This is a genomic window from Pseudomonas oryzihabitans (genome assembly GCF_032027545.1).
Lineage (GTDB): Bacteria > Pseudomonadota > Gammaproteobacteria > Pseudomonadales > Pseudomonadaceae > Chryseomonas > Chryseomonas oryzihabitans_F.
Genome location: NZ_JAVSJB010000008.1, coordinates 56,897 through 113,228 on the forward strand (window position 1 = coordinate 56,897; position 56,332 = coordinate 113,228).

At 67.6% G+C, this 56,332-nt stretch carries 52 protein-coding genes and 1 pseudogene (2 of these 53 cut by a window edge); 10 read left to right on the forward strand and 43 right to left on the reverse strand.

The window, feature by feature from the left end; all coding sequences use genetic code 11:
- Nucleotides 1-820 carry the 3' portion of a LysR family transcriptional regulator gene (locus RND78_RS15205; RefSeq protein ID WP_312729916.1) on the forward strand. Its footprint begins 89 nt before the window's first position, so the window shows 820 of its 909 coding nt (coding positions 90-909); its start codon lies off the left edge, out of view; it ends in the stop codon at nt 818-820.
- A 9-nt stretch (nt 821-829) separates the two neighbouring features.
- Here RND78_RS15205 and madM read toward each other — a convergent pair whose 3' ends face one another.
- The 18 genes from madM to RND78_RS15295 all read right to left on the reverse strand — a co-directional run bounded on the left by madM (nt 830) and on the right by RND78_RS15295 (nt 19,977).
- Nucleotides 830-1,597, reverse strand: a complete 768-nt coding sequence (madM, locus tag RND78_RS15210) for a malonate transporter subunit MadM (RefSeq protein ID WP_158891037.1) — start codon at nt 1,595-1,597, stop codon at nt 830-832.
- An 8-nt stretch (nt 1,598-1,605) separates the two neighbouring features.
- Nucleotides 1,606-2,010, reverse strand: coding sequence for a malonate transporter subunit MadL (gene madL / locus RND78_RS15215; RefSeq protein WP_312729918.1), 405 nt, complete (start codon nt 2,008-2,010; stop codon nt 1,606-1,608).
- A 220-nt stretch (nt 2,011-2,230) separates the two neighbouring features.
- On the reverse strand, nt 2,231-3,166 hold the full coding sequence (mdcH, locus tag RND78_RS15220) for a malonate decarboxylase subunit epsilon (protein ID WP_312729920.1): 936 nt from the start codon (nt 3,164-3,166) through the stop codon (nt 2,231-2,233).
- On the reverse strand, nt 3,163-3,798 hold the full coding sequence (locus RND78_RS15225; RefSeq protein WP_312729921.1) for a malonate decarboxylase holo-ACP synthase: 636 nt from the start codon (nt 3,796-3,798) through the stop codon (nt 3,163-3,165). The genes mdcH and RND78_RS15225 overlap by 4 nt, the downstream gene beginning before the upstream one ends.
- Before the next feature lie 11 nt (nt 3,799-3,809).
- Nucleotides 3,810-4,625, reverse strand: a complete 816-nt coding sequence (mdcE, locus tag RND78_RS15230; RefSeq protein WP_312729923.1) for a biotin-independent malonate decarboxylase subunit gamma — start codon at nt 4,623-4,625, stop codon at nt 3,810-3,812.
- Nucleotides 4,622-5,488 (reverse strand): biotin-independent malonate decarboxylase subunit beta, encoded by an 867-nt coding sequence (locus RND78_RS15235; protein ID WP_312729925.1) that lies wholly within the window; start codon nt 5,486-5,488, stop codon nt 4,622-4,624. The genes mdcE and RND78_RS15235 overlap by 4 nt, the downstream gene beginning before the upstream one ends.
- On the reverse strand, nt 5,481-5,795 hold the full coding sequence (locus RND78_RS15240; RefSeq protein ID WP_133860715.1) for a malonate decarboxylase subunit delta: 315 nt from the start codon (nt 5,793-5,795) through the stop codon (nt 5,481-5,483). Before RND78_RS15240 ends, RND78_RS15235 begins: the two co-directional genes overlap by 8 nt.
- A complete protein-coding gene (locus RND78_RS15245) occupies nt 5,795-6,652 on the reverse strand; it encodes a triphosphoribosyl-dephospho-CoA synthase (RefSeq protein ID WP_312729930.1) in 858 nt (285 codons plus the stop codon). Before RND78_RS15245 ends, RND78_RS15240 begins: the two co-directional genes overlap by 1 nt.
- Nucleotides 6,652-8,328 carry a malonate decarboxylase subunit alpha gene (gene mdcA, locus RND78_RS15250; protein WP_312729931.1) on the reverse strand — a complete coding sequence of 559 codons (1,677 nt, stop codon included), beginning with the start codon at nt 8,326-8,328 and terminating at the stop codon, nt 6,652-6,654. Before mdcA ends, RND78_RS15245 begins: the two co-directional genes overlap by 1 nt.
- Nucleotides 8,329-8,457: 129 nt before the next feature.
- A complete protein-coding gene (locus tag RND78_RS15255; protein ID WP_312729932.1) occupies nt 8,458-9,168 on the reverse strand; it encodes a YfdX family protein in 711 nt (236 codons plus the stop codon).
- A 216-nt stretch (nt 9,169-9,384) separates the two neighbouring features.
- On the reverse strand, nt 9,385-10,743 hold the full coding sequence (gene gudD, locus RND78_RS15260; RefSeq protein ID WP_312729934.1) for a glucarate dehydratase: 1,359 nt from the start codon (nt 10,741-10,743) through the stop codon (nt 9,385-9,387).
- 17 nt (nt 10,744-10,760) lie between these two features.
- A complete protein-coding gene (locus tag RND78_RS15265) occupies nt 10,761-12,116 on the reverse strand; it encodes an MFS transporter (protein ID WP_312729935.1) in 1,356 nt (451 codons plus the stop codon).
- Between the two features lie 320 nt (nt 12,117-12,436).
- Nucleotides 12,437-13,471 (reverse strand): LacI family DNA-binding transcriptional regulator, encoded by a 1,035-nt coding sequence (locus tag RND78_RS15270; RefSeq protein ID WP_312729937.1) that lies wholly within the window; start codon nt 13,469-13,471, stop codon nt 12,437-12,439.
- A 78-nt stretch (nt 13,472-13,549) separates the two neighbouring features.
- Complete coding sequence (locus RND78_RS15275; protein ID WP_312729939.1) at nt 13,550-14,464, reverse strand: hydroxymethylglutaryl-CoA lyase; 915 nt, start codon at nt 14,462-14,464, stop codon at nt 13,550-13,552.
- Nucleotides 14,461-16,395 (reverse strand): acetyl/propionyl/methylcrotonyl-CoA carboxylase subunit alpha, encoded by a 1,935-nt coding sequence (locus RND78_RS15280; protein WP_312729941.1) that lies wholly within the window; start codon nt 16,393-16,395, stop codon nt 14,461-14,463. Before RND78_RS15280 ends, RND78_RS15275 begins: the two co-directional genes overlap by 4 nt.
- A complete protein-coding gene (locus tag RND78_RS15285) occupies nt 16,392-17,192 on the reverse strand; it encodes an enoyl-CoA hydratase-related protein (RefSeq protein ID WP_312729943.1) in 801 nt (266 codons plus the stop codon). The genes RND78_RS15280 and RND78_RS15285 overlap by 4 nt, the downstream gene beginning before the upstream one ends.
- A 3-nt stretch (nt 17,193-17,195) precedes the next feature.
- The gene (locus RND78_RS15290) at nt 17,196-18,803 is read right to left on the reverse strand and encodes a carboxyl transferase domain-containing protein (RefSeq protein WP_312729945.1); all 1,608 of its coding nucleotides are present in this window, start codon (nt 18,801-18,803) and stop codon (nt 17,196-17,198) included.
- Nucleotides 18,804-18,813: 10 nt separating this feature from the next.
- Nucleotides 18,814-19,977: an isovaleryl-CoA dehydrogenase gene (locus tag RND78_RS15295; protein WP_312729947.1), complete on the reverse strand. Its 1,164-nt coding sequence runs from the start codon at nt 19,975-19,977 to the stop codon at nt 18,814-18,816.
- Between the two features lie 367 nt (nt 19,978-20,344).
- Between RND78_RS15295 and RND78_RS15300 the strand changes: the two genes are divergently transcribed.
- From RND78_RS15300 to RND78_RS28295, 3 genes and pseudogenes are all read left to right on the forward strand, one after another.
- A complete protein-coding gene (locus RND78_RS15300; protein WP_312729949.1) occupies nt 20,345-21,268 on the forward strand; it encodes a LysR family transcriptional regulator in 924 nt (307 codons plus the stop codon).
- Between the two features lie 160 nt (nt 21,269-21,428).
- Nucleotides 21,429-22,502, forward strand: a pseudogene (locus tag RND78_RS28290) (methyl-accepting chemotaxis protein); the annotation flags it as partial.
- Nucleotides 22,494-23,357 carry a methyl-accepting chemotaxis protein gene (locus RND78_RS28295; protein WP_409457059.1) on the forward strand — a complete coding sequence of 288 codons (864 nt, stop codon included), beginning with the start codon at nt 22,494-22,496 and terminating at the stop codon, nt 23,355-23,357. The pseudogene RND78_RS28290 and the gene RND78_RS28295, both read left to right, overlap by 9 nt.
- Before the next feature lie 60 nt (nt 23,358-23,417).
- On the opposite strand, the gene RND78_RS15310 is transcribed toward RND78_RS28295, so the two are convergent.
- The 6 genes from RND78_RS15310 to ribBA all read right to left on the reverse strand — a co-directional run bounded on the left by RND78_RS15310 (nt 23,418) and on the right by ribBA (nt 29,883).
- Nucleotides 23,418-24,347, reverse strand: coding sequence for a glycine betaine ABC transporter substrate-binding protein (locus RND78_RS15310; protein ID WP_312729951.1), 930 nt, complete (start codon nt 24,345-24,347; stop codon nt 23,418-23,420).
- Nucleotides 24,348-24,657: 310 nt separating this feature from the next.
- The gene (locus RND78_RS15315; protein ID WP_312729953.1) at nt 24,658-25,800 is read right to left on the reverse strand and encodes an ABC transporter ATP-binding protein; all 1,143 of its coding nucleotides are present in this window, start codon (nt 25,798-25,800) and stop codon (nt 24,658-24,660) included.
- A 16-nt stretch (nt 25,801-25,816) separates the two neighbouring features.
- A complete protein-coding gene (locus tag RND78_RS15320; RefSeq protein WP_312729955.1) occupies nt 25,817-26,626 on the reverse strand; it encodes an ABC transporter permease in 810 nt (269 codons plus the stop codon).
- Nucleotides 26,627-26,630: 4 nt separating this feature from the next.
- The gene (locus RND78_RS15325) at nt 26,631-27,557 is read right to left on the reverse strand and encodes an ABC transporter permease (RefSeq protein ID WP_312729957.1); all 927 of its coding nucleotides are present in this window, start codon (nt 27,555-27,557) and stop codon (nt 26,631-26,633) included.
- A 1-nt stretch (nt 27,558) separates the two neighbouring features.
- Nucleotides 27,559-28,581: an ABC transporter substrate-binding protein gene (locus tag RND78_RS15330; RefSeq protein ID WP_059229654.1), complete on the reverse strand. Its 1,023-nt coding sequence runs from the start codon at nt 28,579-28,581 to the stop codon at nt 27,559-27,561.
- 192 nt (nt 28,582-28,773) lie between these two features.
- Complete coding sequence (gene ribBA, locus RND78_RS15335) at nt 28,774-29,883, reverse strand: bifunctional 3,4-dihydroxy-2-butanone-4-phosphate synthase/GTP cyclohydrolase II (RefSeq protein ID WP_312729959.1); 1,110 nt, start codon at nt 29,881-29,883, stop codon at nt 28,774-28,776.
- A gap of 79 nt (nt 29,884-29,962) precedes the next feature.
- Between ribBA and RND78_RS15340 the strand changes: the two genes are divergently transcribed.
- Nucleotides 29,963-30,250 carry a DUF1330 domain-containing protein gene (locus RND78_RS15340; protein WP_312729961.1) on the forward strand — a complete coding sequence of 96 codons (288 nt, stop codon included), beginning with the start codon at nt 29,963-29,965 and terminating at the stop codon, nt 30,248-30,250.
- A gap of 156 nt (nt 30,251-30,406) precedes the next feature.
- Here the strand turns inward: RND78_RS15340 and RND78_RS15345 are convergent, their stop codons facing one another.
- From RND78_RS15345 to RND78_RS15415, 15 genes are all read right to left on the reverse strand, one after another.
- Nucleotides 30,407-31,162 (reverse strand): GntR family transcriptional regulator, encoded by a 756-nt coding sequence (locus tag RND78_RS15345; protein WP_312729963.1) that lies wholly within the window; start codon nt 31,160-31,162, stop codon nt 30,407-30,409.
- A gap of 173 nt (nt 31,163-31,335) precedes the next feature.
- A complete protein-coding gene (locus tag RND78_RS15350) occupies nt 31,336-31,821 on the reverse strand; it encodes a flavin reductase family protein (protein WP_312729965.1) in 486 nt (161 codons plus the stop codon).
- A 15-nt stretch (nt 31,822-31,836) separates the two neighbouring features.
- A complete protein-coding gene (locus RND78_RS15355) occupies nt 31,837-33,318 on the reverse strand; it encodes an aldehyde dehydrogenase (protein WP_312729967.1) in 1,482 nt (493 codons plus the stop codon).
- The gene (locus RND78_RS15360; RefSeq protein ID WP_312729969.1) at nt 33,315-34,154 is read right to left on the reverse strand and encodes an alpha/beta fold hydrolase; all 840 of its coding nucleotides are present in this window, start codon (nt 34,152-34,154) and stop codon (nt 33,315-33,317) included. The genes RND78_RS15355 and RND78_RS15360 overlap by 4 nt, the downstream gene beginning before the upstream one ends.
- 13 nt (nt 34,155-34,167) lie before the next feature.
- On the reverse strand, nt 34,168-34,758 hold the full coding sequence (locus RND78_RS15365; protein ID WP_059229647.1) for an amino acid synthesis family protein: 591 nt from the start codon (nt 34,756-34,758) through the stop codon (nt 34,168-34,170).
- Nucleotides 34,759-34,844: 86 nt separating this feature from the next.
- The gene (locus RND78_RS15370; protein ID WP_312729972.1) at nt 34,845-35,882 is read right to left on the reverse strand and encodes an LLM class flavin-dependent oxidoreductase; all 1,038 of its coding nucleotides are present in this window, start codon (nt 35,880-35,882) and stop codon (nt 34,845-34,847) included.
- A gap of 459 nt (nt 35,883-36,341) precedes the next feature.
- Complete coding sequence (locus tag RND78_RS15375) at nt 36,342-36,908, reverse strand: NUDIX hydrolase (protein ID WP_312729974.1); 567 nt, start codon at nt 36,906-36,908, stop codon at nt 36,342-36,344.
- Between the two features lie 67 nt (nt 36,909-36,975).
- Complete coding sequence (locus RND78_RS15380) at nt 36,976-37,788, reverse strand: IclR family transcriptional regulator (RefSeq protein WP_312729975.1); 813 nt, start codon at nt 37,786-37,788, stop codon at nt 36,976-36,978.
- On the reverse strand, nt 37,785-38,474 hold the full coding sequence (locus RND78_RS15385) for a sarcosine oxidase (protein ID WP_312729976.1): 690 nt from the start codon (nt 38,472-38,474) through the stop codon (nt 37,785-37,787). The genes RND78_RS15380 and RND78_RS15385 overlap by 4 nt, the downstream gene beginning before the upstream one ends.
- A 2-nt stretch (nt 38,475-38,476) precedes the next feature.
- Complete coding sequence (locus RND78_RS15390; RefSeq protein WP_312729978.1) at nt 38,477-41,374, reverse strand: FAD-dependent oxidoreductase; 2,898 nt, start codon at nt 41,372-41,374, stop codon at nt 38,477-38,479.
- Nucleotides 41,371-41,667 carry a sarcosine oxidase subunit delta gene (locus RND78_RS15395; protein WP_312729980.1) on the reverse strand — a complete coding sequence of 99 codons (297 nt, stop codon included), beginning with the start codon at nt 41,665-41,667 and terminating at the stop codon, nt 41,371-41,373. The genes RND78_RS15390 and RND78_RS15395 overlap by 4 nt, the downstream gene beginning before the upstream one ends.
- 101 nt (nt 41,668-41,768) lie before the next feature.
- Complete coding sequence (locus RND78_RS15400) at nt 41,769-43,010, reverse strand: FAD-dependent oxidoreductase (RefSeq protein WP_312729982.1); 1,242 nt, start codon at nt 43,008-43,010, stop codon at nt 41,769-41,771.
- 13 nt (nt 43,011-43,023) lie between these two features.
- Nucleotides 43,024-43,896: a bifunctional methylenetetrahydrofolate dehydrogenase/methenyltetrahydrofolate cyclohydrolase FolD gene (gene folD, locus RND78_RS15405; RefSeq protein ID WP_312729984.1), complete on the reverse strand. Its 873-nt coding sequence runs from the start codon at nt 43,894-43,896 to the stop codon at nt 43,024-43,026.
- Nucleotides 43,893-44,756: a formyltetrahydrofolate deformylase gene (purU, locus tag RND78_RS15410; RefSeq protein ID WP_312729987.1), complete on the reverse strand. Its 864-nt coding sequence runs from the start codon at nt 44,754-44,756 to the stop codon at nt 43,893-43,895. The genes folD and purU overlap by 4 nt, the downstream gene beginning before the upstream one ends.
- A 194-nt stretch (nt 44,757-44,950) precedes the next feature.
- Nucleotides 44,951-45,550 (reverse strand): XRE family transcriptional regulator, encoded by a 600-nt coding sequence (locus RND78_RS15415; protein WP_312730214.1) that lies wholly within the window; start codon nt 45,548-45,550, stop codon nt 44,951-44,953.
- A 275-nt stretch (nt 45,551-45,825) separates the two neighbouring features.
- Here RND78_RS15415 and glnT point away from each other — a divergent pair, with 275 nt between their 5' ends.
- The 5 genes from glnT to RND78_RS15440 all read left to right on the forward strand — a co-directional run bounded on the left by glnT (nt 45,826) and on the right by RND78_RS15440 (nt 51,712).
- Entirely contained in the window at nt 45,826-47,160 is a 1,335-nt protein-coding gene (gene glnT, locus RND78_RS15420; protein ID WP_312729988.1) for a type III glutamate--ammonia ligase, read from the forward strand.
- A 70-nt stretch (nt 47,161-47,230) separates the two neighbouring features.
- Entirely contained in the window at nt 47,231-48,136 is a 906-nt protein-coding gene (locus tag RND78_RS15425) for a glutamine amidotransferase family protein (RefSeq protein ID WP_312729990.1), read from the forward strand.
- Between the two features lie 12 nt (nt 48,137-48,148).
- The gene (locus RND78_RS15430; RefSeq protein ID WP_312729991.1) at nt 48,149-48,832 is read left to right on the forward strand and encodes a protein glxC; all 684 of its coding nucleotides are present in this window, start codon (nt 48,149-48,151) and stop codon (nt 48,830-48,832) included.
- Between the two features lie 18 nt (nt 48,833-48,850).
- The gene (locus tag RND78_RS15435; protein WP_312729992.1) at nt 48,851-50,176 is read left to right on the forward strand and encodes an FMN-binding glutamate synthase family protein; all 1,326 of its coding nucleotides are present in this window, start codon (nt 48,851-48,853) and stop codon (nt 50,174-50,176) included.
- A gap of 222 nt (nt 50,177-50,398) precedes the next feature.
- Nucleotides 50,399-51,712, forward strand: a complete 1,314-nt coding sequence (locus tag RND78_RS15440) for an ammonium transporter (RefSeq protein WP_312729995.1) — start codon at nt 50,399-50,401, stop codon at nt 51,710-51,712.
- Nucleotides 51,713-51,864: 152 nt separating this feature from the next.
- Here the strand turns inward: RND78_RS15440 and aldA are convergent, their stop codons facing one another.
- The 4 genes in view from aldA to rhmD are tightly spaced (at most 21 nt apart) and all read right to left on the reverse strand, a layout consistent with a single transcriptional unit that may run on beyond the window.
- On the reverse strand, nt 51,865-53,298 hold the full coding sequence (gene aldA / locus RND78_RS15445) for an aldehyde dehydrogenase (protein ID WP_312729996.1): 1,434 nt from the start codon (nt 53,296-53,298) through the stop codon (nt 51,865-51,867).
- 13 nt (nt 53,299-53,311) lie between these two features.
- Entirely contained in the window at nt 53,312-54,112 is an 801-nt protein-coding gene (locus tag RND78_RS15450) for an HpcH/HpaI aldolase/citrate lyase family protein (RefSeq protein WP_312729997.1), read from the reverse strand.
- Nucleotides 54,113-54,132: 20 nt separating this feature from the next.
- Nucleotides 54,133-55,467: an MFS transporter gene (locus RND78_RS15455; protein ID WP_312729998.1), complete on the reverse strand. Its 1,335-nt coding sequence runs from the start codon at nt 55,465-55,467 to the stop codon at nt 54,133-54,135.
- Between the two features lie 21 nt (nt 55,468-55,488).
- Nucleotides 55,489-56,332, reverse strand: partial view of an L-rhamnonate dehydratase gene (gene rhmD / locus RND78_RS15460; RefSeq protein WP_312729999.1) — the 3' portion only. Its footprint extends 341 nt past the window's final position; the window shows 844 of its 1,185 coding nt (coding positions 342-1,185); the start codon falls outside the window, past its right edge; its stop codon occupies nt 55,489-55,491.

Sequence of the window (56,332 nt, forward strand, 5' to 3'; positions counted from 1 at the left end):
GCTGGGTACCAGCCATGTCAGCGTGCACCGCGCCATCCATTCGCTGGAGAGCGCCCTGCGCTGTCCGTTGTTCAAGCACGAAGGCCGTACCCTGACGCCGCTGGATGGCGCCTTCGTGCTGGAGGCGCGGGCCGAGCGACTGATGCAGGACCTGGCCGAGACGGTACGACTCACCCGGCAGGCCGCGGGCTTTTCCGCCGATCGCTTTCGCCTGGGCGCGCTCTATTCGCTGACGGTCAAGACCGTGCCCCAGCTGATCATGGGTCTCAAGCTCAGGCGCAGCGAACTCAACATCGACCTGGTGCTGGGTTCCAACGCCGATCTCGCCGAGCAGCTGCACAATCTCAAGCTGGATGCCATGCTGGTGGCCCTGGACGACGCCGTGGTGAATGCCGACTGCGAGAGCGTCGAGCTGTTCAGCGACGACATCTTTCTCGCCGCGCCCAGCGATTCGCCCTTCGCCGACCAGGCCGAGGTGGATCTGCGCGATCTGGCCGGCGTGCCCTTCGTGACCCTGACCCAGGGCTTCGCTACCTTTCGCGACGGTCGCCAGGTGTTCGCCCAGGCCGGTTTCGAGCCGGAGGTGATCATGCAAGTAAACGACATCTTCTCGCTGATGAGCATGGTCAGCTCCGGGGTGGGTTACGCGCTGTTGCCCGGGCGGGTCGAGGCGGTCTACCAGAGTCGCCTCAAGCTGCTGCCCCTGGCACCGCGCTACCGGCTGCAGCAGCGCATCGGCGCGGTGTTCCTGCGCAGCCGCGAGCGCGATCCCAATCTGCTGGCCTTCGTCGCCGAATGCCGGATGTACGCGCGCGGCTGACGCCGCGTCTCAACCGCCGACGACGGCGCGGGTTGCCAGGAACAGCAGCGAAGGGCCGAGCAGGCACCCCAGGGCCGTATAGAAGGCCGCCGTCAGGCAACCATAGGGCACCAGGCGCGGATCGGTGGCCGCGAGGCCTCCGGCCACGCCGCTGGAGGTGCCCATCAGGCCGCCGAAGATCACCGCCGTGCGCGGATTGTTCAGGCCGATGTAGGGCGCCAGGAAGGGCGTGGCGATCATCACCACGATGGACTTCACCAGGCCGGCGGCGATGGACAGCGCCATGACGTCGGAGCTGGCGCCGATGGCCGCGCCGGTCACCGGACCGACGATGTAGGTCACGGCGCCCGCACCGATGGTGGTGAGGCTCACGGCGTCGGTGTAGCCAAAGGCCAGGGCGATGGCGACGCCAGCGATGAAGGAAGAGAACACCCCCATCAGTAGGGCGATGACCCCGGCGATGCCCGCTTCGCGCAGTTCGCGCATGTTGACGCCGAAGGCCGTGGCGGCGATGGCGAAGTCACGCAGCATGGCGCCGCCGAGCAGGCCCAGGCCGCCCAGCAATGGCAGGTCGACCAGGCCCTTCTGGCCGCCACTGATGACCCCGCCGACATAGGCGAGCAGCAGGCCGAGAAAGATGGCGATGGCCGAGCCGTGCAGGCGACCGCGGGTGAGTTTGTCGGAGAGCCAGTAGGACACCCACATGATGACGCCGATGACGGCGAAGGAGGCGATCAAACCGTAGGACTGGGTGGTCTTGCTCAGGGCTTCGATCAGCATGGCGGTCACCGGGCGGTCTGGCTAAGGGGAGCAGGGGTGGCAGTGGCCGGCTTCTTGCGGCCCAGGCGATCGAGCACCGGCACCAGGGCGAAGGCGATACCCACTGCCGTCAGGCCGGCGAGGATCGCCATGGGGCCGCTGTGCAGGGCCCCCACCACGTTCTGCTGCGCCGCCATGGCGACCACGATGGGAATGTAGATGGCACTCCAGAATTCCACGCCCTGTTCGGTCTTGGGCTTGAGGCCGGTGCCTCGGTTGCTGATCCAGCTGCTGAAGAAGATCAGCAGCAACATGGCGATACCGACCCCGCCGACGTTGGCGGGCACGCCGATGAGCCGGCCCAGGACTTCGCCGATGAAGATACCGGCCAGGGTGCAGAGGGAAAGTAAAGCGACACCGTAGATGATCATTGTTGTTGTCCTCGGTTGTGCTTGGGGGGGTGAAGCCTGGCACTACGCTCGCTTTCACCCCCTCTCCCTCTGGGAGAGGGCCGGGGTGAGGGCAGCCGCCGTGTTTGAAGGTCTCTTTGGGTCCTGTGTGGGTTAGGTGGAAGCCTGGCACCGCGCTCGTTTTTACTCCCTCTCCCTAGGGGAGAGGGTTGGGGTGAGGGCAGCCGCCATACGGGGATGCTCAGTCCAGTCGCGCCGCCTCCTCGCGCCTGAGCGCGTCCAGGGTCTCGGGGTGGGTATCCTGCCAGGCCAGTACGCCGCTGGCGGGCAGCACGCGCCTGGCCAGTTGGCTGAGCACGCTGCCCGGCGCCAGCTCGATGGCCAGGCGCACGCCGCGCTCGCGGGCGGCTTCCAGGGTGGCGTGCCATTCGATGGGCCGCGCCATGTTGAAGGCCAGGTCGTCGCGCAACTGCTCGGCACGCACCAGCCGTCGTGCCGAGGTACCGCTCAGATAGGCCAGCCGGGGCGCGCGTAGCTCGACCTCGGCAAAGGCCTGATTCAGAGTCTGGGCGGCTTCGGCGAGCAGCGGGCAATGGGACGGCACGCTCATGGCCAGGCGCTTGGCCGCCGCGGCACCCTGGGTGCGCGCGGCTTCGGCCAGCACGGCCAGACCGGCATCGCTGCCCGCGACCACGTATTGCTGCTCGGCGTTGGCATTGGCCAGGTACAGCGGCGCGTCAGGGCGATGGTGGTCAGCGACCAGGCTCTCCACCGCGCCACGCCCCAGGCCTAGGATCGCCAGCATGCCGTAGCCGGACGGGTAGGCCGCCTGCATCAATTCGCCGCGACGGGCCACCAGGCGCAGCGCATCGGCGAAGTCCAGGGCCTCGGCCACCACCGCCGCGGCATAGGCACCTATGGACAGCCCGGCCACCAGCTGTGGCGCCGGTCCGCGATTCAAGAGCAGGCGCGCCGTGGCGACGCCGGCGATCAGCAGGCTCAGCTGCACGGCGCGGGTGTGTTCCAGGGCCTGGGCGGAGTCCAGGCTCAGGGGATCGAGGTCCAGCACCGCGGCGGTTTCCGCCAGGGTACGCCGGACCTCGGCGTCGTCGGGCAGGGCATGCAGCAGGCCGGGACGCTGGGCGCCTTGGCCGGGAAACTGGAAGAGGGTACTCATGCGGCGCGCGCCCCCGGCCAGGGATCGCTCACCAGCTGGGGACCGGCAGCGGTCTTGAGCAGCACGCGTGGGGCGTCTCCGGCCCAATCGGCCAGGGCCACGCCGCCGAGGGGGGTCTCCAGCAGGATATCCAGGCGGCACAGCGCCTGCGCGTGCAGGAACGCCAGCAATGCCCGCGCCTGCTCGCGTGGCAGCGGGGCGGCGCAGCGGATCAGCAGATCCAGATCGCTGCCCGCATGCAGGGCTGGCCAGCCGGAGGCCAGCTCGTAGCCCGCGGCGCCGGTGGGGCCCCAGGGCAGGCCCAGGTCATCCAACCGGGTTTGTACGCGGGCAAGAGTGTCGAAGACGGGCAGATCGCGGCAGCCGTTCGTGATCCGCAGCGCCTCGGGAGACCGCCGCTGCAGCACGACAGCAGGCTCCAGCCAGGCCGCCAGCCGCTCGGCGCGGGTGGTGCCGCGCAGGCCGACCGGGATGCGGCCGGGCTCAGGTGTCGCGCGGCGGACGACAACGGGCAGGCCGGCTTGGGCGACCTGGCGGGCCCAACCGGGGGCTTGCGCGGGCAGGGCGTCCGGGGTGAAGCCCCAGAGGAGGTCGTGAGGGCGGTGTTGGGCTTCGCCCAACGATCCCGCCATGCGCCCGCTCATCACGCCTTCCATCCCGCCCGCAGGCGATCGCGTACTGCGCGAGAGGCCGCGCGATTGGCGCCGTCCAGCCGCAGTTTGAGATCGGTGGCGCCGCTGGCGAGCACATCGGCCTGGGCCTCGGCCAGGGCCTGGCGTACCTGCTGCAGATCTGCGGCCGAGGGCTGGTCGGGCTGGGCCACTTCCAGCTGTCGCCAGAGCAGGCCCAGGGAGGCATAGCTGTCCAGGTCGTAGGCCATGGGCGGGATATCGGCGGCCAGGCGCTCCAGCTCCTCGACGCTGCGCAGGGTGACCCGCGCGGCCGAGGCCTTGCCCATGGCATGCACCTGCACCTGGGGATCGCGCAGGGCCAGCAGGCGATTGGCTTGGTAGCCATGGGCGAGAAAGCCGCCGGACATGGCCTTGCCCACCAGCAGGCCCAGCACCGGGTGCCCGGCCAGGCGCGCCTCGGCGTAGGCCCCGGCGGCCCCGGCCAGGGCCTGGTGGATGCCGTAGGCCTCCTCGCGGCGACCATAGGCCTGGCTGGGCACGTCCACCAGGGCGATCAGGGTGCGTTTCACCTGGGTGCCAGCATCCTCGGCGATGGCCTGCTGAATGGCCCGGGCCAGGCCCCAACCCTCCAGCAGACCGACCTCGCCCTGGCGGGCCCGGGGAAAGGGATTCTCGGCATCCGCTACCACCGCCAGCCAGCGCGCGGGGCGTCCGGCCAGTTCGAGGTCGGCGACGCGCAGGGAGGCGGGCAGGCCGGCGACGGTCTCGCCCTGGCCGGCCAGGGCCTGGAACCAGGTCAGGCCGCGTTGCGAAGGCTGGGTGCTCATGGCTGGTCTCCGGTGTAGAGGTGGCGAACCGCGGCGGCGTCCGCCTGGGGACGGGTGTCGAGATCGGCGAGGCGCGTCAGGTAGTGATCAACCTGCTGGCTGCGCAAGGCACCGGCAGCGCCCTGGTTGAAGCCCTGGCGGATGGCGGCGGTCACGGCGGCGCTGTCGTCGGCGACGAAGACGTCGGCCAGACCCGTGGCGACCCGCTGCTCGCCGCCGGTCAGGCTCCAGATGAACGGACGGTCGCGGGAATCGTATTCCTCGATGCCGGCTTCCTGCTCGATCACCTGGGGCCCGTTGAGTCCCAGGCGGGCCTCGCGGGTGACGATCAGCTGACTACACAGGCCCGCGGCGATGGACATGCCACCAAAGCAGCCGACGCTGCCGGCGATGACGCCGATGACCGGTTGGTGCGCGCGCAGGGCGACGATGGCCGCCTGGATCTCGGCGATGGCGGCCAGGCCCAGATTGGCCTCCTGCAGGCGCACGCCGCCGGTTTCCAGCAGCAGCACGGCGCGGGTCGGGGTGCCGGCGAGGTTGTCCTCCAGCGCCAGCTCCAGGGCACCGGCGATCTTGGCGCCGCCCACTTCGCCCAGGCTGCCACCCTGGAAGGCGCCCTCGATGGCGCAGACCACCGCGGGCTGGCCGTCGATCAGCCCCTTGGCCACCACCACGCCGTCATCGGCCTGGCAGACGATGCCCTGCTTGGGCAGCCACGGCGACATCAACCGTTCGAAGGGACCGACCAGCTCGCGAAAGCTGCCGGCATCGAGCACCACACGGGCCCGCTCGCGGGCGCCGAGTTCGACGAAGCTGCGGCTGTGCAGCAGCTCCTGGACATCGGGAAGAGGAGCTTCAGCCATGGGTGCTGTCCTCCAGGTCGAGGGTTTCCAGACCCTGCTCCAGGCGCAGGCGCACCACGCCCGGGGTGGCGCCGAAGTCGTGGATGTCCAGGGTCAGGGCCGGCAGGTCCTCGCGGGTGGCGAACAGCCGGTCGAAGAGGGCGCGCCAGCGCGGTTCGCTGCCGTTGACCGAGGTGGTCACCTTGAGGGTGAAGTCGGCGTTGGCGGGTTCGAGCAGGACTTCCAGGTCCCCCGAGCCGACACAGCCGACCAGGGCGCGACCCTGGCGGCGCTGGCTGGCCGGATAGCGGCAGGTGAAGTGTTCCATCAGAGGTCTCCAGGGAGCCATGGCTCCAGGCGATCGACGAGAAGGGTGGCGGCCAGCAGATCGGCGGCGCCGCCAGGGGAGGCATTGGCGGCCAGCAACTGGCGGTCCAGGGTCAGCAGCTGGCGCCGCCCGGCGAGACTGGCGCTGCCCCCGGCCTGCAGCACGGCGCGGGCGCCCTGGTGCATGGTGGTGAGGGCCGCCGGGCCGCCCCGGTGCAGCACGCAGGTATCGTCCAGCGCGGTCATGATGGCCAGCAGCGCATCCAGGCGCGCGTTCTGTTCGCCCGCACCGGCCTGGCGGCTGGCGCGTAACTGCGGCAGACCGCGCTGGTGGATGGCGGGAAAGCCCGCGGCGGCCTCGGCCCGGGCGCCACCGACGCCATAGCGCTGGGCGACGCGCTGGCCATGGCTGGGCGCCGCCTGGGGCGCGTCCGGATCGGGCAGGCTGGCCAGGCGCCCGGCCGCCAGGCACAGCGCCTGGGCGGAAGCCGGACGTCCATGCACGGTCGCCGTCACCAGCAGCCCCAGCGCCCAGATGGCGCCACGGTGAGTGTTGACCCCGTGGGTGACCTGCAGCATGGCGGCTTCGCCGTCACGCCCCAGTTGGCCGATCAGGCGGCGCAGGTCGGCGGCGGGCAGCTCTCGCTCGGCGGCTTCGGCCATGGCCTGGAAACAGGGCTGCAGGGCCTGGGCCGAGGTCAGCATCAGGCCAAGGCTGAGGTCACTGTGGGCGCCCTGGCCGCGGCGATCCACCAGGGCCGGCTTGGGCGAGAGTTCGGCTTCGTCCACCAGGGCCGTCACGGCCAGCTCGGCCAGACGCTCGGCGAGCGATGAGGTACGGCGGGCGAGGGCGCGCATCACCAGCTCCTGAACTTGGCCGGGGGTTGATAGAGGCCGCCGGACCACTCCACCAGCTCGCCGATGCTCTTGGCCGCGAGCAACTCGCGACTGGCATCGGTGCGGCGGATGCCGAGGTCCTCGGGCAGGGCCACCAGGCCTTCCTGGCGCAGGCGGCGGGCCTCGGCTGGATCGCTGCGCAGGCCGATGGCGGTGACCCCGGCCACGGCGGCGATCATCGCCCGGCGCTCTTCCAGGGAGCGGGCGCGGTAGAGATAGGCGATGCCTTCCTCGGTGAGCAGGTGGGTGACGTCGTCGCCATAGACCATGATGGGCGCCAGCGGCATGCCGCTCTTGCGCGCCACCTCCACCGCATCCAGGGTGTCGACGAAGGTGGGTTTGCCGCCTTCCTGGAAGGTTTCGACCATCTGCACCACCAGCTTCCTGCCGCGTTCGAGCAGGGCCGGTGCGCCGTCGCCGGTCTGCTGCCGCATGTCCAGCCAGGCCGGGGTGGGGTGCCGCCGACCGTGCGGATCATGGCCCATGTTGGGCGCGCCGCCGAAGCCGGCCAGGCGCCCGCGGGTCACGGTGGAGGAATGGCCGTCGCCGTCCACCTGCAGGGTGGCGCCGATGAAGAGGTCCACGGCGTATTGACCGGCCAGCTGGCAGAGCAGCCGGTTGGAGCGAAGCGAGCCATCGCGACCCGTGAAGAAGACGTCCGGGCGCTGGGCGATATAGCCCTCCATGCCCAGCTCGGTGCCAAAGCAGTGCACGCTTTCCACCCAGCCGCTCTCGATGGCCGGGATCAGGGTGGGGTGGGGATTGAGCGTCCAGTGCCGGCAGATCTTGCCCTTGAGGCCCAGGCGCTCGCCGTAGGTGGGCAGGATCAGCTCGATGGCCGCAGTGTTGAAGCCGATGCCATGGTTGAGCGACTGCACCTGGTGGCGTTCATAGATGCCGCGGATCGCCATCATCGCCATCAGCACGTGCACCGGCTTGATATGGCGTGGATCGCGGGTGAACAGCGGCTCGATATAGAAGGGCCGGTCGGCCACCACCACGAAATCTACCCAGTCCGCCGGGATGTCGACCCGGGGCAACTCGGACACGTCGTCCACCAACTGGTTGACCTGGACGATGACGATGCCGTCGCTGAAGGCGGCCGGCTCGATCAGCGCCGGGCTGTCCTCGGTGCTGGGGCCGGTGTAGATGTTGCCGGCGCGATCGGCCATGAAGCCGGCGCTGAGCACCACCTTGGGGATCAGGTCCACCAGCAGGCGGGCATAGAGTTCGATGTAGGTGTGGATGGCGCCGACCTCCAGCAGGCCGTCCTCCAGCAGCTGGCTGATCCTCAGGCTCTGGGTGCCGGCAAAGGAGAAGTCCAGCTTGCGGGCGATGCCGCGCTCGAAGAGGTCCAGGTGCTCGGCGCGGCCGACGCTGGGCATGATCATGTGCAGGTCGTGCAGCTTGGCCGGATCGACCTGGGCGAGGCTGCGGGAGAGGAAGTCGGCCTGCTTCTGGTTGTTGCCTTCCAGCACCACCCGGTCGCCGGAGGCGAGCAGGTTCTCCAGGGCCGCGACGATGGAGGCGGTGGGCAGCACCTTGCCATCGGCCAGCGTGGCCACCCGGTCCAGGCGCTGCTGCTTGTCGCGGCGGCGCCTGGCGATCCGAGCCGGTGGGGAGGATGTCGTTGTCATTGGAGTCTCCACGAATCACCTGTCGTGGAGTCACCCTAGACCTCGCCTCCCTGGCATTCAATCAACCTGAGGGTGGAATCGTTACGCTGAAGTTAACGATTCCGTCGGCATCAGGCGTTCGTGACCCGCTCAGGTCTTATCGACCGGTGTGAACACCGTAGTGGTCTTGGAGAACCAGCCGGTGGGGGTCACGTCGACGTTGGCGTTGTCGTATCTCAGGCTGTTCTGCACCTGCTTGAGGGTCAGGTTGGCCTGCCAGTATTGCTCGTGGCCCAGCTCCTGGCTGGCCCTGTGCACCAGGTCCAGGGTTTCCTGGGCGGGCAGCACCGCGGTGGAGTAGTCGACGTCGACGCCGGCCACCTTGAGGATCTCGCCGGCGCCCTTGGTATCGCCCTGCTGGATCTTCTCGCTGGCCTGGGCCACGGCCTGATTCTTCGCCGGGGTGGCGACATAGTCGTCGCGCAAGGCCATGCCGCTCCAGATCGGCAACCAGGACGTGGCCTTGGCGTCCTGTGAGGAGACCTGCATGAGCTTGCCGTCCTGACCGCGCAGGTCCTTGGCCGACTTGAGATAGGCGGTCTTGTCGGTCTGGGCCGTCTGCAAGGCGGCTTCGGCAGCGCCAAGCTGCTGCTTGGCTTGATCGGTGTGGCCTTCGAACAGGTCCTGGCGAGCGGCGACCACGTCCATGAAGGCCTGCTGGCCCTGCTGGGAGATCGCCGGCAGGGTGGCGACCTGCTGGGTGGCGACATCGGGACGGGTGTCGGCCAGGGCGGCGGTGGAAAAGACCGAGGCGATGGCCACGACCAGGATGCTTTTGGCGATACGACGATTGAGGTTCATGTGCTTCTCCCGGATGCGAAAGTAACTGGAACCGCAGGGATATCGGGCAGGGCTGCGCGATACCGTGAGGCCAGTGTCGATCCGGCGAGCTTAACGAACGCTTAGCTGGCTATCGGTAAATGTTACCGAGTGTTTCGAAGATGCTGGTGCCTGCCCAGCAACGCTATGGCTGGCCGCGAGTCGTCCGCCGCGGCCAGCCAGTGCCCGGTCCGCGAGTCAGCGCACCAGGCAGGGCCGTTTGTTATCGAAGGTCCAGTTGGGCGAGAGGAATTGCATGGCCATGGCGTCGTCCCGCGCGCCTAGGCCCTTGGTCTTGTACAGCTCGTGGGCCCGGGCCAGGGCGTCCAGGTCCAGTTCCACGCCCAGGCCACCCTGCTGCGGCACCGCCACCAGGCCACCCTTGATCTCCAGCGGCTGCCGGGTCAGGCGCTGACCGTCCTGCCAGATCCAGTGGGTGTCGATGGCGGTGATCTTGCCCGGCGCCGCGGCGGCGACGTGGGTGAACATGGCCAGGGAGATGTCGAAGTGGTTGTTGGAATGCGAACCCCAGGTCAGGCCCCAGTCGTTGCACATCTGGGCGACACGTACCGAGCCCTGCATCGTCCAGAAGTGCGGATCGGCCAGGGGGATGTCCACCGATTGCAACTGGATGGCGTGACCCATCTGGCGCCAGTCGGTGGCGATCATGTTGGTGGCGGTGGGCAGGCCGGTAGCGCGGCGGAATTCGGCCATCACCTCGCGTCCGGAATAGCCGTTCTCGGCGCCACAGGGGTCTTCGGCATAGGCCAGCACCTGGTGCTGGTCGCGGCACAGGCGGATGGCTTCCTTGAGCGACCAGGCGCCGTTGGGGTCCAGGGTCACGCGCGCCTCGGGGAAGCGCTCGGCCAGGGCGGTGACCGCCTCGATCTCGGCATCGCCGCTGAGCACGCCGCCCTTGAGCTTGAAGTCCTTGAAGCCGTAGCGGTCGTAGGCCGCCTCGGCCAGGCGCACCACGGTCTCGGGGGTCAGGGCCTCTTCGTTGCGCACGCGGAACCAGGCGTCGTCGCTCTCGGCTTCGCTGCGATAGTCCAGCGTGGTTTTGTTGCGGTCGCCGACATAGAACAGGTAGCCGAGCATCTCCACGGCATCGCGCTGCTGGCCTTCGCCGAGCAGGGCGGCCACCGGCACTTCCAGGTGCTGGCCGAGCAGGTCGAGCAGGGCGGCTTCCAGGGCGGTGACGGCGTGGATGGTGATGCGCAGGTCGAAGGTCTGCAGGCCACGGCCGCCGGCATCACGCCCGGCGAAGGCCTGGCGGACCTGGCCGAGGATGCGCTGGTACTGCCCCAGCGGCTGGCCGACGAGGAACTGGCGGGCGTCTTCCAGCGTCTGGCGGATGGTCTCGCCGCCGGGCACCTCGCCCACGCCGGTGCGGCCGGCGTTGTCCTTGAGGATCAGTACGTTGCGGGTGAAGTAGGGACCGTGGGCGCCGCTCAGGTTGAGCAGCATGCTGTCCTGGCCAGCGACAGGCACGACCTCCAGCGAGGTGACTACCGGGGTACTGCTGTGCAGGGCGGGGGTGGCGTTGAATTGCGTCATGGTCGGTTCCTTGTCGATCAGCGAGAGGTTTCAGCGGCGAGCGGCGCTTCGGCGGGCGGTGTGGCGACGCCACGCAACTCGACCCGCTTGATCTCGCCGACGACGAACAGGTAACTGATGGCCGCTACCAGGGCGTTGGCGCCGACGAACACCAGGGCCATCTTGAAGGAGCCGGTGGCGGCGATGATGTAGCCGATGATGATCGGGGTGGTGATGGAGGACAGGTTGCCGATGGTGTTGAACAGGCCGCCGGAGAGGCCGGCGATCTGCTTGGGCGAGGTATCGGAGACCACCGCCCAGCCCAGGGCGCCGATGCCCTTGCCGAAGAAGGCCATGGCCATGAAGCCCACCACCATCCAGTCGGCGTCGACGTAGTTGCAGAGGATCATGCTCATCGACAGCAGCATGCCGGCGACGATGGGCGTCTTGCGCGCCACGCTCAGGCTGTTGCCGCGGCGCAGCAGCCAGTCGGAGATCACCCCGCCGAGCACGCCGCCGATGAAGCCGCAGATGGCCGGCAGGGAGGCGATGATGCCGGCCTTGAGGATGGTCATGCCGCGCTCCTGCACCAGGTAGACGGGGAACCAGGTCAGGAAGAAGTAGGTGAGGGCGTTGATGCAGAACTGGCCCAGGTAGATGCCGGCCATCATGCGATTGGTCAGCAACTGGCCGATGTAACTCCACTTGGGGCCTTCGCTCTTCTTGCCAGGGGTATCCAGGTCGACCAGGCCGCCGTTGCTGGCGATGTAGTCGATTTCGGCGGCGTTGGCGCGTGGATGTTCGCGGGGGCCGTAGATCACCGCCATCCAGACCACCGAGAAGGCGATGCCCAGGGCGCCCATCACCACGAAGACATGCTGCCAGCCGAAGTGATAGACGATCCAGCCCATCAGCGGCGCGAACAGCACGGTGGCGAAGTACTGCGCCGAGTTGAAGATGGCCGAGGCGGTGCCGCGCTCCTTGGTGGGGAACCAAGCGGCGACGATGCGGGCGTTGCCGGGGAAGGAGGGCGCTTCGGCCAGGCCGACCATGAATCTCAGGGCGAACAGCAGGAATACCGCGGTGCCGATGCCGAATTCACCGATGTAGCCTTGCAGCATGGTGAACACCGACCAGGTGAAGATGCTCGCCGCATAGACCTTCTTCGAACCGAAGCGATCCAGCAGCCAACCGCCGGGGATCTGGCCGAGCACATAGGCCCAACCGAAGGCGGAGAAGATGTAGCCGAGGGAGACGGCACTGATGCCGAGGTCTTTTTGCAGGGCGGAGCCGGCGATGGAGATGGTGGCGCGGTCGGCATAGTTGATCGTGGTCACCACGAACAGCATGAACAGGATCAGATAGCGGACGCGGGTCTGCTTGGTGTCGTGCATGGAGAGCTCCCACTGGTTTGTTTTTGTGTGCGGGCTGACATCGTGTAGCGAGCTTATGTTGTAGGTCGTCTGACAACGATAGCGCTATCATTAACCAGATAACGCTATCGTTCAACCGCTAAATCTGCGGGTAGCTGCAAAAAATCGTGGTGTGGCGTTCCAGACGTCCGCAAGAATTGGCGAGTGATTTTTGTCCGGTTCGGCGCTCCGACCGGTCCAGTCGCCGCGACGAGCGATGGCAGGGCTAGGGCAAGGAGTGGCGCCGCCGCCCGGGCAAAAAGCGCCGCCAGCATGGTGTAGATGACGTCTGGAACAACACACTAGGAGCTCTGGCGTTCGAGGAGTTCGAATCCGGTATCCAGGTGCACGGCGGTCGAATCACCGGCCAGGCGGTCGAGCAGCGACTGGGCCACGCGATGGCCCATGGCATCGGCATTGACGCTGACCGTGGACAGCGCCGGGGTGGCGAAGCGGCCATTGGTGGTGTCGCCGAAGCCGACCACCGCCAGTTGCGCAGGGATTTGCAGGCCGCGGCTGCTGGCCTCGGCGACCACGCCCAGGGCCAGGGTGTCAGAGCTGCACAGCACCAGGTCCGGCGGTGCCGGGCGTCCCAGCAAGCGGGACAGGCCGATCCGCCCGACTTCCCAGGTGGCGGGCAGCGGTAGCACCTCCATGGGCAGTTCGTGGATACCCAGCTCGGCGAGCCGCGCCTGCAGGGCCAGGTTGCGGCGCATGGCGCGAGGATCGTCCACCGAGATCACCCCGAAGCGACGATAGCCGCGGGCGACGAAGTGCTCCGCCAGGGCCACGCCGACCTGCTCATGGGAAAAACCCACCTGCATGTCCAGGGCTTGGGTACTGAGGTCCCAGGCTTCCACCACGGGGATGTTCAGCGCCGCCAGCCGGGCGCGACTGGCCGGGGTGTGCAGGGTGCCGGTAAGGACGATGCCATCGGGGCGGCGGCCAAGGATGGCTTCCAGCAGTTCCTCTTCCTTTTCCGGCGAATAGCCGGTGGGACCGATCAGCGCCTGGTAGCCCGCCTCGGTGAGGCGATCCATGATCGCCTGCACCACGGTGGCATAGATGGAATTGGCGATGGTGGGCAGGAGGATGGCCACCAGCCGGCTCTTGCTGGAGGCCAGGCTACCGGCCAGCAGATTGGGCACGTAGCCCAGTTCCTTGACCACGGCCAGGACGTGCTCGCGGGTGGCGGCGCTCACGAGGCTCGGTCGGTGCAGGGCCCGGGACACGGTGATGGGCGACACCCCGGCGGCGAGGGCGACCTCGCGCACCGTGAGGGGCAACTCGGTGGTGCCATCGAGCTGGGCGAGTTCGCGTCGGGACTTCCTGGCCAAGACAGGTCCTTGGTGGGGAAAGGCGCCATTATGAGAGCAAACCCGGGCGGTTGCCATGGGCGCTTGCCAGAGCCTTCGCTAATCGGCCGCCGGATTGGCCCGGGCGCGACCAATCCGCGACTGGTTGGGACGACCCAGCTGCGTGGAGACGTGCTGTCCCACCTCGACCAGCCTGGCCAGGTCGAGGCCGGTCGCTATGCCCAGGCCGTCGAGCAGATAGACCAGGTCCTCGCTGGCGACATTGCCGCTGGCGCCCTGGGCATAGGGACAGCCGCCCAGCCCGGCGACGGAGCTGTCGAACACCGCGATGCCTTCGAGCAGGCTGGCATAGACGTTGGCCAGGGCCTGGCCATAGGTGTCGTGGAAGTGCCCGGCCAGTTGGCTGAGCGGCACCTCCCGTCCCAGCCGCTGCCAGAGCGCCCGGGTTCGGCTGGGAGTGCCGACGCCGATGGTGTCGCCCAGGGAGACCTCGGCGCAGCCCAGCTCCAGCAGCTCGCGGGTCACGCTGGCCACCTGGTCCGGGGCGATCGCGCCGTCGTAGGGGCAGCCCAGCACGCAGGACACATAGCCGCGCATCCGGATGCCCGCCGCCCGCGCGCCCTCGACCACGGGCACGAAGCGCGCCAGGCTCTCGGCGATGGAACAGTTGATGTTGCGCTGGGAGAAGCCCTCCGAGGCGGCGGCGAACACGGCGATTTCGTCCACCCCCGCCGCCAGGGCGGCTTCGAAACCTTTCAGGTTGGGTACCAGTACCGAACGGACCACACCCGGCGGCCGCCCGAGTCCCGCCAGCACCTCGGCGGTCCCGGCCATCTGCGGCACCCAGCGGGGCGAGACGAAGCTGCCCACCTCCAGATGCTGCACGCCGCTGGCGATCAGCGTCTTGCACAGCTGGATGCGCTCGGCGATGCCCAGCGCCTGGGGCTCGTTCTGCAGGCCATCGCGAGGTCCGACCTCGACCAGCCGTACCCGGGTCGGCAAGGTATCGCTCATGACGGCGACTCCTCCAGCTCCACCAGCGGCGCGCCCTCGGCCACCAGTTCGCCAGGGCTGCAGAACAGCGCCGCCACGACACCGGCATGGGGCGCGCGGATGCTGTGCTCCATCTTCATCGCCTCCAGTATCACCAGCGAGGTACCGGCTTCCACGGCATCGCCGACGGCCACCGGTACGGCGACCACGCTGGCGTTCATCGGCGCGGTGAGCCCGCCCGCATCGGTCTGGCGCTTGACCTCGGCCAGCGGATCGGCCCAGGTGACGGCTTCGAGGCGATCCTGCCATTCGATAAACAGCGTCTGCCCACGGCGATGGGGGCGGGCGCTCTGGCGGAGGCCGTCCGCCTGCCAGTGGAGCCGATCATCGCTCAACTCGACGGCCACCGGGTCGACCAGGGTCAGGTTGCGCACCTCGCCGCGACAGGCCAGCCGCAGCGCCATGCGCGGCGGTCCACCCAGGCGCCAGCCCTGGCGGGACGCCCAGGGTGACGTGGGATCGGCAGGGGCCGGCAGCGTCTCCAGCCAGGCCTGGCCCGCCAGGGTCCAGAAGGCCTCCGGCAGCTCGCCGGGTGCGGGCAGCAAGGCCGCCTGGTGACGCTCGATGAAACCGGTGTCCAACTCCGCCGCGGCAAAGGCCGGATGGGCCAGCAGACGCTGCAGGAAGGCGAGGTTGGTGGCGAAGCCGCCCACCGCGGTGTCGTCGAGCATGGCCAGCAAGCGCTTGCGCGCCTGTTCGCGATTGTCGCCCCAGGCGATCAGCTTGGCCAGCATGGGATCGTAGAAGGGCGACACCTCGTCGCCTTCCTCCACGCCGCTGTCCACCCGCCGCCCCGGACCGGGCGTGGGCTCGCGATAGAGCTGCAGGGTGCCCGAGGCCGGCAGGAAGCCCTGGTCGGTATCCTCGGCATAGAGGCGTACCTCGATGGCATGGCCGTGCAGGGGCACCTGGGCCTGGGTCAGGGGCAGAGGTTCGCCAGCGGCCACGCGCAGCTGCCAGGCCACCAGGTCCAGGCCGGTGATGGCCTCGGTGACCGGGTGCTCCACCTGCAACCGGGTGTTCATCTCCATGAAGAAGAAGTCGCCGCGGGCATCGAGCAGGAATTCCACGGTGCCGGCGCCGACGTAGCCGATGGCCTGGGCCGCTTGCACCGCCGCCTCGCCCATGGCCCGGCGCAATTCGGGCGTGAGACCCGGCGCGGGGGCTTCCTCGATCACCTTCTGGTGGCGGCGCTGGATGGAGCAGTCGCGTTCGTTGAGATAGAGGCAGTGGCCGTGCCCGTCGGCGAACACCTGGATCTCCACGTGGCGCGGTTGCAGCACGTATTTCTCCACCAGCATCCGCGCATCGCCGAAGGCCGAGACCGCTTCGCGCTGGGCCGAGGCGAGGCCTTCGGCCAGGTCGGCTTCGCGTTCGACGATCTTCATGCCCTTGCCGCCGCCGCCGGCGGTGGCCTTGAGCAGGACCGGATAGCCGATGCGCGCCGCGGCGTCGCGAAAGCTGGCCAGGGACTGGTCCTCGCCGTGATACCCCGGCACCAGGGGCACTCCGGCGTCGGTCATCAGCGCCTTGGCCGCGGACTTGCTGCCCATGGCGCGGATCGCCGCCGCGGGTGGCCCGACGAAGACCAGCCCGGCCGCGGCCACCGCCTCGGCGAAGGCGGCGTTCTCGGAGAGAAAGCCGTAGCCGGGATGGATCGCCTGGGCGCCGGTGGCCAGGGCGGCGGCGATGATGCGCTCGCCCAGCAGATAGCTGTCGGCCGGCTTGGTCCCGCCCAGGTCCACCGCCTGGTCGGCCTGGCGCACGTGGCGGGCGCCGGCATCGATGGCGCTGTGCACGGCGACGGTGCCCAGGCCGAGGGCCTTGGCGGTGCGCATCACCCGGCAGGCGATCTCGCCGCGGTTGGCGACCAGCAGACGGTCGAAGGTCATGGCGAGTTCTCCTGCCAGGCGGGGCGACGTTTCTCCAGGAAGGCCTGCAGGCCTTCCTGGGCTTCGGGGGTGACGCGCACCTCGGCGATCAGCCCTTCGGTGAAGGAGCGCACCTCGGCGCGGGGTGCGCCGGCGCCAGCGCCGTCCAGCAACCGCTTGCAGGCGCGCAATGCCTGGGGGCCGTTGTCCAGCAGCCGGGCGATCCAGGCCTCGACCAGGGCTTCCAGATCGGCGGCTGCGGTGGTCTCGGCCACCAGGCCCAGCTCGGCGGCGCGTTCGCCGGAAAAGCGCTCGGCGCCGAGCATGTAGCGCCGCGCTGCCCGCTCGCCCAGGGCGCGGATCACGAAGGGCCCGATGACCGCCGGCACCAGGCCGATACGTACCTCCGACAGGCAGAAGGTGGCGTCACTGGCGGCCAGGGCCAAGTCGCAGCAGCTGACCAGGCCCACGGCGCCGCCAAAGGCCGCGCCCTGGACCACCGCCAGGGTGGGCAGCGGCAGGGCCTGCAGGCGATACATCACCTCGGCCAGCCGCTCGCTGTCGGCGCGGTTGGCGGCGGCGTCCAGATTGGCCGAGGCCTGCATCCAGGCCAGGTCGGCGCCGGCGCAGAAGTGCCGCCCCCGACCGCGCAGGAGCAGGAAGCGCAGTTCCTGATCGCTGGCGATCTCGGCCAGCACGGTGCCCAGCTCCGCGATCAGCTGCGCATCCAGGGCATTGTGGCGATCCGGGCGGTCGAGCCAGAGGGTGGCGAAGCCGCGCGGATCACGGATCAGTTCCAGGGTGTGGAAGTCAGTCATGGCCTACATCCGGAAGACGCCGAAGGTCGTCGGCTCGAGCGGGGCGTTGAGACTGGCCGACAGGGCCAGGGCGAGGACCTCGCGGGTCTGGGCCGGGTCGATCACCCCGTCGTCCCACAGCCGCGCGCTGGAGTAATGGGCATGGGCCTGGCGCTCGTACTGCTCGACGATGGGGGCCTTGATGCGCGCCGCCTCTTCGTCGTCGAAGGCCTGGCCAACGCGTTCGGCCTGCTCACGCTTGACCTGCACCAGCACCCCTGCCGCCTGCTCGGCACCCATCACGCCGATGCGCGCGTTGGGCCACATCCACAGGAAGCGTGGATCGTAGGCGCGACCGCACATGCCGTAGTTGCCGGCGCCAAAGCTGCCGCCGATGATCACGGTGAACTTGGGTACCCGGGCGCAGGCCACCGCAGTGACCAGCTTGGCACCGTGCTTGGCGATGCCGCCTTCCTCGTATTTCTTGCCGACCATGAAGCCGGTGATGTTCTGCAGGAATAGCAGCGGGATGCGTCTCTGGCAGGCCAGTTCGATGAAGTGCGCGCCTTTTTGCGCCGATTCGGCGAAGAGGATGCCGTTGTTGCCGAGTATGGCCACCGGATGGCCGTGCAGATGGGCGAAGCCGCAGACCAGGGTGGTCCCGAATTGCGCCTTGAATTCATCGAAGACACTGCCGTCCACCAGTCGCGCGATCACCTCGCGCACCTCCAGCGGCTGCTTGGGATCGGCCGGGACCAGGCCGTGCAGCTCCTCGGCCGGGTACAGCGGTGCGCTGGGCGTCTTCAGTTGCAGCTCGCCCAGCTTGCGCCAGTTGAGGTTGGCGATGCAGCGCCGCGCCAGGGCCAGGGCATGGGCATCGTTTTCGGCATAGTGGTCGGCCACGCCGGAGGTACGGCAGTGGACATCGGCGCCGCCCAGTTCCTCGGCGCTGACCACCTCGCCGGTGGCGGCCTTCACCAGCGGCGGGCCAGCGAGAAAGATGGTGGCCTGCTGGCGCACCATGATGGTCTCGTCGCTCATGGCCGGCACATAGGCGCCGCCGGCGGTGCAGGAGCCCATGACCACGGCGATCTGCGGGATGCCCTGGGCGCTCATGGTCGCCTGGTTGAAGAAGATCCGCCCGAAGTGCTCGCGATCGGGGAAGACGTCTTCCTGGCGCGGCAGGTTGGCGCCGCCGGAGTCCACCAGGTAGAGGCAGGGCAGCCGATTCTGCAGGGCGATGGCCTGGGCGCGCAGATGCTTCTTCACCGTGAGCGGATAGTAGGAGCCGCCTTTCACGGTAGCGTCGTTGGCGATGATCATGCACTCGACGCCCTCGATGCGGCCGATGCCGGCCACCACCCCGGCGGCCGGTACCTCTTCCTCGTAGACGTCGAGGGCGGCCAGGGCGCCGATCTCCAGGAAGGGCGAGCCCGGGTCCAGCAAGAGATCGATGCGCTCGCGGGGCAGCAGCTTGCCACGCGCGGTATGACGCGCCTGGGCCTTGGCCCCGCCGCCTTCGCGGATGCGCGCCAGCAGTTGGTCGAGCCGCGCCAGTTGCGCGGCCATGGCGGCGGCGTTGCGCTGGTAGTCCGGGGTGCGCCGGTTCAGCGTGGAGGTCAGCACGGTCATGGCAGGCTCCTCACCGGGTTTCGTTGAACAGCTCGCGGCCGATCAGCATCCGGCGAATCTCGCTGGTGCCGGCGCCGATCTCGTAGAGCTTGGCGTCGCGCAGCAGGCGGCCGGTGGGGTATTCGTTGATATAGCCGTTGCCACCCAGGATCTGGATGGCTTCCAGGGCCATCTGGGTAGCCTTCTCGGCGGTATAGAGAATCACCCCGGCAGCGTCCTTGCGGGTGGTCTCGCCGCGGTCGCAGGCCTGGGCCACGGCATAGAGGTAGGCGCGGCTGGCATTCAGCCCGGTGTAGAGGTCAGCGACCTTGCCCTGGATCAGCTGGAATTCGCCGATGCTCTGGCCGAATTGCTGGCGGTCGTGGATATAGGGCAGCACCACGTCCAGGCAGGCCTGCATGATGCCCACCGGGCCGCCGGCGAGGACCACGCGCTCGTAGTCCAGGCCGCTCATCAGCACCCTGACCCCGCCGTTGACCTGGCCCAGCACGTTTTCCTCCGGCACCTCCACGTCGTCGAAGAACAGCTCGCAGGTGTTGGAGCCGCGCATGCCCAGCTTGTCGAACTTGCTGCCGCGGCTGAAACCGGTCCAGTCGCGCTCGACGATGAAGGCAGTGATGCCATGGGCGCCTTGTTCCGGCTCGGTCTTGGCGTAGATGACATAGGTATGGGCATCGGGCCCGTTGGTGATCCAGGTCTTGCTGCCGCTCAGCACATAGCGATCGCCGCGGCGTTCGGCGCGCAGCTTCATGGAGACCACGTCCGAGCCGGCGTTGGGTTCGCTCATGGCCAGGGCGCCGATGTGCTCGCCGCTGACCAGCCGGGGCAGGTAGCGTGCCTTCTGCGCGGCGGTGCCGTTGCGGTGGATCTGGTTGACGCAGAGATTGGAATGGGCGCCATAGGACAGGGCCACCGAGGCCGAGCCGCGGCTGATCTCCTCCATGGCCACCGCATGGGCCAGGTAGCCGAGTCCGGAACCGCCGTATTCCTCGTCCACGGTGATGCCGAGCAGCCCCAGGTCACCGAAGGTGCGCCAGAGGTCCATGGGGAAGGCGTTGCTGGCATCGATCTCGCCGGCGCGGGGCGCCACCTCGCGGGCGACCAGGTTGCGCACCTGGTCGCGCAGCAGATCGAGGGTCTCGCCCAGGGCGAAGTTGAGACTCGGGTAGCTCATGGGGTCACCTGTTGTCGGGATTGTCGGGTGAGAGCGGTCAACCGATCGGACGCGCACGGGGCGGCTACCCGGTACGGCGCGGAGCTGAAAGAAACAGGGCGGGGCAGCGCTGATGGCCAGGGGCGGGCCTGGCGCGCAGGCGGACGCTGGAAAACCTTCGGGCAGGGCGGCCGACGGCAGGGCAAGGGTGCGCATGGAGCGCGGGTGCGGAACGCGGGCGCCAGGGCGCGCATGGTCCGTCCTCCTGTTCATTATTCTTGTCATGGCGACCGCGAGAGGGAGGCGGCGCGCCTGTGCCTCTGAGTCTAGGAGAGGAAATGCGCTATCGTGAAACGATAAAAATAGAATCCAGGTATTGGAAAATCAGATGGCACTGCACCAGGACATCTCGATGCGGCAACTGCGCTATTTCGTCGCCGCCGCCGAGAACAGCCAGTTCTCGCTGGCGGCCAGCGCGGTCAACGTCAGCCAGTCCGCGGTCACCACGGCGGTCAGCCAACTGGAGGCGACGCTCGCCGTGCGGCTGTTCGAGCGCCTGCCCCACGGGGTGAAGCTCACGGCCGAGGGACACCAGTTCTATCATCATGCCCGGCACATCCTCGATACCCTGCAGGACGCCGTCAGCCAGCCGTTGTTCCAGAGCCACGCCCTGGTCGGCCAGGCGCGGGTCGGCGCCTCCTATGCGGTGCTCGGCTACTACCTGCCGACCCTCCTGGCCCGCTTCAAGCGCAGCTATCCGCAGATCGACATCGATTTGCGCGACATGGACCGGCCCAGCATCGAAGCCGGCATCAACGACGGCACCCTGGAACTGGGCCTCACCGTCATCTCCAACGTCGACGCCACCCAGCCCTTCGAGCGCCACCTGCTGATGCGCTCGCCGCGCCAGCTCTGGTTGCCCAGCGCCCATCCGCTGCTGGCGCCGGAACGCGTGACCCTGGCCGACATCGCCCCCTATCCCTACATCCTCGCCACGGTGGACGAAGGCGAGACCTCGACCCTGCGCTACTGGCGCGCGGCGGGCCTTGCGCCCAACGTGGTATTCAAGACCTCTTCCATGGAATCCCTACGCGGCCTGGTCGCCCATGGCTTCGGCGTGACCATCCTCTCCGACATGCTCTACCGCGGCTGGTCCCTGGAAGGCCGCAAGCTGGAAGCCCGTCCGGTGGCCGATGCCATCCCGCCCATGGAACTGGGCTTGATCTGGAGTCCTGAAGAGCGCCTGAGTCCTGGTGCCCAGGCGTTTCGGCAGTTCCTCCGTTCCGCCAGCGGCGAGGCGCGCGAGCGTTAGGTGGCCCTCGAGCCCAGCGTTCACCGCGACAGCGGATAGACGTAACGAAGCGAAGGACGAAGTAACACGACTAGCGTGTCTTCTGGTATACCATAATCCGGATGATTGGTATTGAAACCTGATCTTCCCCGAGTTGCCTCGCTTCGATACGGAGATGCGTATGCGCACCTGGTTCAAGGATCTGAAGACGACCCATAAGTTGGCCCTGGGCTTCGGCAGCGTGCTGCTGCTGACCCTGGCCATCGCCGCGACGGGCTGGAGCGCCATCGACGTGCTGGTGCGCAGCGGTGATCGCCTGGCCGCCATCGGTGAACTCACGGCAGCCGCCAAGGACCTGCGCATCGCGCGCCTGGACTACGCCCGCCAGGCGAGCGAGGCGACTGCCGGGCAAGTCACGGCGCGGTTGGCGACCCTGCGCGAGCAGCAGGGGGCCTTGCAGCGCCTGGGCCTCGATCCGACCAGTGAGCGGCTGCTCGGCGAACAGAGCGAGCTGGCGGGTACCTATGGCCAAACCTTCGCCGAACAGGTGGACGCCCACGAGCGCCAGGCCCAGGCGGCGGCGCTGCTCGGCACTCGCGCCGACCAGGCCTTGCAGGCGGTAGGCGAGATCGAGCGCAACCTGGCCAGCGGCGATGCGGCGGAGCTCTATCCAGGCCAGCGCCTGGGCCAGTTCCGCGCCATCGGCCTGCTGGATCGCAAACTCCGCGAGGTGAGATACAGCCTGCAGAGCTATCTGCTCACTGGCGATGCCGCTCAGGAAACCAAGGTGACTGGCGACATGGCCACCACCATCGCCGAGCTGCAACGCCGCCTGGCGACGGCGTCCTCGCGCGATGCACCCAGCCTGCGTCAGGCCGAAGAGGCGCTGCTGCATTACCAGCAATCCATCGGCGACTTCCAGGCGGCCCATCGCGAAGCGGCCAAGGCCGCCGACACGTTGCGCCTGCTGGAAGACCACCTTCTCGAGACCGGGCGCCAATTGGCGACCCAGACCATCGCCCGGCGCGAGGGGGACAGCCAGCACGCCTATCGCCGACTCGCCGGCATCAGCGTCCTGGCGCTGCTGGCGGGCCTGCTCGCCGGCTGGACCATCACTCGCCAGCTGATCCAACCCTTGCAGGCGTCGCTGTGGCAGGCCCGGCGCATCGCCGACGGCGACCTGTCAGTCGCCATGAGCGTGGCGCGGCGGGACGAACTCGGCCAGCTGCAAGCGAGCATGAGCGAGATGACCACCGGCCTGCGTGAGCTGGTCGGCCAGGTGCAGGAAGGTACCGCGCAGCTGCAGGGGGCGGCGCAGGGGCTTACCGGTAGCGCCGAGCGCACCCGCGAAGGCGTCGAGCGCCAGGGACAGGAAACCCGCCTGGTGGCCACCGCCATCGTCGAGTTGACGGCCAGCGCCCAGGAGGTTGCCGCCCATGCGGAGATGGCCTCACGGACCTCGCAGCAGGTGGAACGAGCGGCCAGCGAGGGCGATGCCCAGGTGCGCCAGGCGATCCGAGCGGTGGATGCCCTCGCCCAAGAGATGCTGGAGGCCGGCACGGCAATGGATGCCCTGCTGAGCGAGAGCAAGCGCATCGGGACGGTCACCGGGGTGATCAAGGCGGTGGCCGAGCAGACCAACCTGCTGGCCCTGAATGCCGCCATCGAGGCCGCGCGAGCGGGCGAGGCCGGGCGGGGTTTCGCGGTGGTGGCCGACGAGGTGCGCAACCTCGCTCGCACCGCCCAGCAGTCGGTGACCGAAATCGAGCGGATCGTCAGTGATCTGCTGGGCCGAGCCGGCCAGGCGGCGGCCCGGGTGGACGCGAGCCGCTCGCAGACCGGTCAGGCCGTGATCCTGATCCAGCAGGCGGGCGAGGCCCTGCAGCTCATCGCCGAGCAGGTGACGACCATGCAGTCGATGAATCTGCAGATCGCGGCGGCGGCGGAAGAGCAGAGCCGGGTCGCGGGCGAGGTGGAGCGCAGCGTCCATGTCGTCGAGGAATTGGCGCAGGCCAGCGTCGATTCCAGCCAGGAGCTGACCACGGCGAGCACCGAGCTGGGGCACCTGGGCGGGGAGTTGAGCGCGCGGATCCGGCGCTTCCGGCTCTAGGGCGGCACCTTCGCGCCGGCCGGATGGCTGACGCCGACGCCAGCCATCCGGCCCGGGCCGCTAGCGCTTCAGGTCGCTCTCGATCACCGGCAGACCAGGTGCGCCGGCGCGGGTGTCCACGCCCTTCATCCAGCCTGCTAGCACCTCGGGATGGTCCTTGAGCCAATCGCGGGCAGCGCGCCGCGGATTGACGTTCTGGTTGAGCACCTGGTCCATCAGCTCGTTTTCCATGGCGACGGTGAAGCTGAGGTTTTCCAGCAACCTGCCCACGTTGGCACAGCGGCGGCGCAGGGAAGCATTGGCCACGGTGTACACCGTGGAGCTGCCGAAATTGGCGCCGAAGTAGCGATCCGCGCCGGCCAGGTATTCGAATTCGAGCTGGGTGTTCATCGGGTGCGGTTCCCAGGCGAGGAAGGCCACCGGCTTCTTCAGCACCAGCTGGTTCTTCACCGTCGCGATCATCACCGCCTCGCTCTTCTCTTCCAGGGTGAAGTGGCCGAGCCCATAGGCGTTGTCGGCGATCATCCGCGCGATCCTGGCCGAGCCCGAACTGCTTTTTACCCCATAGATGACCTTGTCGAATTCCTCCTCGCGCGCGGCGAGATCCTGCACGGTCTTGACTCCCGCTTCATAGGTGTAGCGGGGCACCGCCAGGGTGTAGCGGGCGCCTTCGAGATTGGCCCGGATGATGTCGACGGAGGCGCGGTACTGGTCCAGCTCCGCCTTCTGGCTGGGCATCCAGTTGCCCATGAGCACGTCCAGTTCGCCGGTGGCGAGCTGCTTGAAGGTGTCGGGCACGCTCAGGCGATCGACGCGGGTCTGGTAATCGAGTCGTTCCAGCAGGAAGCGCGCTACGCTGGTGATGACCGTGGTATCCGTCCAGCCGATTTCCGCGAAGCTGATGGTCTGACAGCTGGCGTCCTCCGCCGCCGCTGCCTGGGCGGACATCGCCAGCAACAACCCTGCGATTAGCCCTCTCCTCATGTTCATGACCTCTTCCCCTTGGCCTGAGCGCAGGGGCCGGTATGCGTTCGACGCGCGAGCGACCGTCCCTGGCGTACGTTGTCGTGGTGCTGCTTGGGTATCGAGCGGGGCGCAAGTCGGGACGCTGAAGTCCCGGCCTTGCGCCCTGCGATTGTTTTGCCGGGGCCTGGCGAATACAAAGCGGGGTCGATGAATGGCGGCTGGGGCGGCGCGACCGGTGCGGCCGGATGCCCGGGCTAGGGCCGTTCCAGCCAGGCGCTGGCGGCAAGCGCCTGGCTAAGCGCACGGAACTCTGTGGAGCGCCGCTCCGGGCGACTCAGGGGGCGGAGGCCTTGCTCAGGTCGGCGTCGTTCCACTCGGTGTAGACGCAGGCGTCGCTGGCGGCCCAGCGCAGACGTACCACCTGGCCGGGCTGCAGGCCCTGGGCGTGGGCCAGCGACTTGACCATCAGCTGGGTGCCGCCCGCGGTCTGCAGGGTACAGCTCTGGCTTTCGCCGAGGAACAGTGCCTCGCCGACCCGTGCGGAGATCTCGTTCCAGCCCGCCGGCTTGGGCGCGGTGGCCGCCTGCTCGGTGGTCAGCAGATGGAGCTTTTCCGGGCGCAGCATTAGCAGCAACGGCTGGTTCGGGCGGACGCCCACGGTGGGCCGCATCGCCAGTTCCTGACCTTCGAAGTCGCAATGGGCCTGGGCACGGGCGGTGACGCGCAGGAAGTTGGAGTTGCCGAGGAAGGCCGCGACGAAGGCGTTCGGCGGATTCTGGTAAAGGTCGTAGCCGCTGCCCAGGCCGACGATGCGCCCATGGCTGAAGATGGCGATACGCTGGGACAGCCGCAGGGCCTCTTCCTGGTCGTGGGTCACGTAGACGATGGTGATGCCCAGCCGGCGGTGCAGCTGGCGCAGTTCGTCCTGGAGATCCTCGCGCAGCTTCTTGTCTAGCGCGCCCAGGGGTTCGTCCATCAACAGGATGCGCGGCTCGTAGACCAGCGCCCGAGCGATGGCGACGCGTTGTTGTTGACCGCCGGAGAGTTGCGCCGGGCGACGATGGGCGAAGGCTTCCAGCTGGACCAGACGCAGCATGGCGTCGACCTTCTGGTTGCGCTCGACGGTGCCCAGCTTGCGGATATCCAGCGGGAAGCCGATGTTGTCGCGCACCGAGAGATGCGGGAACAGCGAATAGCGCTGGAACACCATGCCGATGTCGCGCTGGTGCGGCGGCACCCGCAGCAGCGACCGACCGGCCACGTTGATGGCGCCGGAGCTGGGCGTCTCGAAGCCTGCCAGCATCGACAGGGTGGTGGACTTGCCCGAGCCACTGGAGCCCAGGAAGGTGAGGAATTCGCCCTCGTGGATGTCCAGCGACAGGTCGTCCACGGCGGTGAAGTCGCCATAGTGCTTGTTGAGATTCTGCAGGCGGACCAGGGGGGCCGCGGCGGCGGTGTTCTGAAGGACGGCGCTCATGGCAGGGCTCCGGGTATCAGCGGGATTGGGGGTGGCGGCGGCGCAGCAGGGCGGCGGCGAGCATCACCAGCAGGGAAAGACCGATCAGTACCGTGGAGGCCACGGCGATCACCGGCGTCAGGTCCTGGCGCAGGGTCGCCCACATCTTCACCGGCAGGGTCTGCAGGTTCGGGCTGGCCATCATCACGCTCAGCACCACCTCGTCCCAGGACACCAGGAAGGCGAACAGCGCCCCGGCGAACACCCCTGGCCAGATGCCCGGCAGGGTCACCCGGTAGATGGCCTGCAGGCGCGAGGCGCCACAGATCACCGCGGCATCTTCGATGGACTGGTCGAACAGCTTGAGCGAGTTGATGATGGCGATCAGCGCGAAGGGCAGGGCGACGATCACGTGGCTGACCACGAAGGCGAGCAGGGTGCCGGTGTAGCCCAGGCGCAGGAACAGCGCATAGATGGCCACGGCGATCACCACCAGTGGCACGATCATCGGCAGGGTGAAGATCGCATAGAGCGTCTTGCGGCCGGGAAACCTGCCGCGCACCAGGGCGAAGGCGCAGGGCAGCGCCAGGGCCACCGAGACCAGGGTGGTCAGCAGCGCCACCTTGAGACTGGCCAGGGCGGCCTGCATCCATTCCGGGTTGGCGAAGAACTGCTGGTACCACTTCAGCGTCCAGCCCGGCGGCGGGAAGACCAGCCACTGGGAGGAGCCGAACGACAACAGCACGATGAAGACGATGGGCAGCAGCAGGACCGCGGCGATGACGCCGGTGATCAGCAGCAGGCCGCCGCGCAGGCGCCAGCCGATGGCATTGGGAGTCAGCAGCATGGGGTCACCTCGCGTTCTGGGGGTCGACCGGGGATTCCGGCTGCAGGCGCAGATAGAGGGCGAACAACACCAGGGCGATGACGATCAGCAAGGCCGCGGCGGCGCTGGCCAGTCCCCAGTTCAGGAAGGATTGCACCTGCTGGATGATGAACTCCGGCAGCATCATGTTCTGCGCCCCGCCCAGCAGCGCCGGGGTGACGTAGTAGCCGAGGGACATGACGAACACCATCAGCGCCCCCGAGCCCAGGCCCGACCGGCACATGGGCAGGAACACCTTGCGGAAGTTGGTCCAGGGACTGGCGCCGCAGATGGCGCCCGCCTGCAGCACCATGGGGTCCATGGCCTGCAGCGTGGCCTGCAGCGGCAGCACGATGAAGGGGATCATGATGTAGGTCATGCCGATCACCACCCCGGTGAGGTTGTTGACCAGTGCCAGGGGCTCGTCGATCAGGCCGGCCGCCAGCAACAGCTTGTTCACCACTCCCGAGCCCTGCAACAGCACCAGCCAGGCATAGGTACGGGCGAGCAGGCTGGTCCACATCGACAACAGCACGATGTTGAACAGCAGCCGACCCCAGCCACGCGGCATCAGGGTGATGGTCCAGGCCAGCGGAAAGCCGATCAGCACACTGAACAGGGTCACCAAGGCGGCGACGCCGAAGGTGTTGAGCAACACCTGGGCGTAGGCGCCGTTGGCGAACAGGGTCTGGTAGTTGCCCAGCCCCGGCGTGGGTTCGAGAAAGCCCCGCAGCAGCAGGCCGATCAGCGGGATCAGGAAGAACAGGCCGAGGAACAGCAGGGCAGGGACGAGATGACTCGCCCCCTTCCAGCGTACGGCCCTCTCTCCCCGGTTGCGCGCCGAGTCGCTCACCCCGCGCTTGGGATCCGTGGCGGTGCCGAGCACCGCCCGGCTGGAGCTCGAGGCGGACATGTCATTTCACCAGCCATTCGTTCCAGCGGCTGGCGATCTCGCTGCCGTGCTGGGCCCAGTAGGCGAAGTCCAGGGTCACCTGCTCGCTGGCATAGGCCGTGGGCAGGTTCTTGGCCAGGTCGGGCGTCAGCTTGGCGACGCTGTCGACATTGACCGGGGCGTAGGCGGTGAGGTTGGCGAAATCCGCCTGGCCCTTGGCGCCGCTCGCTTCGGCGAGAAACTTCATCGCCGCGTCCTTGTTCTTGGCGCCCTTGGGCACCACCAGCATGTCGGCCATGACCAGGTTCTGCTTCCAGCTCACGCCGACCGGTGCGCCGTCCTGCTGCAGGGCATAGACCCGGCCGTTCCAGAACTGGCCCAGGGTCGCTTCACCGGAGGCGAGCAACTGCTGGGACTGGGCGCCACCACCCCACCAGACGATGTCCTTCTTGATGGTGTCGAGCTTCTTGAAGGCGCGGTCCAGGTCCAGCGGGTAGAGCTTGTCCTTGGGTACGCCGTCGGCCAGCAGCGCCAGCTCCAGCACGCCGGGGCTCGGCCACTTGTAGAGGGCGCGCTTGCCGGGGTAGGTGGTGGTGTCGAACAGCGCCGACCAGTCCTGGGGCTGCTTGCTGCCCAGCTTGCCCTGGTTGTAGCCGAGCACGAAGGAGAAGAAGAAGGAACCCACGGCGTGATCGTTGACGAAGCGCGGATCGATCTTGGCACGATCGATGGTCTTGAAGTCCAGGGGTTCGAGCAGCCCTTGCTGGGCGGCGCGCAGGGCGAAGTCCGCCTCCACGTCGACCACGTCCCACTGGACATTGCCGCTCTGCACCATGGCCTGCAGCTTGCCGTAGTCGGTGGGGCCGTCCTGCACCACCTGGATGCCGGTCTGCTGGGTGAAGGGCTCGGCCCAGGCTTTCTTCTGGGCGTCCTGGGTGGTGCCGCCCCAGCTGGTGAAGTTGAGACTTTCCGCCTGGGCCTGGACGCCCAGAGTGGCGAGCAGGCCGGCGACGACCACGGATACGACTTTGCGCTTCAGCAACATCTTGATGCCCTCTCTGTTATTGGATCGACGCGGCCAAGAGGCCTCGTCCGTTCTAAGAGCAGTGCGGCCAGGGGCCAGAAAAAGGGAAGCCTTGGACTTGTTCTATCGGACCCGTCTGATTCAGGTCTCGGCGTAATTTGATATTATGGTATTCCAAACCTTTTGCAAGCCTTCCTGCATGACGTTTTGCCATCAGCCGGAGAAGGGCAGGGTCTCGACGATTTCCAGCTCGTAGCCGGTCAGGCCCGCGTAGCGCAGTGGCAGACCAAGGTGACGAATGCGGCTCACGCCAAGGTCCTGCAGGATCTGGGCCCCTGTTCCCACCTCGGCATAGATCCGCGATTGCGAGCGCTCGAACAACCGCTTGGGCTGGGTCAGCGAGGGCACCCGGGCCAGCAATGCTTGGGAGGATTCGTGGTTGGCCAGTACCACGACGATCCCGTGGCCTTCCTCGGCGACGCGTTGCAGGGCGGCCCACAGGGTCCAGCTTGGCGGACCGCTGTATTCGGCCCCGACCAGGTCGCGCAAGGGGTCCAGGGCGTGGACGCGCACCAGGGTGGGTGTCTCGCGGTCGAGGTCGCCCATCACCATGGCCAGGTGGACGCCACCCTCGATGCGATCCTCGTAGGTCAGCAGGCGGAAGGTGCCATGCACCGTAGGCAGTTCGCTTTCGCCGATGCGGACCACGGTGTGCTCGTGACGCAGGCGATAGTGGATGAGGTCGGCGATGGTGCCGAGCTTGATGCCGTGGCGCTCGCCGAAGCGCTCCAGGTCCGGGCGCCGCGCCATGCTGCCGTCATCGTTCATCACCTCGACGATCACCGCGGATGGATCGCGCCCGGCCAGGCGGGCCAGGTCGCAACCGGCCTCGGTGTGGCCGGCTCGGGTCAGCACGCCACCGTCGCGGGCGCGCAGGGGAAAGATGTGGCCGGGCTGGACCAGGTCGCGAGGGCTGGCGTCCGGCGCCACCGCGGCCTCGATGGTGCGTGCCCGGTCAGCGGCCGATATGCCGGTGGTGACCCCGGTGGCCGCCTCGATGGAGACGGTGAAGGCGGTGCCATGCACGGTACCGTTGTCGCTGACCATCTGCATCAGGTTGAGCCGGCGGCAGCGCTCCTCGGTGAGGGTCAGGCAGATCAGGCCACGGGCTTCCCGGGCCATGAAGCTGATTGCCGCGGGGGTGCAGGCGTCGGCGGCCAGCAGGATGTCACCTTCGTTCTCGCGGTCTTCGTCGTCGACCAGGATGACCATCTTGCCGGCACGGAAATCCTCGATGATCGCTTCGATGGGGTGGATGGCCACGGTAACCTCATGGATAGGCTGGATTGCTTTGTAATCTGGTATACCATGAGACAAATCGCAGCGAAAGAGGTGAGATTTCATGAAAGGTTATTGGATCGCCCAGGTCGACGTGACCGATCCCGAGGCCTATCGGGGCTACACCGAACGTGCGCCTGCGGCTTTCGCCCGCTATGGCGGTCGCTTCCTCGCCCGGGGTGGCCGGGCCGAGCAACTGGAAGGCGACGGCTGGGCGACCCGCCGCGTGGTGATCGAATTCGATTCCTACGAACAGGCGCTGGCTTGCTATCGTTCGGCCGAATACCAGGAGGCCTGCGGCCATCGCCAGACGGCGGCGCGGGCGGAGATCTTCATCGTCGAAGGACTGTGACGGTGGCCAGGCGGGGTTGCGGCCACGGGCGGCCCGTCGCAATGCTCATTTACCATTCGTAAACTCGTTCGCGAGCCCGGTCCGCGTCCTCAGCTATTTTTCGCGGGGCCGCCTAGGCCTCGTTTGTCTCTAGCTCGCGAGACGTTGAACAGGCTCTTAGCGCTCGATGCGCGGCTCGTCCTGCACTCGGGGCACGAAGAGTTCGCGGGCGACTTCGCCCTCGTGCGCCGGCTGGCGCTGGAGATAGTTGAGGGCCACCTTGGCCGCCGAACGCACATGGTCGACCGAGGCCTGGTGGGCGGCCAGGGCGTCACCGCTGCGGATCGCCGCGACGATGCGTTCCATCTCGGCATTGCTCGCCTGGCGGCGATTGGCCTGGGATACCGAGGTCGCGCGCAGATAGCTGACCCGTGCCTGCAACTGGCGCAACTGGGTGGCGGCGACGCGATTGCCGCAGCCCTCCATCAGCACGTCGTAGAAGCGCTGGACGCTCTCGATCACCTCCGGCAGCTCGGCGCCTTCCAGGGCCTCGCGGTTTTCCGCCAGGGCGCGCTCCAGGGCATCGATTTCCTTGGCGCCGGCACGCAGGGTGAACAGCTGCACGATCATGCCTTCCAGCACGCAGCGCAGCTCATAGAGGTCGCAGGCGTCCTCCAGGGTAATGATGGCCACCCGCGGTCCGCGGGCATCGGCGAACTCCACCAGGCCCTCGGATTCGAGATGGCGCAATGCCTCGCGTACCGAGGTGCGGCTGACGCCCAGGCGGTCGCAGAGATCGCGCTCCACCAGGCGGTCGCCCGGCAACAACTGGAAGTTCAGGATCGCCTGGCGCAGGCGGTTGCACACCATCTCGCGAAGGGTGACGGGGCTGCGGGTGATCTTGAAGCTGTCGTCGAGTTGCGCGCGTCTCATGGGGCTCCCTGGCGGATCGGTTCTACAGGCGATGGACGAGGGGGCGGGTCGTGGAATCGGCCGCGCCGGGGCGACCGCGGGCCGCTGTCACCGCCCGGCTCATGCCTGTCCGAAAGGGCTGAATTCTAGCACGCCCCCTTGGCGCTCATAAGCCCGGCGGTAGCGTGCCGGCCTCAGGCATGCACCGGTGCGGCCCCCATGCGTCCCCTGTGATAGAGCATAGGAACGACCTCCTGTTCCGGCACGATCAGATTTTTCACCGCGCCGACGATGATGGCGTGGTCGCCGCCGTCGTACTCGCGCCACAGCTCGCACTCGATCACCGCGGTGGCATTGGCCAGCAGCGGATTGCCCAGGGCGCTGCGCGTCCATTCGATGCCTTGGGTCTTGTCCTTGCCCTTGCTGGCGAAGGCGTAGGCGATGCTTTGCTGTTCGGCACCCAGCAGGTGGATGGCGAAGCCCTTGCCATCACGCAGCAAGGGATAGGTGGCGGAGCTGTAGTTGGGGCAGAACAGCACCAGCGCCGGGTCGAGCGACAGGGCGCTGAAGGCGCTGGCGGTCAGGCCGGCCAGGTTGCCCTCGGCATCCAGGGTGGTGACCACGGTGACGCCGGAGGGAAAGGCGCCCATTACCTGCTTGTAGACTGCGGGATCGATCATGACTGCCAACCTCATTCAACGCATCACAAAGGGATCGGGCATCGGTGCCTGGGACAGGTTGATCCATACCGTCTTGGTTTCGGTATAGGCCAGAACCGAGTCGATGCCGCTCTCGCGGCCGTAGCCGCTGTTCTTGAAACCGCCGATCGGCGCCATGGCCGAGACGGCGCGATAGGTGTTGACCCAGATGATGCCGGAGCGGATATCCCGCGCCAGGCGATGGGCGCGGCCCAGGTCACGGGTCCAGATGCCGGCGGCGAGACCCAGCTCGCTGTCGTTGGCCAGGCGCAGGGCCTCGGCCTCGTCCTGGAAGCGGATCACCGCGGCGACCGGCCCGAAGACCTCTTCCTGCATGATGCGCAGCGAGTGCCGGTCGCATTCCAGCAGGGTGGGTTCGTAGTACCAGCCGGCGCTGCCGGTGTCCGGCCGCTTGCCGCCCAGGCGCAGGGTGGCGCCTTCGGCCAGGGCCTCGCCCACCAGCCGCTCGACGATGGCGAGTTGCTGCGCGGTGGCCATGGGGCCCATCTCGCTGGCGTCGTCCTGGGGGTTGCCGATGCGGATGCGCTGGGCACGCTCCACCAGCCGGGCGACGAATTCGTCGTAGATCTCGTCCTGCACCAGCAGTCGCGAGCCGGCCACGCAACTTTGCCCGGAGGCGGCGTAGATGCCGGCCACCGCACCGTTGACCGCGCTATCCAGGTCGGCGTCGGCGAAGATGATGTTGGGCGACTTGCCGCCCAGCTCCAGGCTCAGCTTGGCGAAGTTCTCGGCGCTGGCACGGACCACGTGGCGCGCCGTGGCGGCACCACCGGTGAAGGCGATCTTGCGCACCAGCGGATGGCGGGTGAGGGCCGCACCGGCGCCTGGGCCGTAGCCGGTCACCACGTTGAACACCCCGGGCGGGATGCCGGCTGCCAGGGCCAGTCGCGCCAGCTCCAGGATGGTGGCGGAGGCGTGCTCGGAGGGCTTGATGACCACGGTGTTGCCGGCGGCCAGCGCCGGGGCGACCTTGATGGCGGTGAGGTACAGCGGACTGTTCCAGGGCACGATGCCGGCGATCACGCCCAGCGGCTCATGCACCGTGTAGGCGAAGAGGTCGGTCTTGTCCAGCGGCAGGGTGCCGCCTTCGAGCTTGTCGGCGAGGCCCGCGGTGTAGTGGAAGAATTCCGGCAGGTAGCCGACCTGGCCGCGGGTCTCGCGGATCAGCTTGCCGTTGTCGCGGCTCTCCAACTGGGCCAGGGCTTCCTTGTTCTCGGCGATGAGATCGCCCAGCCGGCGTAGCAGCTTGCCGCGGGCGGTGGCGGTCAGGCCGCGCCAGGCAGGTGCCTCGAAGGCGCGCTGGGCGGCCTGTACGGCGCGATCGACGTCCTCGGCGTCGGCGTCGGGCAATTCCGCCCAGGGCTCGGCGGTGGCCGGGTTGAGACTGGCGAAGGTGCGGCCCGCCTGGGCTTCGGTCCATTCGCCGTCGATGCACATCTGGAAGCGTTGCAGGGTCATGCCACGTGTCCCTTGATGGAGGTGGAGGAGGCCGTGCCCAGGGCGTCATCGAGGAAGTCCAGCAGCAGGGCGTTGACCAGCTTGGGTGACTCGACCGGCATCATATGGCGTTGATCGGCCAGCACGGCAGTGCGCGCCTGGGGAATCCGCGCCGCCAGTTGCCGCGCCATCTCCGGGGTGGAGCCGCTATCCAGTTCGCCGGTGGCCACCAGGGTCGGGACCTGGATGCTGTCGAGGCGCTCGGCGCCGTAGCGATCCTGGGTGGCGAACAGGGCATAGCTGGTGAGGTAGCCCTGGGGGTCGTTGTTGGCGAAGGCCTGGCGCAACGCCTGGATCTGCGCCGGGTTGGCACCCTGGTATTCCCGGCTGAACCAGCGCGCCAGGGCGCTATCCAGGTTGGCGTCGGGACCTTCCCGTTCGGCCTGGCGGGTGCGCTCCAGCACTCCCGTGCGCTGGTCCACGGAGCGGTTGAACACGCTGTTGAGGATCACCAGGGCATTCAGCCGCTGCGAATGGCGCAGGGCGAAGGCGCGGGCGATTAGGCCACCCATGGAGAAGCCGATCACCGCGGCCGTCCGGATGGCGAGATGGTCGAGTAGCTCGACGAGCTGGTCGGCGTAGTCGTCGAGGGTCGCCTCCGGTGCCGGGCGCTGGCTGGCACCGTGCCCGAGCATGTCGTAGGCGATCACCTGGTAGCGTGGCGCGAGTCCCGCGAGTTGACCGCCCCACATCTCCTTGCTGAGCCCCACGCCGTGGATCAGGACGAGGGGGCTGCCGTCGCCGGCGATACTGAAGGCGGTGCCGGCAGGGGTCTTGGCGTCTTTGGACCGGATCATTCGCGGGTTCTCCTCAGCGAGCCTTTTCAGCCGCGAGTTCCTCGAGGTCGATGTAGCGGTTGCCGATGCGCGGATGCAGGCGACCACCATCGGCGGCGCCCAGCACCACCACGATCTCGTCGGCGCGCGGCGCGTCTTCGATGCGCATTTCCAGGGTGATGTAGTGGGATCTCAGGCCTTCGTCGTCCTTGTGCATCATGGGGATCTGGATGGAGGTGCCCGGAGCGCCGCGCTTGTTGGTGAAGCTCAGGTAGCTCTTGGCCTTCACCGCCTCGCGGTAGTGGTTGCCGAATCTCAGGGTGTGGATCACCGCCGAGGCGTGTTCGATCTCGCCATCGGCGCCCACCACGGCCGCCTTGCCATAGGCCTCGATACGCTCGGCGCCGCCGATGGCACGGGTCAGGCGCTCGACGATGAAGGCGCCGAGGTCGGAGCAGTGGGCCTTGATCTCCGGTTTCAAGTCTTCGACGAAGCCCTTGCCGGCCCAGGGGTTGCGGATCACCACGGCGACACCGGCCATGGTCACCGGCTTGTCGGTGGCCTTGCCGCCTTCGCTGTGGGTTTCTTCGAGGTAGGTGACGACCTTGCGGATTTCGAAACTCATTGTTGACTCCTGCTATGTCTGCTAAATGATGGTATGCCATGTCATGGGGCGTGCTGCGGGCCAATCGCTTCCGGGTGGCCCAGCGGTCAGGCGAAGGCCGGTGCCACCTGGTCGATGAACAGCTGCAGCGACTTCTTCTTCTCGGCGAAGGGCAGGCTGTTGTCGCACCAGAAGCTGAATTCGTCGACGCCCAATTCCTCGTAGTGACGCAGGCGGGCGATCACTTCCTCAGGGGTGCCGACCATGGTGTTCTTGCGGATATTCTCCAGCTCGAACTCCGGTCGACCGGCGAACTTCTCTTCCGGGCTGGGCGCGAGGAAGCCGTTCACCGGGGTTTCCTTGTTGCCGAACCAGGCATCGAAGGTACGGTAGAAGCGACCGATTGCCTGGGCGCCGATCTTCCAGCCCTCTGGCTCTTCAGCGGCGTGCACATGGGTGTGGCGTAGCACCATCAGCTTGGGGCGGGCGACCCCGGGATTGTTGGCCAGGGCGCTGTCGAACTTGTGCTTGAGGTCGACCACCTCTTCGTCGCCCTTCATCAACGGCGTGACCATCACATTGCAGCCATTGGCCACGGCGAAGTTGTGCGAGTCCGGGTCGCGTGCGGCGATCCAGATCGGCGGGGTGCCGACCGGCTTGGGCACGCTGGTGGAGGTGGGAAACTGCCAGATCTCGCCATCGTGGGCGTAGTCGCCTTCCCAGAGCTTGCGCAGGGCGGGAACCAGTTCGCGCAGGTGCTTGCCGCCGGCGGTGGCGGGCAGGCCGCCGGCCATGCGGTCGAACTCCACTTGATAGGCACCACGGGCCAGGCCCACCTCCATGCGCCCTTCGCTGATCACGTCGAGCAGGGCGCATTCGCCGGCGGCACGCAGGGGATGCCAGAAGGGCGCGATCAGGGTGCCGGCGCCCAGGCGGATGGTCGAGGTGCGGGCGGCGAGGTAGGCCAGGATGGGCATTGGACTGGGGGAGATGGTGTACTCCATGGCGTGGTGCTCGCCGATCCAAACGGTGCAGAAGCCACCCGCTTCGGCCAGCAGCGTCAGCTCGGTGAGTTCCTCGAATAACTGCCGATGGCTGACGCTGTCGTCCCAGCGTTCCATGTGCACGAACAGGGAAAACTTCATAGGTGCCTACCTCTTTGTCTGCCCGCTCGGGCGGGCCCGGCTGGCTCTTGTTTGACGGTACACGGCAGCGCGGCCGCTGGGTGTCAATATTGGTATACCATAATACGTGATATGGCAAGGGGCGTTGCAGGTGAGTGGCGCGAATGGATCTGTGCGAGGCGCGCCCTTTCCCTTTGGGAGAGAGCTGGGGTAAGGGCACCCCTCGCAACGAAGTCTCCAATGGAAGAGGCCACGCCGTTTTCCACGCAACGGATCTGCCTGATCGCGGCCATGGCGGTCCGCCGATGCGACCGCTCTTACCGGGTTGGAGCGCCTTTAATCGAGGCCATGAAGCGTCATTCCCTGTAGGAGCGGCCCATGGCCGCGATTAAAGTGCGTCAGAGGAAATGCCATGGCCGCGATGACGTCGTATCGGCGGTGTCGTTGAGACGGCTTCGGCTGACGCCCAACCGCTAGGCCTTAGCCGAGGAAATGTAGTTGCCCTGCATCGGCGGTGCCGAAATAGAGGTCGTGATGCCCCGTGACCTGCTCCCGGACCCGTCGTTCGAGGATCTGCTGGATCGAGGGGTAGGCCAGCTCCGCCCAGGGCAGTTCCTCCGGCGCGAAGAAGCGCCGCTCCAGCGTCTCGGGACCGGCTTCGGCACTGATCTCGACCAGCTCCGCGCGAAAGATCAGGTAGATCTGGTTGACCCCCGCGGCATTGAAGATGGAGTAGGGCGCCAGGATGCGAGCGGTGACGCCGCTTTCTTCCCAGGTCTCGCGCAAGGCCGCCTGTTCGGCGCTCTCGCCGTTCTCCATGAAGCCCGCTGGCAGGGTCCAGTAGCCACGCCGCGGTTCGATGGCCCGGCGGCAGAGCAGATAGCGCCCCTCGTACTCCACCAGACAACCGGCGATCACCCGCGGATTGTCGTAGAGCACCTGCTGGCAGGCCGCGCACTGCAGTCGTTCGTGACTGTCGCCCGGAGGCCGACGGCGGACCAGTTCGGTGCTGCCGCACTGGCAACAGAAACGTGGAGAAAGGCTCATGCTGACCTCGGACTGGCCACTGCGCTGCTTGTTCTGGTCTTACGGTATACCAGATCACGGCGGAGGCCTAGCCGGGACGCGGGAGGTCAGCCCGGGGGCGATGCCCCAGCTCGGTGGCGATGCGCGCGGCGGCCTCGGCCAGCATGGCGCCGACCCATTCCCGCGTCGCGGGGGCGTCCATCACGGCATCGGGGCCGGAGACGTTGAGGGCCGCCACCAACTTGTCGCGATGATCGCGGATGCCGGTGGCGATGGCGGTGGAGTAGTCGGAGCGGTGCAGCACCCAACCCAGGCGGCGGTCTTCCTCGGCAAGGCGCAGCAATTCCGGCAAGGTGCGGGGCGAGGGCGGCGGTTGGTCGTCCAGGCGCTCGTGCTGGTAGAGGGCGCTCAGGGCCTCGTCGTCGAGCCCGCCGAGCAGCACCCGGCCCAGGGCGGTGCGGGTGCAGGGCAACCGGGTGCCCACCGGGACGTTCACCGTCAGTCGCTGGCTGGCCATGGCGCGGTAGAGATAGACCACCTCGGTGCGATCCCGTACGCCGAGGTGGCAGGACAGCGAGGTGACATCGCGCAGCCGCTCCATATGGGGCTGGGCGATGTCCACCAGGTCGCGGCTGGCCAGGTAGGCGAAGCCCTGGCTGACGACCTTGATGCCCAGGCCGTATTCGGTCTTGGACTGGCGCTCCAGATAGCCTAGTTCGGTGAGGGTCATGACGATGCGATAGACCGACGAGGTCGAGCCGCCGAGTCCGTCGGCGATCTCCTGCAGGCTCAGCAGGCGTCGCTCTGGACCGAACAGCTCCAGTACCCGCAGACCGCGCAGCAGGGCGGGCACCCGGTAGTCGCTGTCGCTATCGAGCGACGCCGTATCGACTAGGGTCATGGGACGCCAGCCTCCAGGAGCACCGCGACGCCCAGGGGACCGCCGTCGAACTCCTCCAGCGCATCCAGCAGCACGTGCCAGAGGTAATGGGCACTGGCGCGGTCGCAGAGCAGATGGAAATGCGGCAGTGCGCCGTTGCCGGCATTGAGCAGGATGGCGTTGAGCCGCGCCACCGAGGTCTGCACCACATCGCCCACCGCGAAGGGTTTGCCGAGGTCCACGCCGCACAGCTTGGCCAGCAGCGCCGGCAGTTGGGCGCCGGTGAGGATCAGCCAGGCGTGGGAGTCCTGGCGTGGCAACGGGTAGCAGCCGGGGCCGAGGTCTCCCCCGGCCGCTTCCAGGGCGGCGACCCGGGCACCGCCATCGGCCAGGGCACCGAGCAGCAGGTACTCGCTTTGCGACAGCCGCAGCACCCATTCCCCGGTGGCCTGGCGTAGCGCCTGGTTGGGGCGTTCCGGCAGCACATAGCCCTGGCCCTGCAGGTAGCCGGCGGCGGCCGGGCCGCGCAGGCCGAAGCGCGGCAGGTTGCACAGATCGGCCAGGCCACCGCGGTGCAGCAGTGCCGCTTCATCCCCGGCGCCAAGGCGTTCGGTGAAGATACGCCCTTGATGCTGCAGTACGGGGGCCTCGAGCTGGAGCTCCGCCAGGGGACTGCGTTCGTCGAATTCCATGGGATTCAGCTTCATGCTCATACCTCCTGGCGCTGGGCTTGGGGATCGTAGAAGGGCAGTCGCACCACCGTGGCCTGGACGACCTCGCCGCCCTCGACGCGGATGGGGATGGTCGTGCCGGGCTCGGCCTGGTCGGCGCCGGCATAGGCCAGGCCGACGATGCAGCCAAGGGTGGGGGAGAGCTCGCAAGAGGTGACGTTGCCGGCGATGTCTTCGCCGCGCAGCACCAGGTGACCTTCCAGCGGCTGGCTGGCGGTCGCCGGCAGGGTGAAGCCCACCAGCTTGCGGCGTAGTGGTTGGCTTTCGAGGATCTCGATGGACTTCTGGCCGACGAAGAACGGCTTCTGGCGGCCGATGGCCCAGCCCATGTCGATCTCGGCGGGATGGGTCATGCCATCGGTGTCCTGGCCGATGATCACGTGGCCCTTCTCCAGCCGCAGCAGGCGCTGGGCCTCGACGCCGAAGGGGCGGATACCGGCGCTGGCACCGGCCTCCATGAGCGCATCCCAGAGCCGCTCGCCGAAGCGCGCCGGTACATGGATCTCATAGCCCAGCTCACCGACGAAGCCGACCCGTAACAGCCGCGCGGGAATCCCGGCGACGCTGCCCTCGCGCACGGCGAGATAGGGGAAGGCGGCCGCCGACAGATCCAGGTCCGGACATAGCGGTTGCAGGACCTCCCGCGAGCGGGGGCCAGCGAGGTTGACGGCGGCGAAGGCAGCGCTGACGTTGGCGATGTCCACATCCAGGCGCCACTGGGCATTCCACTTGAGCAGGCTGCGATAGACGCGATCGACACCACTGGTGGTGGCCGAGACGTAGAAGTGCTGCTCGCCCAGGCGCGCGGCCACGCCGTCGTCGATCACCACGCCGTCCTCGGCGGTCATCAGCGCATAGCGGGTGCGCCCCACGGGCAGTTTGCGAAAGCCGAAGGTGTAGACCCGCTCCAACAGCTCGGCGGCATCGGGACCGCGCACGTCGAGACCGCCGAGGGTGGAGACGTCGATCAGCCCCACGCCTTCGCGGACCTGGCGGACCTCGGCCTGGATGCAGCCCTGGCGCTCGCCGGCCGGACCATAGAAGGCCGGCCGTTGCCAGGCACCTGCCGGCATCAGGCTGGCGCCCAGTTCCAGGTGGCGGCGGTGCATGGCCGTGCGCCGATAGGGATCGAAGGCGCGACCGGCGACGTGGGCCAGCTTTTCCGCGGTGAAGGGTGGGCGCGCGGTGGTCACCCCGGTGTCGCTGACGCTGCGCGCCGTGGCGGCGGCCACCAGGCGCGCGGTCGGCAGCGCCGAATGGCGACCCTGGGACGGGCCCATGCCGACGGTGGAAAAGCGCTTGACCAATTGGATGTCGCGATAGCCGTGGCGGGTGGCGTTGACGATGTCGGCGATCTGCAGGTCTTCGTCGAAGTCGACGAATTCCTTGCCCTGGGGGTGGGCGAACATCGGCCAGGGGAAGTTGACCTGGTGGTCGTCGGCCTGGGGCTGCTCGGTGGCGAGCGGGGCAAGGTCCAGTTCGGCGAGGGCCTTGGCCGCGGCGGCGCGACCGTCGGCCAGCACTCGTTCCAGCGCATGGCGGCCATTGACCGAGCCGGCCAGGTGCAGGCCGCGCGGCAGGTTGCCGAGGCTGAAGGCGGCCTGGTCGTCGACGTAGCCCAGGGTGCCGCCGGCCTGGCAGGCCAGCTGATAGACCGGCATGTAGCCGGCGGACATGCACAGCAGGTCGCAGTCCAGGGTCAGGCCCGCGGAGTCGACCTGGCCCTGGCCGAGGATGGGCCGGACGTCGACCCGCGCCAGGTGGCGGCCATCGGCATCGGCGTGGGCCTCGTACACCGTATGGCTCCGGTGCACCGGGATGCCACGCTCGGTCACCGCCTGCAGCAGCAGTTCATCCCGTGGCGCCGCGCGCAGATCGATCAGTGCGGCGACGGCGACGCCCTGCTCCTGCAGGTCGAGGGCGGCGAGATAGCCATCGTCGTTGCCGGCCAGGACCACGGCGCGTCGGCCCGGCCGCACGCCGTATAGACGCATCAGGCGCTGGGCGGCGCTGGTCAGCAGGATGCCGGGCAGGTCGTTGTTACGGAAGACCACCGGCTGGTCGAAGGCACCACTGGCGAGGATGGTCTGCCGCGCCCTGACCTTGAACATCCGGTTGCCCTGGATGACCGGCAGGTAGTGGTCGGCGAACCAGCCGTTGCACACGGCGGCGTCCAGTACCCGGATGCGCGACTCGGCGCGCACGGCCGTCACCAGCTCCTCGCGCAGCCCTTCGCCCTGGCCGGCGTCGAGGCCGAAGCGGCCCCAGGCCAGGGCGCCGCCGAGCAAGGGTTGTTGTTCGATGAGCAGCACCTCGGCACCGCCCTTGGCGACCGCCAGCGCTGCGCTGAGGCCCGCGGGACCGGCACCGATCACCGCCACGTCGCAGAACAGATAGGCCTTGTCGTGGTAGGTGGGTGTGAAACTCAGGTCGAGCACACCGAGGCCGGCCTTCTTGCGGATCAGCGGTTCCCAGCGCTTCCACATGCCCTTGGGCTTGTAGAAGGCGCGGTAGTAGAAGCCCACCGGCATGAACTTGGAGAACTTGCCGAGCAGGGCATCGCGGTCGCGCTCGAGGCTGCCGCTGACGTTCTGCGCGGTGGCGGCCAGGCCTTCGCGCAGCGGCACCTCGTCCGCCAGCACATTGGGCTCGTCGGGCAGTTGCACCAGGGTGTTGGCGTCCTGGCCGGCCAGGGTCAGCGGGCCGCGGGGGCGGTGGTACTTGAAGGAGCGCGACAGCAACCAGCGACCCTCGCCGAGCAGGGCGCTGGCCAGGGTATCGCCGGCAAACCCCTGGTGGGTCTGGCCTTCGAAGCTGAAGCCGAGCGGCCGGTTGCGGTCGATGAGCAGCCCCATGGGGGCGGGCAGGCGGGTCATGGGCGGACCTCCGAAACGGTGAAGTCGACCCGCTGGGAGAACAGCTCGCGGGGATCGAAGGTGCGCAGTACCTCGTCGGTGCCGGTGTGGCGCTCGGCCAGGAACCAGTAGCTGGAGGCGTTGTGCAGCCACCACTCGGTGACCACGCCACAGCGGTTCTCGCAATTGAACACGTAGTCGGCCCACTCGGCGGTGCTGCAGGCCTTGGGATCGGGCATGGCCTTGAGTTCGCCGCCATAGGTGAATTCGCTGATGTTGCGCGGCCCGTTGAGCGGGCAGGTGAGGATTTTCATGACTGCTCCTTTAGGTTCTGTACGAAAACTGCCTGCGCATCGGTGATGCTTCGTTGGAAAACGCCTCGCCTGACCTTCGCTCGGCGACTTTTCGTACAGAACTAATGACTGGCCGCGGTGGCGCCCATCTCGTTGACCTGCTGGAACCGGCTGAATCTATCCAGGCCGAAGGGGGCGATGAGCTCGGGCACCCGTCCGCCACTGGCCACCAGTTCGGCCATGGTCTTGCCGCAGATCGGCGTAGCCTTGAAGCCCCAGGTGCCCCAGCCGGCGTCCAGGTAGTAGCCGTCGATGGGCGACAGGCCCATCAGCGGGCTGTAGTCCGGGGTCATGTCGGTCATCCCGGCCCATTGGCGCATCAGCTTGGCGTTGGCCATGAAGGGGAACATCTCGATGGCGTGAGCCAGCAGGCTTTCCTTGAGGTCCAGGGTCGAGCGGGTGTGGTACAGCGGATAGGGATCGGAACCGCCGCCGAAGACGATCTCGCCACGGCTGGTCTGCTGCACGTAGCAGTGCAGGGCGCTGGAACTCACCAGCGGATCGAGGAAGGGCTTGAACGGCTGGGTGACCATGGCCTGCAGCGGATAGGTGTGCAGCGGGGCGCGGATGCCCAGCTTGTTCATCAGCAGCGAGCTGGTGCCGGCCACCGCCTGCACCGCGCAGCCGCAGCGCACCGTGCCGCGATTGGTCTTGATGGCGGCGATCCGGCCATTCTCCACCACGAAGTCCTGCACCTCGGTCAACTGGTGGATCTCCACCCCGCGCTTGGCCGCCTGCTTGGCGTAGCCCCAGGCCACGGCGTCGTGGCGGGCGGTCCCCCCATCGATATGCCAGAGCCCCGCGAGCACCGGCAGGTGGCCGGGATCGAGGTTGAGGCAGGGCACCAGTTCACGGATCTGCTGGCGGTCGATGAGCTCGGTGCGCCCGCCGAAGTGCTTGTTGACCTCGGCGCGCTGGCGGAAGGCGCGCACCGTGGCGTCGGTGTGCGCCAGGGTCAGCTGGCCGCGCTCGGAATACATGATGTTGAAGTCGAATTCGTTGGACAGCTCCTTGAACAGCCGCACCGACTCGATATAGAACTTCACCCCCTCGCTGGTGAGGTAGTTGGAGCGGATCACCGCGGTGTTGCGCGCGGTGTTACCGCCGCCCAGGTAAGCCTTCTCCAGCACCGCGACATTGGTGATGCCGTGGTACTTCGCCAGGTAGTAGGCGGTGGCCAGGCCATGGCCGCCGCCACCGATGATGACCACGTCGTAGCTTGGCTTGAGCTCCCTGGGCGGCGGCAGGTCGACCTCCACTGGGTACTCGGCGGACAGGCCGTATTTCAACAGGCTGAAAGGCATGGTGGGCTCCCGGTCAGGTCGCGACGGCGTAGGGATGCTGGCGCTGGGTGGCGCTCAGGGTGTTGTGCAGGAGCAGGGCGATGGTCATGGGCCCGACCCCGCCCGGTACCGGCGTGAGGGCCCCGGCGATATCCGCCACCGCCGGGGCGACATCACCCACCAGCCGGGCGCCACCTTCGTGCTCGACGCGATTGATGCCGACGTCGATGACCACCGCACCGGGCTTGACCCAGTCCGCGGTGATCAGGCCGGGTTGGCCGGCCGCCGCCACCAGGATGTCGGCCTGGCGGCAGAGCGCGGCGGCGTCGCGGCTGCGCGAATGGACCAGGGTCACGGTGCAGTGCGCCTGCAACAGCAGGGCGGCCATGGGCTTGCCGACGATATTGGAGCGCCCGACCACCACCGCATGGCGTCCGCTGAGGTCGCCCAGGTGGTCCTGCAGCAATTGCAGGCAGCCGGCCGGAGTACAGGGCACCAGGCCCGGTTGCCCGAGGGCCAGGGCGCCGACGTTCTCGCGGTGGAAGCCGTCGACGTCCTTGTCCGGCCGGATGGCCTGGATCACCGCCACTTCGTCGATCTGCGGCGGTAGCGGCAGTTGCACCAGGATGCCGTGCACCTCGGGGTCGGCATTGAGCGTGGCGATCAGCCCGAGCAGCTCGGTCTGTTCCAGGTCCGCCGGCAATTCATGGCTGAGCGAGCGAATGCCCACCTCGGCGGCGCGGCGGATCTTGTTGCGCACGTACACCTGGCTGGCCGGATCGGTGCCCACCAGGATGACCGCCAGGGCGGGCTGGATACCTCGCTCGCGCACCTCGGCCACGTCCTGGGCGACCCGCTGCAACAGGCGAGCGGCGGCGGCCTTGCCGTCGATGAGCAGGGCGCTCATCGAAACACCACCACGCGATTGCCGTTGAGGAACAGTCGCCGCTCGATGTGGTACTTCACCGCCTTGTACAGGGCGACCGTCTCGGTATCCCGGCCGATGGCGACCAGGTCCTCGGGACGATAGCCGTGGTCGACGCGTTGCACTTCCTGCTCGATGATCGGGCCCTCGTCGAGGTCCGAGGTCACGTAGTGGGCGGTGGCACCGATCAGCTTGACGCCGCGCTCGAAAGCCTGGTGGTAGGGCTTGGCACCCTTGAAGCCGGGCAGGAAGGAATGGTGGATGTTGATGGCGCGGCCGGCCAGCTCCTTGCATAGCTCGTCCGAGAGGATCTGCATGTAGCGCGCCAGCACCACCAGTTCGGTCCCGGTTTCCTCCACCAGGCGCAGCAGTTCGACTTCCTGCTGGCGCTTGCTGTCCTTGGTCACCGGCAGGTAGACGAAGCGGATGCCTTCCCGTTCGGCCATGGGCCGCAGATCCAGGTGATTGGAGACGATGGCGGTGATCTCCATCGGCAACTCGCCCTTCTGGTGGCGGTAGAGCAGGTCGGCGAGGCAGTGATCGAACTTGCTCACCATCAGCAGCACCCGGGTGGGGCGGGCGGTACTGTACAGCTCCCACTGCATGGCGAAGTCATCCGCCACTGTGCCGAAGCCATCGCGCAGCGCCTCTATGCCGGTGCTGGCGTCGGGATTGAAGCGAAACACCGTGCGCATGAAGAAGCGCTCGGTGAAATCGTCGTCGAACTGCGCCATCTCGGCGATATAGCAGTCGTTGCGGGCGAGATAGGTGCTGACGGCGGCCACGATGCCCGAGGTGGCCGGGCAACTGACGTTGAGGATGTAGGTGGGCAAGGTTTCCATGTTCGCGTCCGGATTTCACCAGTGGAGGAAGATTTCGCTGCGACGGTATTTCCTGTTGGGAATATAAAATTCACGGAAGCTTTTATAGGGCAAGCGCAAGCCCTCGTCCAGAGTCGAGTAATAAAAAATTCCTGTCAGTTATGGTATTGCGTTTTACCGGTGAAATTCGCTTTCACCGGTGCGGTAGGTGCGGCTCAGTCGTCCTTGAAGGTCATGATCGACAGCAACTTGATCGGCACCTGGTTCAAGCGCTCCGGCCCGTGGGGAATGTCACTGTCGAAGGTAAGGCTGTCGCCTGGTCCCAGCTCATAGAGGTGGTTGCCGTGGCGATAGACCAGGCTGCCTTCGAGCAGATGAATGAACTCGGTGCCGGGATGGGAAAAGGTAGGAAATTCCTCGCTGGCATCGTCCATGGAGACCAGATAGGCCTCCAGGCTCTTCTTCGGCCCACGGGAATGATTGAGCAGATGATAGGTGTGCCCCTTGTCGGTTCCCCGGCGTACCACCTCCAGGCCTTCACCCGCCTTGACCAGCAGGGCATCGCGCTCCTGCTGGTCGTACTGGCTGAATAGCCGCGACAGCGGCAGCCCCAAGGTATCGCACAGTCGGCCGAGGGTTTCCAGGCTGGTGGAGACCTGGGCGTTCTCGATCTTGCTCAGCATGCCCTGGCTTATACCGGCCATGCGCGCCACGTCAGCGGTTTTCAGCCCCTGGTCCTGGCGCTGGCGACGAATCTGGATACCTATGTACTGCTCGATCTTCAGGCGTGGCTCACGACTCGGGGATTCTTGCATCATTTTAGTTTTGAGAATAAAAAATTCGCACCAGTAAAGTGCAGAGAAAGGATAGGACGCTTGGAGCGCCCCGTGATGCTCTCCATCATGCCGGAAAACTCTGCGAGCGGATGTAGCCGCGATTTTCCTTTGGGCACGGCTTCTTAGCACGACTCCGTAATTTTTTTGGCATACCAACAGGCAAGATCGCTTCGACTTGGCAAATTCCTTGCTTTCCTGTCGAGAAGAATAAATTCCCAATGGGAATAAAGTCGATCTCGACCAAGGAGCCCGTCATGTTGCCCAGCGAAACCCAGCATCTCATCGACCAGCACGGTATCCGCTACGTCCTGGCCCAGTTCGTCGACATCCATGGTTCCGCCAAGACCAAATCCGTGCCGGTGGCTGGCCTCGCGGCCGTGGCGGAAGAGGGCGCGGGCTTCGCCGGCTTCGCCATCTGCGGCATGGGCATGGAACCCCATGGCCCGGACTTCATGGCCCGCGGCGATCTCGCCACCCTGATCCCGGTGCCCTGGCAGCCCGGTTATGGCCGGGTGGTCTGCATCGGCCACGTCAACGGCAAGCCCCATCCCTACGACAGTCGCTACGTGCTGCAGCGCCAGGTGCGGCGGCTGAGCGACCGGGGCTGGAGCCTGAACACGGGGCTGGAACCCGAGTTCTTCCTCATGCGTCGCGACGAGGCCGGCAAGCTGGCCCTGGTGGACGGCAGCGACACCCTGGACAAGCCCTGCTACGACTATAAAGGCCTGTCGCGCTCGCGGCTGTTCCTGGAAAAGCTCACCGAAGCGCTGCAGCCGGTGGGCTTCGACATCTACCAGATCGACCACGAAGACGCCAACGGCCAGTTCGAGATCAACTACACCTACAGCGAGGCCATGGAGTCGGCGGATCGCTTCACCTTCTTCCGCATGGCCGCCGGCGAGATCGCCAACGAACTGGGCATGATCTGCTCCTTCATGCCCAAGCCCGATCCCAAGCGCGCCGGCAACGGCATGCATTTCCACCTGTCGCTGGCCAGCGCTACCAGCCGCAATCTCTTCCATGACGACAGCGACCCGCACGGCATGGGCCTGTCGCGGCTGGCCTACCACTTCCTCGGTGGCCTGCTGGGCCACGGTCCGGCGCTCTGTGCCTTCGCCGCGCCCACGGTTAACTCCTACAAGCGTCTGGTGGTGGGGCGTTCGCTGTCCGGTGCCACCTGGGCACCAGCCTTCATCGCCTACGGTGCCAACAACCGCTCGGCCATGGTCCGGGTGCCCTATGGCCGCCTTGAATTCCGCCTGCCCGATGCCGGCTGCAATCCCTACCTGGTCACCGCCGCCATCATCGCCGCCGGGCTCGACGGCATCGAGCGCGAGCTGGACCCAGGCGTGCCCTGCAACGAGAACCTCTACAGCCTCAGCCTCGAAGCCATCGCCGCGCGGGGCATCGATACCCTGCCGCAGAGCCTCAAGGAGGCCTGCGACGCCCTGGATGCCGACCCGCTGTTCCGCGAGATGCTCGGCCCGGAGATCGTCGACGAATTCATCAAGTTGAAGCGCATGGAATGGGTGGAATACAGCCGCCACGTCTCCGACTGGGAGATCCAGCGCTACACCGAATTCTTCTGATCGCGCCCCCTTTATCGATCGTTCTTCGGGCGCCCTGGCGCGCCCTCTGCCTGCGAAGGAGTGTCACCCTATGTGTGGAATCGTTGGACTCTATCTGAAGAACCCGGCGCTGGAAGCCCAGCTCGGCAGCCTCTTCGAGCCCATGCTCGAAGCCATGACCGACCGCGGCCCGGACAGCGCCGGCTTCGCCATCTACGGTGACGAGGTGGCCGAGGGTTGGGTCAAGCTGACCCTGCAGGCCACCTCCGAGGGCTATGACTTCGCCGCCCTGGTCGCCGCGCTGCAGCAGCGCCTTGGCGCCGAGCTGGACTGGTTCCAGAACGCCAGCGCCATGGTGCTCAAGATCCAGGCGGCGGAAGCCGAGGTGCGCGCCGCGCTGGCCGAGTTGGCCCCGACGGTGCGCATCATGAGCGCCGGGCGCAGCATCGAGATCCTCAAGGGCATGGGCCTGCCCCAGGAGATCGCCAGCCGTTTCGGCCTGGCCGGCATGCAGGGCAGCCACATCATCGGCCATACCCGCATGGCCACCGAGAGCGCCGTGACCATGGAAGGCAGCCACCCGTTCTCCACCGGCGCCGACCTCTGCCTGGTGCACAACGGTTCGCTCTCCAACCATTCGCGGCTACGCCAGAACCTGCGCCGGGAAGGCATCACCTTCGAGACCGAGAACGACACCGAGGTCGCCGCCGGCTACCTGACCTGGCGGCTGCGCCAGGGCGACAGCCTCAAGGAGGCACTGGATCGCTCGCTGGAAGACCTGGATGGCTTCTTCACCTTCGCCATCGGTACCCGCAACGGCTTCGCGGTGATCCGCGACCCCATCGCCTGCAAGCCGGCGATCCTCGCCGAAACCGACGACTACGTGGCCATGGCCTCCGAATACCAGGCGTTGTCGAGCCTGCCCGGCATCGAGCGGGCCAAGGTCTGGGAGCCGGCACCGGCCACCCTGTACGTCTGGGAACGCGAGTCGGCCTGAGGAGCACCGAGCATGAAAACCTTCGATCTCACCCAAGCCGCCGTGCGTGACCTCAACCAGGCGCTGCACGACGCCACCCAGACCGCCGCCGAGCGCGAGTGGGTGGTCTCCCATCCCAATGGCGCCCACAACCTCGCCGTGGGCGTGAACGCTGCCGTCTCCGTGGATATCCACGGCCACGCCGGCTACTACTGCGCGGGCATGAACCAGTACGCCGCCATCACCGTGCATGGCAACGTCGGCGTCGGCTGCGCCGAGAACATGATGTCCGGCTCGGTACGGGTCAAGGGTAGCGCCTCCCAGGCCGCCGGCGCCACCGCCCATGGCGGCCTGCTGGTCATCGAGGGCGACGCCGGGGCGCGCTGCGGCATCTCCATGAAGGGCGTCGACATCGTCGTCGGCGGCAGCATCGGCCACATGAGCTGCTTCATGGGTCAGGCCGGGCGCCTGGTGGTCTGCGGCGACGCTGGCGAGGCCCTGGGCGACTCGCTGTACGAGACGCGCATCTACGTGAAGGGCAGCGTCGCCTCCCTGGGCTCGGACTGCATCGAGAAGGAGATGCGCGCCGAACACCTGGCCGAGTTGCAGGAGTTGCTCGACACCGCCGGCTTCGCCGAGCGGGCCGCCGACTTCAAGCGCTACGGCTCCGCCCGCCAGCTCTACAACTTCAAGGTCGACAACGCCTCGGCCTATTGATCGCGCAGGAGAATCGCCATGACTGACCAGAACACCCCCGTGCTGCGCGAATCGGCTACCTTCGATCGCCTCACCATCCAGGAAATCCAGCGCGCTGCCGAGACCGGCATCTACGACATCCGCGGCGGTGGCACCAAGCGCAAGTTGCCGCACTTCGACGACCTGCTGCTGCTGGGCGCCAGCGTCTCCCGCTACCCGCTGGAGGGTTACCGGGAGAAGTGCGGCACCGACGTGCTGCTCGGTACCCGCTTCGCCAAGAAGCCGATCCACTTGAAGATCCCGGTGACCATCGCCGGCATGAGCTTCGGCGCGCTCTCGGCCAACGCCAAGGAGGCCCTGGGCCGCGGTGCCAGCATCGCCGGCACCAGCACCACCACCGGCGACGGCGGCATGACCCCGGAAGAGCGCGGCCAGTCCCAGCACCTGGTCTACCAGTACCTGCCGTCGCGCTACGGCATGAACCCCGATGACCTGCGCAAGGCCGATGCCATCGAGATCGTGCTGGGGCAGGGCGCGAAGCCCGGCGGCGGTGGCATGCTGCTGGGCATGAAGGTCACCGAGCGGGTGGCCGGGATGCGCACCCTGCCCATCGGCGTCGACCAGCGCAGCGCCTGCCGCCATCCCGACTGGACCGGCCCGGACGACCTGGCGATCAAGATCGCCGAGCTGCGCGAGATCACCGACTGGGAGAAGCCCATCTACGTCAAGATCGGCGCCAGCCGGCCCTATTACGATGTCAAGCTGGCAGTCAAGGCCGGCGCCGACGTGGTGGTGCTCGACGGCATGCAGGGCGGTACCGCGGCGACCCAGGAGGTGTTCATCGAGCACGTCGGCATTCCCATCCTGCCGGCCATTCCCCAGGCGGTGCAGGCGCTGCAGGAGATGGGCATGCACCGCAAGGTGCAACTGATCGTCTCCGGCGGCATCCGCAATGGCGCCGACGTGGCCAAGGCCATGGCCCTGGGTGCCGATGCCGTGGCCATCGGCACCGCTGCCCTGATCGCCCTGGGCGACAACCACCCGCGGCTGGACGCCGAGCTGCGCAAGCTCGGCTCCGCCGCTGGCTACTACGACGACTGGCAGAACGGCCGCGACCCGGCCGGCATCACCACCCAGGACCCGGAACTGGCCAAGCGGCTGGACCCGGTGGAAGGCGGGCGACGGCTGGCCAACTACCTGCGCGTGCTGGTGCTGGAAGCCCAGACCATGGCACGCGCCTGTGGCAAGTCGCACCTGCACAACCTCGACCCGGAAGACCTAGTGGCCCTGACCATCGAAGCCGCGGCCATGGCACGGGTGCCGCTGGCGGGTACCAGTTGGGTACCGGGGCAGACGGGGTTCTAGTGGCGTGGTCGTTGCTTCATTAAGCGCAGTCATGGCGATTCGCCGTTGCGGCCACGCCTAACATCTAATCGCGGCCATGGGCCGCTCCTACGAAAGCCGGACCTGTAGGAGCGGCCGCATCGGCGGACCGCCATGGCCGCGATAGCGCGATACACCACGCCTCGCTTCGGCAGGCAGCAACACAAGACGTTCCCTTTCATCCCTCAGCGAAGGAAGCTCGACATGATCGGTAAAGGCAAGGCGGTTGCGGTTCTGGTGGCAGCCCTCGGGGTGCCCGGTATGGCCCTGGCCCAGGAAGCCAAGCTCGATAGCGGCGACACGGCCTGGATGATGATCTCCAGCGTGCTGGTGCTGATGATGCTGGTTCCCGGCCTGGCACTCTTCTATGGCGGCCTGGTGCGGTCGAAGAACCTGCTCTCCATCTTCACCCAAAGCTTCACCGTGGCCGGGGTGATCGGTGTGCTCTGGGTGGTCTATGGCTACAGTCTGTTCGCCGACACCACCGGCATGGTGGCCGGGGAGTTCAATCTCCATAGCCTGATCGGTGGCTTCAAGCACTGGATGCTGCTCGACGTGGTGCGCGACAGCCTGGTGGGTACCATTCCGGAAAGTGTCTTCGCCACCTTCCAGATGACCTTCGCGCTGATCACCCCGATGATCATCGCCGGCTCCTTCGCCGAGCGCATGAAGTTCAGCGCCGCCGTGCTCTTCTGCGCGCTCTGGTTCACCTTCTGCTACCTGCCCCTTGCGCACATGGCCTGGAGCGGGCCGGGTGGCCTGCTCTATGACTGGGGCATCCTCGAATTCGCCGGCGGTACCGTGGTGCACATCAACTCCGGCGTCGCCGGGCTGGTAGCCTGCGTGATGCTTGGCCGCCGCCAGGGCTACAGCCTCCAGCCCATGCCGCCGCACAACCTGGGCTTCGCACTCACGGGCGCGGCCTTGCTCTGGGTCGGCTGGTTCGGCTTCAACGTCGGTTCGGCGGTAGCGGCCAGTGCCAGCGCCGGCATGGCCATGCTCACCACCCAGGTCGCCGCCTGCGCCGGTATCCTCGGCTGGCTCGCGGTGGAATGGCTGCGCACCGGCAAGGCCAGCGCCCTTGGCGTCGCCTCCGGCGCCCTGGCCGGCTTGATCGCCATCACCCCTGCCTGCGGTTTCGTCGGTCCGGCCGGCGCCCTGGCCATGGGGTTGCTGACCGGTGCCATCTGCTACGCGGCAGTGGTCTATCTCAAGCGCACCTTCGGTTACGACGACGCCCTGGACGCCTTCGGTCTGCACGGGATCGGCGGCATCGTTGGCTCGCTGCTCACGGGCGTCTTCGCCAGCAGAAGCCTGGGCGGCTACCAGGACATCGCCATCGCCAGCCAGGTCATGATCCAGCTCAAGAGCGTCCTCTTCACCGTGGTCTTCTGCGGGGCCATGACCTTCGTACTGCTCTGCGTCACCCGAGTGCTGACCCGCGGCCTGCGCGTTTGCGAGCAGACCGAAGCCCAGGGCCTGGACCTCTTCCAGCATGGCGAGAAGGCTTACGGCTGAGGCGGCACCGCGCGGCGCGCCAGCCATCGCTGCGTTGGCTAGTTCTGCTCAGCCCTGGGCCCGCGCCTGGTCTTGGGTTGCGCCTGTTTCGACCCGCGTTTGCCCGCGAACATTCGAGCGAAGCGGCCCGGTAGGGGACCAAGCCGCGACACTCAGCCCTGCAGATAGACCACCTGGGTATGGGTGTACTCATAGAGGCCGTGCTTGCCATCGGCGCCGCCGATGCCGGACTTGCGCACCCCGGCGTGGTAGCCCTGCATGGCTTCGAAGTTTTCCCGGTTGATGTAGGTCTCGCCGAAGTCGATCTCGCGCATGGCGTGCATGGCCTTGCTCAGGCTGCGGGTATAGACGGAGGAGGTGAGGCCGTATTCGCAGTCGTTGGCCAGGGCGATGGCCTCATCGAGATCATCCACCACCTGGATCGGCAGCACCGGGCCGAAGATTTCTTCGCGCATGATCGGCATGTCCGCACGACAGTCCGCCAGCACCGTGGGCTGGAAGTGGAAGCCGCGACCCAGGTCGGCGCGGCTACCACCGGTGACCAGGCGGGCGCCCTGGCCGAGGGCGACGTCGACCTTGGCCGCCACCTTGTCCAGGCCGGCGGCGTTGATCAGCGGTCCCATCTCCACGCCGGTGTCGGCCTGGGGGTCGCCATAGCGGGTGGCGGCCATGGCGCGGCCGATGCGCTCGATGAAGTCCTCGGCCACCGCGCGTTCCACATAGACGCGCTCGGCGCAGTTGCACACCTGGCCGGTGTTGATGATGCGCGAGTCACGGATCGCCCGGACCGCCAGGTCCAGATCGGCATCGGCCAGGACGATGGCCGGTGCCTTGCCGCCCAGCTCCAGATTGAGCTTGGTCAGATTCGGTGCGGCAGCGGCCATGATCCGCGAGCCGGTGCCGACGCTGCCGGTAAAGCTGACCATGTCGATGCCGGCATGGGCACTGAGCTGGCCCCCCACGGCGCCGGTACCGCTGACCAGGTTGAAGACCCCGGGCGGCAGGTCGGTCTCGGCCACCAGGCGGGCGAATTCATGGGCATTGATCGGGGTTTCTTCGCTGGGTTTGATCACGATGGTGTTGCCGGTGATCAGCGCCGGTGCCAGCTTGCGGGCGATCAGGAAGAAGGGGAAGTTCCAGGGCAGGATGCCGGCCACCACCCCCAGTGGCTTGCGCAGCAGAAAGATCTGCTCGTCGGGCCGGTCGCTGGTGATGATCTCGCCTTCGATGCGCCGTGCCCACTCGGCCATGTAGTCGAGGTAGTCGGCAGTGAAATTGACCTCCACCTCGGCCAGGCCGTGGATCTTGCCCTGTTCGGCGACCAGGGTCTGGGCCAGCCGCGGCGCCTGCTCGCGCAGCTTGGCGGCAATGCGTCTGAGATAGCCGGCACGCTCGATGGCCGGTTTGCGGGCCCAGGGCTTCTGGGCACGCCGGGCGGCGGCGATGGCCTGGTCGACGTCCTCGCGACTGGACGCCGGTACCCGGGCCAGGGCCGCGCCGGTGGCCGGGTTATGGACGAGAAAGTCCTCGGCGGCCGCCAGGAAGCGGCCATCGATGTAGTTCTGGTAGCGGGGCAGATCGGCCATGGCGGACTCCGGGTCAGTAGGTGCGAGAGGGCGCCTGGGGCGCTTCGAGGGGGCGATAGCGGGCCAGGTTGGCCAGCGCCGCCTGGCGGAACAGGCTGATGTCGATGCCGACGGCGACGAACTGGCAACCCCAGTCGCGATAGCGCCGGGCATCGTCTTCCTGGGGCGCCAGGATCCCGGCCACCTTGCCGGCCGCGCGGGTGGCATCGATGGCGGCGCGGATACGCGCCTGGACCTCGGGGTGGCCCGGATTGCCGGCATGGCCGAGGCCACTGGAGAGGTCGGCCGGGCCGACGAAGACGGCGTCCACGCCCTCCACCGCGGCGATCTCGGCGACGTTATCGCTGCCTAGCCGCGATTCCACCTGGACGATCAGGCACAACTCGGTGTGAGCGTTGTGCAGGTAGTCGGGTACTGCGTCCCAGCGGGTGGCGCGGGCCAGGCCGCCGCCAACGCCGCGGATGCCGTGGGGTGGATAGCGCATGGCGCGCACCAGGGCGCGGGCCTGGTCGGCGGTCTCCACCATGGGCACCATCAGCGTCTGCACGCCGATGTCCAGCAACTGCTTGATCAGCACCGCGTCACCGGTGACGCAGCGCACCACCGGCGCCGTGGAATAGGGCGCCACCGCCTGCAGTTGGGCGAGGATGCTCGGCACCGTGTTGGGGGCGTGCTCGCCGTCGATCAGCAGCCAGTCGTAGCCGGTGCTGGCGGCGATCTCGGCGGCATAGCCGGTGGCGAAGCCGGCCCAGAGGCCGTAGAGGGTGTCGCTGCCCGTGAGGCGGGCCTTGAAGGGATTGCGAGGCAGGTCCATGACGGTCGTCTCCAGGGGAATCAGGAAGGGGTGTCCGGCAGGCGCACCAGCAGCCCATAGCTCAGGGCGCCAGCCACCGCGACCGCGGCGGCGATGCCGAGGGCGAGGCCGAAGGAGCCGGTCTGCTGGACGATCATGCCGGTGATGACCGGGGCGAAGGCGCCGCCGAAGTAGCCACCGAAGTTCTGGATGCTGGCCAGCGAGGCCACCTGGTGCGAGGGCACCGCAACGCTGACCAGCGACCAGGTGCCGGCCACCGCCACGTTGAGGCTGAACAGTGCCAGGCTGAAGCAGAGGGTGACGCTGCCGATGCCGGTCACCCCGGCGCTGCACAGGGCGAACAGCCCGGCCGCCGCCAGACCGCCGCAGATCGGTAGCTTGCGGCTGAAGGCCAGGCTGTGCCCGCTACGGGTCAGGCGATCCACCAGCAGGCCGCCGCCGATCACGCCACAGGCGCCGGCCAGGAATGGCAGGCTGGCGACCCAGCCGGCCTGGGCCAGGGACAGGTGATGGACCCGCTCCAGGTAGGCCGGCAGCCAGGTCAGGAACAGCGACAGCATGTAGATGATGCCCACGTAGCCGATCACCACGCCCCAGGTCAGGCGACGGCGGAACAACCCCAGCCAGTCGGCGAAGGTCAGTCGCTGGCCGGCGTCCTGGGGTGGCAGGCCGGCGTCCAGGTGCGCCCGCTCCGCGGCGTCCAGCACCACCTGCACCCGGTCGCGATAGCTCAGGTACCAGAGCGCCGCCACGGCAACGCCGAGCACCCCCATGGCGATGAACATCTGCCGCCAGCCCAGCCACAGCAGTAGCGCAGTGAGGATCGGCTGGGAGATCGCCGGCCCCAGCGAGGACGACAGGTTGAAGATGCCGGAGGGCAGGCCGCGCTCGCGCACGTTGAACCACTCGCTGACCACTTTGGCGCCGGCCGGGAATTGCGGCGCCTCGCCGATGCCCAGGCCGATGCGGGCGAGGATCATCAGGTGCAGGCTGCTGAGCAGCCCGAGCACGCCCTGGGCGAGCGACCAGAGGCAGATGCCCAGGCCCAGGGTCAGGCGCGCGCCGAAGCGATCCAGCAGACCGCCGATGGGCAACTGGGCGAAGGCATAGGCCCAGGCGAAGGCCGACAGCAGCAGGCCCATCTCGGTCGGCGTATAGCCCAGCTCGCCGCTGATGGTCTGGTTGGCGATGGCCAGGGTGCTGCGGTCCAGGTAGTTGACGAAGCCGGCCAGTACCAGCAGCGCCAGGGCGATCACCTGGATCCGCTTGAGGCGAGCGCTCTTGGGTGGCAGCGGCGTCGCCGCGGGACGCGCATCCGGCACGGGTGCCGCCAGGATGTTTTGGGTCGCTTTCATCCAGCCCTCCCGGGCAACGCCTCAGTGGCGATAGGGACGTTCCAGGGCGCACTCCGGATTGAGGCGCACACCGAAGCCGGGCCGATCCAGCGCCGAGGCGCGCATGCGGCCCCGCACCGGGATGGGTTCGTCGAGCAACTGCGGATGGAACATGGGCACCACCTCGTCGGCCTTGGGCGCCATCATCAGGAACTCGGCGAAGGGACTGTTGGTGCGGGTGATGACGAAGTGGTAGCTGTAGACCGAGGAGCCATGGGGCACCACCAGGGCGTTGTGGGCATCGGCCAGCGCCGAGATGCGGATCAGCTCGGTGAGGCCACCGCACCAGCCGACATCTGGTTGCAGGATGTCGCAGCAACCCATCTCCAGCAGTAGCCGGAAGCCCCAGCGGGTGGCCTCGTGCTCGCCGGTGGTGACCAGCATGCCCTTCGGCACGTTGCGCTTGAGTTCGGCATAGCCCCAGTAGTCATCCGGCGGCAGCGCCTCCTCGATCCACTTGAGGCCGTACTGCTGGGCGCCCTGGGCCAGGCGGGTGGCATAGTTGAGGTCCAGGCTCATCCAGCAGTCGAGCATCAGCCAGAAGTCGTCGCCAACCCGCTCGCGCATGGTCGCCAGGGCCTCGAGATTCTTGCGCAGGCCTTCCTCGCCCTCGGCCGGGCCGTGTTGCAGCGGCAGCTTGCCGCCAATGAAGCCCATCTCCTTGGCCAGGTCCGGCCGGGCGCCGGTGGCGTAGAACTGCAATTCGTCACGCACGGCGCCGCCGAGCAACTGGTGCACCGGTTCCTGGCGCAGCTTGCCGAGCAGGTCCCAGAGCGCGAGATCCACCCCGGAGATGGTGTTGAGCACGATGCCCTTGCGCCCGTAA

Coding starts and splice junctions, on each gene's coding strand:
- madL (WP_312729918.1), bottom strand. CDS start 2,010: ATGATCATCTACGGTGTCGCTTTACTTTCCCTCTGCACCCTGGCCGGT.
- mdcH (WP_312729920.1), bottom strand. CDS start 3,166: ATGAGTACCCTCTTCCAGTTTCCCGGCCAAGGCGCCCAGCGTCCCGGC.
- RND78_RS15225 (WP_312729921.1), bottom strand. CDS start 3,798: ATGGCGGGATCGTTGGGCGAAGCCCAACACCGCCCTCACGACCTCCTC.
- mdcE (WP_312729923.1), bottom strand. CDS start 4,625: ATGAGCACCCAGCCTTCGCAACGCGGCCTGACCTGGTTCCAGGCCCTG.
- RND78_RS15235 (WP_312729925.1), bottom strand. CDS start 5,488: ATGGCTGAAGCTCCTCTTCCCGATGTCCAGGAGCTGCTGCACAGCCGC.
- RND78_RS15240 (WP_133860715.1), bottom strand. CDS start 5,795: ATGGAACACTTCACCTGCCGCTATCCGGCCAGCCAGCGCCGCCAGGGT.
- RND78_RS15245 (WP_312729930.1), bottom strand. CDS start 6,652: ATGCGCGCCCTCGCCCGCCGTACCTCATCGCTCGCCGAGCGTCTGGCC.
- mdcA (WP_312729931.1), bottom strand. CDS start 8,328: ATGACAACGACATCCTCCCCACCGGCTCGGATCGCCAGGCGCCGCCGC.
- RND78_RS15255 (WP_312729932.1), bottom strand. CDS start 9,168: ATGAACCTCAATCGTCGTATCGCCAAAAGCATCCTGGTCGTGGCCATC.
- gudD (WP_312729934.1), bottom strand. CDS start 10,743: ATGACGCAATTCAACGCCACCCCCGCCCTGCACAGCAGTACCCCGGTA.
- RND78_RS15265 (WP_312729935.1), bottom strand. CDS start 12,116: ATGCACGACACCAAGCAGACCCGCGTCCGCTATCTGATCCTGTTCATG.
- RND78_RS15275 (WP_312729939.1), bottom strand. CDS start 14,464: ATGAGCGATACCTTGCCGACCCGGGTACGGCTGGTCGAGGTCGGACCT.
- RND78_RS15280 (WP_312729941.1), bottom strand. CDS start 16,395: ATGACCTTCGACCGTCTGCTGGTCGCCAACCGCGGCGAGATCGCCTGC.
- RND78_RS15285 (WP_312729943.1), bottom strand. CDS start 17,192: ATGACTGACTTCCACACCCTGGAACTGATCCGTGATCCGCGCGGCTTC.
- RND78_RS15290 (WP_312729945.1), bottom strand. CDS start 18,803: ATGACCGTGCTGACCTCCACGCTGAACCGGCGCACCCCGGACTACCAG.
- RND78_RS15295 (WP_312729947.1), bottom strand. CDS start 19,977: ATGAGCTACCCGAGTCTCAACTTCGCCCTGGGCGAGACCCTCGATCTG.
- RND78_RS15300 (WP_312729949.1), top strand. CDS start 20,345: ATGGCACTGCACCAGGACATCTCGATGCGGCAACTGCGCTATTTCGTC.
- RND78_RS28295 (WP_409457059.1), top strand. CDS start 22,494: ATGACCACCGGCCTGCGTGAGCTGGTCGGCCAGGTGCAGGAAGGTACC.
- RND78_RS15310 (WP_312729951.1), bottom strand. CDS start 24,347: ATGAACATGAGGAGAGGGCTAATCGCAGGGTTGTTGCTGGCGATGTCC.
- RND78_RS15315 (WP_312729953.1), bottom strand. CDS start 25,800: ATGAGCGCCGTCCTTCAGAACACCGCCGCCGCGGCCCCCCTGGTCCGC.
- RND78_RS15320 (WP_312729955.1), bottom strand. CDS start 26,626: ATGCTGCTGACTCCCAATGCCATCGGCTGGCGCCTGCGCGGCGGCCTG.
- RND78_RS15325 (WP_312729957.1), bottom strand. CDS start 27,557: ATGTCCGCCTCGAGCTCCAGCCGGGCGGTGCTCGGCACCGCCACGGAT.
- RND78_RS15330 (WP_059229654.1), bottom strand. CDS start 28,581: ATGTTGCTGAAGCGCAAAGTCGTATCCGTGGTCGTCGCCGGCCTGCTC.
- RND78_RS15340 (WP_312729961.1), top strand. CDS start 29,963: ATGAAAGGTTATTGGATCGCCCAGGTCGACGTGACCGATCCCGAGGCC.
- RND78_RS15345 (WP_312729963.1), bottom strand. CDS start 31,162: ATGAGACGCGCGCAACTCGACGACAGCTTCAAGATCACCCGCAGCCCC.
- RND78_RS15350 (WP_312729965.1), bottom strand. CDS start 31,821: ATGATCGATCCCGCAGTCTACAAGCAGGTAATGGGCGCCTTTCCCTCC.
- RND78_RS15355 (WP_312729967.1), bottom strand. CDS start 33,318: ATGACCCTGCAACGCTTCCAGATGTGCATCGACGGCGAATGGACCGAA.
- RND78_RS15360 (WP_312729969.1), bottom strand. CDS start 34,154: ATGATCCGGTCCAAAGACGCCAAGACCCCTGCCGGCACCGCCTTCAGT.
- RND78_RS15365 (WP_059229647.1), bottom strand. CDS start 34,758: ATGAGTTTCGAAATCCGCAAGGTCGTCACCTACCTCGAAGAAACCCAC.
- RND78_RS15370 (WP_312729972.1), bottom strand. CDS start 35,882: ATGAAGTTTTCCCTGTTCGTGCACATGGAACGCTGGGACGACAGCGTC.
- RND78_RS15375 (WP_312729974.1), bottom strand. CDS start 36,908: ATGAGCCTTTCTCCACGTTTCTGTTGCCAGTGCGGCAGCACCGAACTG.
- RND78_RS15380 (WP_312729975.1), bottom strand. CDS start 37,788: ATGACCCTAGTCGATACGGCGTCGCTCGATAGCGACAGCGACTACCGG.
- RND78_RS15385 (WP_312729976.1), bottom strand. CDS start 38,474: ATGAAGCTGAATCCCATGGAATTCGACGAACGCAGTCCCCTGGCGGAG.
- RND78_RS15390 (WP_312729978.1), bottom strand. CDS start 41,374: ATGACCCGCCTGCCCGCCCCCATGGGGCTGCTCATCGACCGCAACCGG.
- RND78_RS15395 (WP_312729980.1), bottom strand. CDS start 41,667: ATGAAAATCCTCACCTGCCCGCTCAACGGGCCGCGCAACATCAGCGAA.
- RND78_RS15400 (WP_312729982.1), bottom strand. CDS start 43,010: ATGCCTTTCAGCCTGTTGAAATACGGCCTGTCCGCCGAGTACCCAGTG.
- folD (WP_312729984.1), bottom strand. CDS start 43,896: ATGAGCGCCCTGCTCATCGACGGCAAGGCCGCCGCCGCTCGCCTGTTG.
- purU (WP_312729987.1), bottom strand. CDS start 44,756: ATGGAAACCTTGCCCACCTACATCCTCAACGTCAGTTGCCCGGCCACC.
- RND78_RS15415 (WP_312730214.1), bottom strand. CDS start 45,550: ATGCAAGAATCCCCGAGTCGTGAGCCACGCCTGAAGATCGAGCAGTAC.
- glnT (WP_312729988.1), top strand. CDS start 45,826: ATGTTGCCCAGCGAAACCCAGCATCTCATCGACCAGCACGGTATCCGC.
- RND78_RS15425 (WP_312729990.1), top strand. CDS start 47,231: ATGTGTGGAATCGTTGGACTCTATCTGAAGAACCCGGCGCTGGAAGCC.
- RND78_RS15430 (WP_312729991.1), top strand. CDS start 48,149: ATGAAAACCTTCGATCTCACCCAAGCCGCCGTGCGTGACCTCAACCAG.
- RND78_RS15435 (WP_312729992.1), top strand. CDS start 48,851: ATGACTGACCAGAACACCCCCGTGCTGCGCGAATCGGCTACCTTCGAT.
- RND78_RS15440 (WP_312729995.1), top strand. CDS start 50,399: ATGATCGGTAAAGGCAAGGCGGTTGCGGTTCTGGTGGCAGCCCTCGGG.
- aldA (WP_312729996.1), bottom strand. CDS start 53,298: ATGGCCGATCTGCCCCGCTACCAGAACTACATCGATGGCCGCTTCCTG.
- RND78_RS15450 (WP_312729997.1), bottom strand. CDS start 54,112: ATGGACCTGCCTCGCAATCCCTTCAAGGCCCGCCTCACGGGCAGCGAC.
- RND78_RS15455 (WP_312729998.1), bottom strand. CDS start 55,467: ATGAAAGCGACCCAAAACATCCTGGCGGCACCCGTGCCGGATGCGCGT.